Origin of the sequence: Streptomyces sp. NPDC058650 (assembly GCF_042717315.1) — a bacterium.
In the GTDB taxonomy this organism is placed as follows: domain Bacteria; phylum Actinomycetota; class Actinomycetes; order Streptomycetales; family Streptomycetaceae; genus Streptomyces.
On the sequence record NZ_JBHXRL010000034.1, the window covers coordinates 1 to 47,680 of the forward strand.

A 47,680-nucleotide genomic window follows, 5' to 3' on the forward strand; every position below is an offset into this window, starting at 1 on the left:
GCGCGCATTTTGTTGGGGCCCCCCCCCGGGGGGGCGCGGGGGGTGGGGGGGGGGGGGGGGGCCCCCCCCCCGCCCCCCCCCGGGGGGGGGCGGCGGGGGGGGGGGGCCCCCCCCCCCCCCCCCGGCCGGATGGTGCCGTCCGTCCTAGGCGCAGCTGATGCCGATACAGACGGTGTTGAGGAGGGTCAGCAGGCCGACGCACTCGCACGTCGCGGCGAACGGCGCTCCGTCGACGCCGACGGGGTCGGTCTCCGGAAGGGCGTGGAGCCGGGCCAGCAGTTCGAGGTCCTTGTTCTCCATGGGTTTCTCCTTCGCTTTCTTTCCTGTGGGGGAGCGGCGGACTTCCCGTCGCTCAGTCCGGCACCTGGACCATCCAGTGCCGGGGGTCGGTGTGCCGGAGCCGTACGAGGAAGGCCAGGATTCCGGCGGATCCGTCGCTCCAGCTGGTCGAGACGTCCCCGTACTCGTTGGGGAAGACCACGTGGCCGTGCCGGTGGGCTCGCTCGCCGAGGAGGAGGCGGGACACGTCCTCGGCCATGGCGCGGTAGACGGGGTCACCCGTGGCGTCGGCCACGTCGAGGAGGAAGTCGCCGTTGCCCGCCAGCCCGTGGCACTGGGTGAGGGCGGCGCGGGAGGCACGTTCCATGACTGCGTGGGTACTGCGGCGGGCGAGGTCGCCGAACCTGTCGTCGCCGGTCGCCTGCCACAGCCGTACGAGGAACGCTCCGATTCCCGCCGCGCCGTGGCACCAGTACGGGGCCGTGGGCACGTCCGAGGCCTGGGCGGGCCACTGGGCGGCCTCGCCGGTGAGCACGGCGGCGGCCAGCAGCTGCTCGCCGGCCTCCAGGGCCAGTTCCCTGTGCTCCGGGCGCTGCGAGACGGCCGAGGCGGCCAGGAGGAAGCAACCGATGCCGGCCGTTCCGTGGGCGAAGCCGAGGTACCGCTTGCCGCCCTCCGAGGAAGCGGCTTCCGCGGGAACCGCCCAGCTCACGCCCGTCGCGTCACGCTGTACGGCGGCGGTCAGCCGGTCGGCCGCGTCGACGGCCAGCTCGGCGTAGCGCGGATCATCGGTGCGGTGCCACAGGTGGAGGGCGGCAAGCCCGCTGCCCGCTGTGCCGTGGGTGATGTCGTGATGGGGGGTCACCTGCTGCGGGGCCAGCGCCAGGGCCAGCGCGTGGTCCGTGAGCCCGCGGTCGTCGACGGCGCGCCCGGCGTCGTACAGCGCCCATGCGGTGCCGCGGCCGCCGAAATGCAGGCCGGGGCGTGGGGAGCGGAGATCGGTGCGGGCCGCGATCCAGCGCCCCGCCGTGGAGATCAGGCCGGGCAGGCGTGCGTCGCCGGTGAGTTCCCAGTACCGCGTCAGGACGGCCAGGACGCCGGCCGCGCCCTGCTGCACGGTGCACGGATCGCTCTCCCCGGCCATGGTGGACACGGGCCACAGCCGCCGGTCGTCCGCCGGAGTCATCGAATCGACGAGATGGTCGACCAGGCCGGTCACCGCGTCGTGGGGGCCGTCGTTCCGTGCCGCGCGAGGCACGGCGCGGTTCGCCCGCCGCACCGGGTGCGCCCTCCGGAGAGCCTCGCGAGCCCTGGCGGGGTCCCACCGCTCGACGGGATCGTCCTTCATCAGCCCGAGGACCATCTCCGCCAGGCCGTCCGGCAGCCCGAGCGGACCCGTACAGGAGGCCAGCCACACGGCGAGCCGCTGCTCCGCGGCCCTGGTGGCAGGCTCCTCGGGCAGCAGGTTCGGCACCTTCCCCGCCAGGACGAAGCACGCGGTGGCGCCGAGGCTGTAGTAGTCGGCCGTCGGATGGACGGGTGCGTCGGCCAGACGCTCGGGGGCGCTGAAACCGGGAGTTCCCACCCGGGTCGGCAGGGCGGGCTCGTCCTCCATCACGGCGAGCTCCAGGTCGATGAGGCGCAGCTCGCCGTCCGGGCGGACCATGATGTTGCCGGGGGTGAAGTCCCGCAGGACGCAGCCGCGGGCGTGGGCCGCCGCGACCAGTTCCACCAGGCGAAGGACCTGCGCGGGCGCGTCGGCGCGGTAGCGCTCCGCTCCGGCGTCGCGGAAGTGCTCGGCGACCCAGGTACGCAAGGTCACGCCGGGCACCTCGTCCTGGGCCAGGAACAGGTGCCCGCCGTGCTCGAACAGGGCCAGCGGCTCCGGGGCCAGTCCCGTGCCCCTGAGCTTCTCCAGCGTCCGGGCCTCGGCGCGCAGCCAGTCGCGGACGTCGCGGCCCGAGGAGTCGGCCTCCACGTGCGGGCGGGCTTCCTTGATCACCACGGGTGCGCCCGTGCGGACGTCGCTGCCCCGGTAGACGCCGCCCTTGTTCGTGTGCCGGATCGCCTCCCGTACGGCGAATCGACCACCGAGCAGCACCGGCACGCTCGCGGTATCCGCGGTATCCGCCGTGTTCGCCGCGTCCCTTGTATCCGCAGCTTCCTCCGCACCCCTCGGTTCCGCCGACCGCGGCGAGACGGGCACGGAATCGGGGAACGGACTGACCGCCCAAAGCGGCGGTGAGTACTGACCGGTGCGCTTGTCCTCTACGGGATTGCCGTCGGGGTCCTCGATGAACCACACCAGCAAGCCGTCGTCCGACAGCCGGCGCCGACCGACGAAGGAGCCGTAGCGGTAGTGCACCAGGGAGTGCGCGGCGTAAGGCCGGTCGGACAGGATCCGGGGGCCGGCAAGCCCCGCCGTGGCCCGGTGCAGTTCCCGGGCGAGCCGGGCCGCATCGGCGTCGGAGCGCGGGTAGACGGTGATGAACTTGCCGGAGCTTCCCCTCGGCGTGGCACGGGAGTTGAGCGCACTCACCTGATCCAGCGACCGGGCGAACTTGAACGCCGATTCCTCCCGCAGCAACACCTCCAGGGCCTTCCCGAGGACCGCCGGCGCGGAGGCGACCGTCGCCGACACGTGCAGCTTCCACCCCTGCTCGCGCCGCGCCCCGGCCAGGGGCGCGACTCGGTACCACATCTCGTCCGCATCGGCCGTCCAGCGCGCGCCGGCATCCGTGGCGTGCAGGGCCCGGCGGAGGAGGTCCTCCAGCTCGACTTCGGTCACATCGCTCGTCATTGCCCGTCCCTCTCAACGGTGAGAACCGCTGGTCGGAACGTGCCCGATGACATAAGCAGACCAACACACAGGTGCCCGGATTCACTTGATCCGGCGAGCGCACGGCGCTGCCGGCCCCTCCACCGGCGCGCCCGGCGCGGGCGGCGGCGCACGATACCGGCCCCGCCGCCCGCCACCCAGCGTCCCAACCGGCCATCCGCGCCACGTGCTTCAGGACACCAGCCCCTGCCCCTCCAGCTCGGTCAGCCGCACCGTGCACAACCCTCCACGCTCCGCCTTCACTTCCGTCACCTTCAGCTGTGTGCCCGGAGTGAGGAGGTACTCCTCCTCACCGGTGAACGCGGAGAACCGACGGATCCCCACGGCACGTACGGGTGTCACCTCGAACAAGGTCCGCTTACCGCGGTTGCCGAGGAACGCCCGGGCCACGCCCAGCTCGGACGTGCACGACGACACGCCCCACCACGTCACCGTCCGCCCCAGCGGGTACTGCGACCGCAGGTCCAGCGCCACACCGCGCCACAACGGCTCCGTCCTCGCCGGCAACCCCGCCACCGCCGAGAACAACAGGCGCAGGTACGGCAGATACGGCACCAGCCGCTCCCGGTCAGGGGACCGCAGCACGGCGTTGATCTCGCGGTAGAAGGCCGACTCGCACGTGTACAGGTACAGCGCGGAGATCGCGTCGGCGGACAACCCGGCCACCGAGGATCCGCCCTGCGTCTCCGCCGCCGCCTTCGCCTGAGCATCCGCCGCGGCCTTGGCCTCGGCGACCTTGGCTTCCGCGAACCGACTCGACCGCTCGATGTGCCGGTCCAGGTTCGCGAGCACCCGCGACACCGGCTCGACGGCCTTCCGGAAGTCCATCACCGGTGTGTCGAACACCCCGGTGATCGGCGGCAGGACGAGTCCCTCGTCCTTGACGCTCGTGAGCCGCTCCAGATAGAGCTGGTGCAGCTCCATCGTCGACGCGATGAACGCCCCCATCCGCTCCGAGACGCCACCGCCCGCCGTCCCGCCCGGCCCCGCCCCGTCCTGGTCCCAGCCCTTCCGGGGCAACCAGTCGACCGGCTCGGCCCCGACCGCGGCCAGGGCGTCGTTCACCTGGGTGAAGTGGTCGCCCTCGCAGAAGACGTCGCCCTGCGCCGCCGGGTTCGCGTGGTCCAGGTGCCGGACCTCGACCCCCGGGTACTTCTTCTCCAGCCGCTGGACGACCCGCTTCAGACTGCGGGCGTGCGCGCCCCACCAGGCGAAGACCACACCCCGGTCCTCCTCCCCGGCGTCCTGCTTCGCCCGAAGGATCTCCTCGACGATCTGCTCGGCCACGGGCCGCCAGAACGACGTGTGCCGATCGGTCGGCACCGCCCCGTCCGCACTCGCCGTCAGGGACGCGTTCAGCAGGAGCACGCCCTGGGTGAGCATCGCCTGGAACCACTCCGGCGGCTGGACCGTGTCCTCCTTCTTCAACAGGGCCCGGATGTCGGCGATCGGCGTCTTCTTGGCGACGCCGTACTTCCACATCGCGGCGGCCTTGATGAGGCAGCGCATGCTGACCACACGGCCGAACTGGCTGTCCTTCCAGTCGCCGAAGGTGTTGTCGAACATCGCGATGCCGGTCGCGCTCTCCGCCCGCGGGTACGGGTTCTGCCCGAAGGCGACGACCTTCCACTTCTGCGGCGGATGCGGCTTCAGCGCCTGGAACGTCAACTCCCGTACGGGCACGACCTCCGGACTCCGCTTCGGGCCGATGAAGTCGGCGGCTCCCGGCTGCGCCTCGATCACCGGACCGAGCAACGGCAGCCACGGCTCACCGCCGCCGGCGAACAGCTCGGTCAGCCCCAACGGGTCCCCGGCGGAGAGGGCAGGCCCCTCCGGTACGTTGATCCGCACCCGCTGTGCCGGCCCGGCGCCCTCGATGTCGTCGAGCTGCCCGAGCACCGCCGCCCGCAACGCGTCGTAGTCCGCGAACCCGTGGTCGTGGAACAGGGTGTAGCCCGTCCACATCAGGTTGGCGCACACCGTCGCGGGCACCTGCCCCGTCCGCGCACCCATCCCGACAAGCGCCACGGAACGGATGCTGCCGGGCTTCGCCCGGTTCTGCAGGTGCACCGCCTGGAACGCGGCCGCGCACGCCAGTGCCACGTTCATGGTGTCACTGACGTTCTGCGAGGACTGCCGCATGGTCGGCGTCGAGATCAGATACCGCGGTACGGCCGCCCCGGACGGGACGCACACCGCGCTGCCCACGGGAAGGTTTCCGCCGAACCGCTCGCGGATCGCCCGCTGCACCCGCACCTGGATCCCGGCACCCAGGTGCCGCTTGACGAGCGCGTCGACACCGCCGTCCATCCGGCCCCGTGCGTTGGTCGGGGACACCCAGGCGTCGACGTCCACATCGAGAAGGGAGCCTCTCCGGATCTCGACCTCGGGCGTGTCCGCGAAGGCGGACCGCCAGGCCGCCACCACCTCGTCGTTGACATCGACCAGAACGACCCTCAACGCACGCCCGACACCCACGAATCCACCTCTCTCGCACACGCCCTCGAACGTTTCCGAAGCTACAGCGCCCCACTGACAACGCCGCCGCAGCCGAGAGGGGACCCGACACCACCGGGTGTCGGATCCCCTCGTCGCCTTCCTGTCTACGTGCCTGCCTGCTCCTCAGTCACCCGCCGCGGCCCTGAGCCGGTCGACCGTGACCGCCAGCTCCGCGATCGTGCGGGACGTGAACATCTCGCGCAGGCCGATCGCCACCCGGAAGCCGTCGCGGATCCGGGCGACCAGCCGGGTCGCGGCGAGGGAGTTCCCGCCGAGCTCGAAGAAGTTGTCGCTGACACCGACCCGGGGCAGGTCCAGGACCTCGCGCCAGAGCGCGGCGAGCCGTTCCTCGGTCTCCGTGCGCGGCGCGACGAACCCCGGCGCGTCACCGGCCTGCCGGGGCGCGGGCAGTGCGCGCCGGTCGAGCTTGCCGTTGGCGCTGAGCGGCCAACCGTCCAGTGCCAGGACGTGGTCGGGGACCATGTGCGCAGGCAGCCGGTCGCCGAGCCACCCCCGGAGCCGTTCGGTGAGGGGCTCGGCCGGTTCGGCGGGCCGGGCGGGCGCGTCGCGGTCCACGCGGCCGCCGAGCAGGGAGTGCACCAGCGCGTGGCGCTCGCCGAGCGCGAGCAGCGGCCTGACCGGGTCGAAGGACAGCGCGCCGATCGGGCAGAGACCGATGTCGGTGCGCGCCGCCGTGTCCATCAGGAGCTGGCCCATGTAGCCGGCTTCCAGCAGGCACATGTCGCGGGCGATCGAGCCGTACATGGGCTCGATCGCGTCGAGGTCGGCGACGAGGAACACGCTGAAACCGGACGCCTCGAAGACGGCGCGGTTGTGCGGGGCGTGGATCCCGGGGTCGACACTCGCACCCTCGTCGAGAGTGACGAGCGCGTTCTCCCGCGGGTCGAGGTAGTACGTGCCCGCCGGGAGTCCCGACACCGCACCGTCCTTCACGTACAGGTACGTCTGGACGGGGTAGAGGCCACCGGCGGACGGATAGCGGCACTTGGCGAGACCGTCCACCTCGTCCTGGTACAACACGCGCAAACAGTCCGCCAGTTCGGCGAGGCTGATCGGCCCGGCGAGGAAGTCCCGGTCGCTGCGCCGCCGCGACGGCTCGCCCGGCACGCGCGGGAGGACGACCCGGGGCCGTTCGGGCTCCCGGCGCAGACCGTGCCGGGCGAGCTTGAACGCGGCCCGGCTCAGCGGGTCGAGCACGGTGACGCCGCCGCGGCGGGCCTCCTCGACGTCGGCCGCGCCCGGCCCGGCGACGACATAGGCGACCAGCCCGTCGTGGCCGGGCCGGTCGGGGCGTCCGGTCGCGGTGACGACGGCCGAGGCGACGGCGGGGTGGGCGAGCAGCGCCGCCTCGATCTCGCCGAGTTCGATGCGCTGGCCGCGGATCTTGACCTGGAAGTCGGCCCGTCCCATGAACTCGATGGTGCCGTCCGGGAGCCACCTGCCGAGATCCCCGGTGCGGTACATCCGCTCCCCGGTGTCGGGGTGGGGGACGAACACCGCGCCGGTGCGCTCGGCGTCGCGCCAGTAGCCGTCGGCGAGGCACACACCGGAGACGTACATCTCGCCGGTGACCCAGTCCGGGCACTCCTGGAGCCGTTCGTCGAGCACGTAGTAGCGGACGTTGGCGAGCGGTGTGCCGTACGGGATGCTCCGCCAGGCCGGATCGACCTCGGCGACGCGGTACCAGATGCTCCACACGGTCGTCTCGGTCGGTCCGCCGATGGCGAGCACCTCGACGCCCGGCGCCGCCTTCGCCAGCCGGGGCGGCACCGCCAGCGGGATCCAGTCGCCGCCGAGAACGGCCAGCCGGAGCGAGGCGAGCCGGTCGCCTTCGCCGGCGCTCTCCAGGAGCATCTCCATCATGGCCGGCACCGAGTTCCACACCGTGACCCGGTGGGTGGCGATCAGCTCGCTCCAGTGCACCGGGTCACGGCGGTCGGCGGCGGCGGGCACGACCAGCGCGCCGCCCGCGCCCAGCACGCCGAAGACGTCGAAGGCGGACAGGTCGTGGTGGAGCGCGGTCACCCCGAGACAGCGGTCGCGCTCATCGATCCCGTACGTCTCGATCGTCTCCACCAGGCAGTTGACGAGTGCCCGGTGACTGACCATCACGCCCTTCGGCTCGCCCGTCGAGCCGGACGTGAACATCGTGTACACGAGGTCCGCCGGGCTGCCGACGGACGGGAGCGGCGCGTCGGCGACGGCGGGCAGCGGCCGGTCCACGCTGAGCCGGAGCGGTCCGGCCGGCCAGTCCAGCCGGTCGTCGAGCCGCGACTGGGTGAGGACGAGGTCGACCTCGCCCTTGTCGAGCAGATGGCGGAGACGAGCGCCGGGCAGTTCCGGGTCGATCGGCAGGTACGCGGCGCCGGAGAACAGGACGGCGTAGGCGGCGACGACCTGCTCCCAGCCCTTGTCCATGACGATGGCGACCAGTCGGCCGGGCCGGGCACCGTGCGCACGGAGCCAGGCCGCCACCTGTCGGGCGTCGGTGTCGAGTCGGGCGTAGGACAGCGTCCGGTCCGGGGCGATCACCGCGGGGGCGTCGGGGCGGGCGGCCACGTGCCGCTCGAAGAGGTGCTGCACCTGGATGTCCGGTACGGCCCTGATCGGGCCCGCGCTCTCCCGGCGCCGCTCGGCCTGTGCCGGGGGCAGGCCGAGCGGCCCGCTCCGCGACCAGGCGTCCTCGTCGGTCGCGAGCCGGTGCAGCAGGGACGTGTGCGCGGCGAACATGTCGTCGAGGAGCCCGGCCGGGAAGAGCTCGTCGACCGCGTCCCAGTTCAGGAGGAGCGCGCCCTCCTCCTCGTGCACCTGCTCGTCGAGGGAGACCTGCGGGGTCTGCGAGACGGCGAAGACCGGGGTGAGCAGCCGCTCCAGCGGGGTCTTCGCCGCGGTGGCGAAGGCGAGGTTGCTGGTCATGACGACCGGCATGAGCGCCTGGTCGAATCCGCCCTGGAGCCGCATCAGCTCGCGCAGCACCTCCACGCCGCTGACGTCCTGGTGCCGCAGGTCGGACCTGAGCTGCCGCTGGAGGCCGCGTGCCCGGTCCCGGAAGGAGCCATCGGCGCGGAAGTCGACCTCCAGCAGGGTGAATGACGCGAACTGGCCGAACACCTCGTGGTACGCGGGGTCGTGCACGGGCCGGGTGAGGCGCGGAACGTTGAGCGTGAAGTGCCGGCTGGAGCTCCAGTTGGCCATGGTGTCGGCGTACGCGGCGAGCAGCAGGCCCGTCGGGGTGAGCCCGGCCCGGCCGGCCCGTTCCTTGAGGCCCTGCCAGAGCTCGGCGGGCAGGGTCGTCTCCCGCCGGGTGAACCGCGGCCGGTCGATCGATCCGGCGCGGGCGGCGGCGGGCAGCTGCGGTGCCGGGGGCAGCTCCGGCAGCCTGCGCCACCAGTAGTCCCGCGCGCGCCGGTACGCGGCCCCTTCGCGCCGCTCCGCCTCGGCCCGTACGTGGTCGCGGAAGGTCTTCTCCGGCGCCGGAGGCAGGGCGTCCGGTGCGTCGTAGAAGCGGGACAGGTCGTCGAAGAGCAGCCGCCCGGAGGAGAAGTCCGCGATCAGCGAATCGACGCTGAGGTGGATGCGCGGTCCACCGTCCAGCAGGGTGGCGGCGACCTCGAAGAGCGGCCACTGGTCGGCCGGACGCACCTCGTGCGACAGCCGGTCCCGGGTGGCCGCCAGCGCCGCCTCGGCCTCGTGCGGTGCGCGGCCGCGCAGGTCGGTCACCCCGATCTCGTACGGGGGTACGTCGGCGAGGATCCGCTGCTCGTTGCTGTCGGGCAGCATGACGGCCCGCAGCATCTCGTGCCGGTCGATCACGCGCCTCCAGGCGTGCTCGAACCGGGGCAGGTCGAGAGCGGGGGCGTCGAACTCCAGATAGACGTGGGTGGAGACGTTCCCCAGTTCGAAGGCGCCCGTGCGGCCGAGGCAGTACGCCTGCTGCGTGTCGGTCTGAGGGAAGGGAGAGTGGGTGGAGGGGGCGGAGGGGGAGTCCGCCGGCTCGGTGTCGGAGTGCGCGGTCTCGGCCGGGATCAGCAGCATGCCCTCGCCGGTGAGGGGGAGCCCTGACGGGCACCGCCGGAGGACGGTGGCCGCGAGTGTGGTGATGGTCGGATCACCGTCGAACACGGCGTCGGCGACGTCCACGCCGAGATCGCGCTCGATCCGGCCGACGAGGCGCAGCGTGGCCAGCGAGTCCAGGCCCAGGTCGAGCAGCGGCCGCTCCCGGTCGGGTGCGGCCGCGCACGCCGGCACCAGGGTCGCCACCAGGCGGCTCAGATAGGCCTCGACGGCGCCGTGGGGTCGGTCGGCGGGGGGCTGGTCAGGGAGGCAGTCCGTGCCCCCGGCGCTCCGCTCTCCGCCGGTCCACTCTCCGGCGGTCAGCTCCCCGGCGGTCCACTCTGCGGTGACGGCGAGGGTGCCGTCGAGGAGAGCCTGCCGGATGGCCCGCCGCTGGATCTTTCCGCTGGAGGTCTTGGGGATGGTGCCCGTACGCACGAGGACCAGGCCGTGGAGGCGGACGTCGAAGTCCGCGGCGATCGCCCGGGCGATGTCCTGCGCGACCTCGGCCACGGGCGGCAGCTCCGCCCCGCGCCGGAGCTCGGCGACGAGCACCAGCTGTTCCGCGCCGCCGTCGTCGACGGCCACTGCGGCCGAGGAGTTGGCCTGGAGCGCCGGATGGCTCTGCTCCGCGCGGCGTTCGACGTCCTGCGGGTAGAGATTGCGGCCCCTGATGATGATCAGGTCCTTGCTGCGGCCGGTGACGAACAGTTCGCCGTCGCGCAGGAACCCAAGATCGCCGGTCCGGAGGAACGGCCCTTCTCCGGTCGCCAGTTCGGCCTCGAAGGCCGCCGCGCTCTCGTCCGGCCGCCCCCAGTACCCGCGGGCGACGTTCGGGCCGCCCACCCAGATCTCACCGACCCGGTCGGGCCCGCAGTCGGTCGCGGTGGCCGGATCGACGACGAGCAGCCGCTGCCCGTCGACGGCGGAGCCGCACCCGACGACCTCACGGCTCCGGCCGGGCCCCGCGTCGGCGGTGCCGGGGACGACGCGGTGCGCCTCCAGGGCGGGGGCGTCGACGGTGATCGCGGAGGAGGGGGTGAGGTGCTCCCCGCAGGACACCATCAGGGTGCCCTCGGCAAGCCCGAAGCCGGGCCGCAGCGCTTCCCTGCGCAGCCCCCAGCGGGAGAAGTGGTCGGCGAACCGGTCCAGCGTCGCGGTGCGTACGGGCTCCGCGCCGACGACGACGGTGTCCAGCGTGCTCAGGTCCAGGGGCTCGTGGTCCGCGGGATCGACCCGGTCGACGCAGAGGTCCAGGGCGAAGGGGGGCGTCGGGGACGACGTGGCGCCGTAGGTGGCGATCGCGCGCAGCCACTGAAGGGGGTCGAGGACGAAGGTGCCCGGCGCCATCAGGACCGCGGGTGACCCGGCGACGAGGGGTTGCAGGATGCCGCCGATGAGTCCCATGTCGTGGTACGGCGGCAGCCAGCTGACGGTGAGGGAGTCCTCCGAGGTCCGCGTGCGGGCCTGGATCTGGGCGGAGTTGTGCAGCAGGTTGCCGTGGGAGACCATCACGCCCTTCGGCGCGCCGGTGCTTCCCGAGGTGTACTGCAGGAACGCGAGGGAGTCGGTGCCGACCAGCGGATCGGTCCACTCTTCGGCGTCGGCGGTGAGGGCGCTGCCCGGCAGCCAGGTGACGTCCCGCAGCTCGGGTGCGGCGAGGAGCTGCTCGCGGACGCGGGCCGTGATCCGGTCACCGGGCAGGAGGGCGGTGGGTGCGGCGTCCGCGGCGACGGCCCGGACCCGGGCCAGGTTCCGCGCCTGCGGCGGGTAGCACGGTACGGCGATCGCCCCCGCGTACAGGCAGCCGAAGTACGCGCTCAGGTAGTCGGGGCCCGGCGGGTGCAGGATCAGCACCCGGTCGCCGGTCTTCCCCTCCTCCTGGAGGGTCGCCGCCACCACCCGTGCGCGGTGGTCGAGTTGCGCGTAGGTGAGGCGGGACTCCTCCTCGCCGTGGCTGTCGAGGAAGACGTACGCGAGGCGATCGGGCTGCCGCGCGGCCCGCGACCGCAGCAGGTCGACGAAGCTGCTCGGCCGTCGGCCGTACACCTGCGGGAAGGGTGCGGAGGGGTTCATGACGTGTGGGTCCCGTCTCGGTCGTCGTCACCGGTGCGGCCGACCGGCTTCGCCGCGCTCACCAGCAGGGTCGGCACCCAGGGGCCGCTCCACCACATCCGGGGGCCGGCGTCGGAGCAGGTGGTGTCGGCCGCGCCCGCCGCGCGCAGGATCTCGACGTAGCGGCGGGCGTGGAAGATGTCGGCGATGAGCAGCCGACCGCCCGGCCTGAGGACCCGATAGGCCTCGCGCACGGCCTCCTCACGGCCTTGGGCGCTGGTGATGTTGTGGATCGCCATGCTGGACACCACGACATCGAACCGGTCGTCGGCGAGGGGGAGCCGCCGCATGTCCGCCGTGACCAGGTCGACCTGGTCGGCGACCCGCTCCCGCGCGGCGTTGTCGGCCGCGGTCCGCTGGTTGTTGCCGGACTGGTCGACCGAGCGCCAGATGTCGACCCCGGTGACCCGGCCCTTCGGCACCCGGCGCGCCACGGCGGTCAGCACCGCTCCGCGCCCGCAGCCCAGGTCCAGGACCCGCTCGTCGCCCTTCAGGTCGAGCGCGTCCAACTGCTCTTCCCAGACAAGGAACTTGCCCCGAACCGAAGCGTGCAGGAACAGCCCTCCCGCGACGGCCAGGACCGGCGGGATCCGCAGCAACCGGCGGGGCCCGCCCGCGGCGACCGCCGCCAGGGGAGCCACGACCCCGGCGCCGAACGCCAGCAGCCAGTTCGGGGCGTCGACGCCGTAGCGCCCTCGTCGTCGTAAAGATGTGTTGCTCATGAAAGACAGTCCTTGATTCGCGAGGTCCGTACGGATGGGGTGCGGATCAGCGGGCCGGGCAGGCGGCCGCTACGAGGGCGAGGACCTGGTCGCTCGACTCGAAGGGGAAGAAGTGGCCGCCGGCGAAGGTCCGGACCGTGACGTCGGTGCCCAGCTCCCGCCAGCGTTCGACCTCGGCGGGCGGGGCCGCCGGGTCGTCGGAGCCGCCGAGGGCGATCAGCCGCACACCGGCCGACAGCGTGCCGCGGGTCCGGTAGGTCTCGGCCGCCTCGAAGTCGGCGCGCAGCACCGGAAGGAAGAGCTCCAGCCACTCCTCCTCGGCGAGCAGCTCCGGCGGAATGCCGCCCAGCGCGCCGAGTCGGCGGATGAACTCCTCGTCCGGGAGCAGGTGCATCGCGGGGGTACTGCGGGGTACGTGGGGCGGAACGCTGCCGGAAACGACCACCGCCGCCGGGGGGTTGGGGCCGTCCTGGAGGGCGAGGCCGAGTTCGTAGGCGAGCAGAGCCCCCATGCTGTGGCCGAACAGCACATAGGGAAGAACGCCGGCCCGGTCGGCGACCGGCCCGGCGAGCAGCTCGCCGAGCCGGACGATCGACCTCTCGGCAGGCTCCGCCATACGGAACCCGCGCCCCGGGAGCTGAACCGGTACGACCTCGATTCCCGGGCCCACCAAGCCGTGCCAGGGCCGGAAGGCCGACCCGTCCGCTCCGCCGTGCGGGAGGCAGAAGAGCCGGGCATCGTGCCGGGGCGTTCCTGGACGTTCGGGGGGAAGCCACAGGTTCTCGGAGATGACACTCACGGATTGCACGCACTTTCGGTATGCCGGTGACGCTGCGTCACCCCAATGGATCTTTGGGTGCAACGATCACTCCGGCCGAAAGAAACGGATATCCGTCCGGTCGTACGTGCGCACTCGGCGACGGACGACGTCACCGACGCACCGGCCTCCACCCGGTGTTCGTGGAGGCCGGCGCGTCGGTGTCGGCCGCGGCTGCTACTCCGGGGCCCTCGCCGCCGGGTGCGCCTTGGCGAGGGTGCAGACGCCGTCCTCGCACTGACGCTCCAGCCGGCCGCGTGAGACGGTCTGCGCCAGACCGACCAGCCAGCAGGTGGGGCAGCCGCGGAAGGCGATCAGCGCCAACGGGGCCGCCAGCAGGGTGGCCGGGCCGGCGACGGGCACCAGGGCGATCGAGCCGATGATCAGCCCGAAGCCGACGGCGCCGCGCGCCAGATGGCGTGGGACGGACGTGCTGGCGAAGTCCCTTCCGGACATGGCGGGTTGGGCGGACTTGGTGGTGTGCGAGGCGTGCTCGGTGTGCGAGGCGTGCTCGGTGTTCAGCGTTTCTACGGTGTTCACGGTCGTGGATCTCCTCCGGTTGGTCGGTCGACGGCATGACCGGGCGCTGCCAGTGAGTGACGCAAGGTCGTGCGCGCTCTGTGCAGCCGTGACTTCATCGCGGCGCCGCTCAGACCGAGCGAAGCGGCGACGGTCCTGCCGGGCAGGCCCTGAATGTCCCGCATGATCAGGACCTGCCGCTGGTCACGGGGCAGAGCGCTGACCGCCGCCGCGATCCGCTCCACCTCCAGCCTGTGCAGCACCGCTTCCTCGGCGGACGGTTCCGCGGACGCCTCCTGCTCGTCCGGCTGTTCACCCCGCCGCGAGGCGAGCAGCCGGACCTGCCGGAGGCATTCGTTGCGCACGATCCGGAACATCCACGAGGCGAGCGCGCCGGTGGCCCGCAAGGTGCCGATCTTCCGGTAGAGGATGAGCAGCGCCTCCTGCGCGGCGTCCTCCGCGTCCTGCGGTGAGGCGCACAGGGACGCGGCGAACTTGCGCACGTGCGGCTGGGATTGCACGACGACGGTGGTGAGCGAGGTGACGTCGCCGTCCTGAGCGGCCTTGATCAGCCGGTCGTCCGGCCAGGAGAAGCGTCTGTTCATGGGTTACTCATACTCGGAAGGCTCCCCGCGGCGCGCGCCGGTCAGCCTCGGCTCCGGTAGCGGCGCATCAGATGCCAGCTGCACGCGCCCACGAGCAGGGCTCCGATCACGACGATTCCGGTGACCATCATGGGTGTCTCCTCCTGGTTCCGCCGGCCCGTACGGCCGGTACGCATACAGGAGGCGGGGCGGCCCGGAAAGGATTCACCTTCTTCGCGGGATCTCCGGGATCTCCGTGTGTGAGGCCGGATTTCCTTCCCTACCATGTGACTCGGGAATGTTGTCGACCGGCTTTCCGTTGTCGCGGGCATGACTGCGTCCAACAGCGAATTCATCCGTGGCACCGCGCGGGGAACCGCCCCCGTACCCCTGTCCGTACTCGACCTGGCGGCCGTCGGCGAGGGCACCACGGCCCGGGAGGCGCTCCAGGCCTCGGCGCGGCTGGCCCGACTGGCCGAAGCCCGCGGCTTACTCCGGTACTGGGTGGCCGAGCACCACTCGATGCCGGGGATCTCCAGCAGCAGCCCGGCCGTCATCCTCGCGCACCTGGCGGCCCGGACCCGTACCCTGCGGCTCGGCTCCGGCGGAGTGATGCTGCCCAACCACGCCCCGCTCGTGGTCGCCGAGCAGTTCGGCACCCTGGAGGCGCTCGCGCCGGGCCGCATCGACCTCGGCCTCGGGCGTGCTCCCGGCACCGACGGCGCCACCGCGGCGGCGCTGCGGCGGGCCGGCGGAGCGGAGAGCGACGACCGTGTCGAGGGCGGCCCGCAGCCCCTTCTCGTCCGTGCTGTCGGCGGTCAGGGCCAGCACCCTGCCGCCGTCCCGCCCGATCTCCCCGGCGACTCGCGCCACGGTCTCCTTCGTCCGCGCGATCACGGCGACGGCGTATCCCTCCCGGGCGAACCGCGCGGCCACGGCCTTCCCGATCCCCGGCCCGGCACCGACCACCACTGCTGTGGACACCACAACTCCCTTGTTCCAGCGAACGGTTACGGGCGGAGCGTACGACGATCTTCGACCCGGTCGCGGACCCCCACAGGCGCGAAACACCCGAGCGAGCGAGCGGCGGACACGGAGCGTGACGGCGGCCCGGGGACGTGCCCGCTACCGCGCCTTTCGCAGCTCGACGACGTACGCCGCGGTCAGCGCGACGGACCGGTCCTCGTCGTGCGACAGCTCCGCGAGGGCGCGTGACGCCGTCTCTCCGGGGATGTCCGCGAGGGCCTGTGCCAGCCGCCGGCGCGCGGACGCCGGGGCGGAGCCGTGGGCGAGGCGGTCGACGAGCCCGGCGGCGATCTCGTCCGCCGACTCGGGACGGCTCGCCAGCGCGCCCAGCGCGTCGGCCGCGTCGACGTCGTTCGCCTCCTCGACGATCATGTCGATGAGCGTCGGGACCGCGTCGGCCAGACCACGCGCCCCGAGAGCCAGCGCCGCGTACCTGCGGACCACGACGTCGGGGTGCGCCAGCGCGTCCCGCAGCAGGGCCGTCGTCTCGTCGTCCGGGATCTCGGCGAGGGACCGGACGGCACGCTCCCGCACCGCGGCCACCGGCGAGCCGAGGCCCTCCGCCAGGAGCGCGGGTCCGCCCTCCAGCCCCTGCGCCAGCGCCCATCGCAGGGCTCCGGCGACGTTCGGGTCCGTCTCGCTCAGGGCCGCCTCGACCAGCGCCTCCACGGGGACCGGAGCCCCCTCGACCGAGGACAGGGCCGCGCGCTGCCGCGTCCCGGCGCTCTTCGATCCCAGGTCCTGGAGGAGGGCGACGCTCCGGAGGACGTCCTCCCAGCCGGCGGGTTCGGCGGCGCCGATCCGGCGGAGCCGCGTGAGCAGCTCCGTCTCGGCCGTGATGCGCTCCCGCGTCTGACGGATGAGGCCGTCGACGAGCTCCGAGGGCGCGAAGCCGGGATCGTCGAGCGCACGCCCCACCTCACGCAGCGAAAGCCCCAGCGACCGCAGGCTCTCGATGTGGAAGATCCGCCGGATGTCCTCGCCGGAGTACTCGCGATAGCCGCCGTCGGTACGCCCCGTCGGCCGCACCAGGCCGAGCGAGTCGTAGTGCCTGAGCATGCGGGCGCTGACCCCGGACCGCCGTGCCACCTCACCGATCAACACTGCCGTCACCCCTTCCCGGCACCCGTCCTGTCACTCCTCCCGGCCGGTCGTGCCGAGGGCAACGATGCGCTTCGCCTCCTCGATCGCGAAATCGAATCCGGCATCCGGGTCGCGCGACAGCCGCTCCGTGGCGATCGCGTGCCGACGCCGGCGGGGGTCCGGGTCCGCCATCGTGTCGCGCAGGGTCGGCAGGGCCGCCTCGCCGAGCGCGATCAGGGCCCGGCTGAGGCTCAGCCGCGTCTCGCGTGCGCCGCGCCCGAGCTGCGTCGCCAGCACTCCGGCCAGTTCGGCCTCCCGGCCTTCGGGTACGAGCGCGACCGCCGCTCGCCAGGCGCTCTTCGCCACTTCGTCGTCGGCGTCGGTCAGCAGCGCCCGCGTGATCGCCGGCCATGCTCGCCGGTCCCCGATCTTCGACAACGTGTGCAGCGACTGGCTCCGTGCCTGACCGTGCTCCGAGCGGAGCTCGCCGACGAGTCCGGGGACCGTCACCGACGCCGGGTGACGGGTGAGCGCCCAGGTGAGCATCTCGCGGACGGAGAAGTCGGGCTCGATCGCGCAGCGTCCGATGAGTGCGCCGACGCACCACGGGTCCGGGCTCGTACCCACCGCCAGCGCCGCCCGCAGCCGTACCGACGAGCTGCTGTGCTCCAGCCCCCGGAGGGCTCGTGTCGTGCTCGTGCTCGTGGTGTTCGCATGCGGGTTCGCGGCGTCTTTCCGCTCGGTCATCGGGACCACCTCCTCGGCCCCACTGAAAGCCTTGTCACGGTGTCAAGGTCAAGCGGGGCCGGGCGCGCGGTGAGCTCGTGTCGGGTCAGACGCGGTCCTGGAGGGCGGCCTGCCAGGCGGGGGCAGGGGTGCTGGGCCGGGGCTCTGGGCCGCGGCCGCCCCGGGCGAAGAAGTCGGCCAGCGGCAGGAGGGCCGCGCCGACGGTGACCGCCTGGGGGCCGAGCGTGCCCAGGCCGATGCTCGTACGGCTCGCCGGGTAGCGGAGCGCGTACTCGCCGGCGTACCGGTGCACGGTGCGGAGGAAGCGGGTGCCGAGCTGGAGGCCGGCCCAGCCGCCGACGAGGATGCGCTCGGGCTGGAAGAGGTTGATGAGGTCGGCGAAGCCCGCGCCGAGGTATTCGGCGGTCTCCTCCAGGACGGCGAGTGCCGTGGTGTCGGGTTCCGTTCCCGGGTCGGCGGGGTAGGCGGCGGCGAGCATCGCGGTGAGCGCGGTCTCCTCGTCCGCTCCGGCCGGGGGCAGCCCGCCGGCTTCGCGCCACCGTTCCAGGAGGGCTTCGGCGCCGGCGTACGCCTCCAGGCAGCCGTGCGAGCCGCAGCGGCAGCGCCGCCCCCGGACCCGTACGGTCAGGTGTCCCCATTCGAGCGCGCGGCCGGGTTCCATGGGGTCGGTGACGGAGCAGGCGCCGACGCCGGAGCCGAAGAGGACGACGACGGCGCTGCGGGCACCGCGTCCGGCGCCGAACCACATCTCCGCCTGGCCGAGGGTCTTGGCGCCGTTGTCGATCCAGTACGGGACGGTCTCGGGCAGGTCGACGGCCCGGCGCAGGAGGCGTTCCAGGGGGACGGTGTCCCAGCCGATGGTCTGGCCGTGGACGACGGCGCCGTCTTCGCTGTGGTCGACGATGCCGGGGACCCCGACGCCGACGCCGAGGAGGCGCTCGACGGGGACGTCCGCTGCCCGCAGCACCTCGGTGATGCCGTCGCGCAGGTGGCCGACGACGAGGTCGACGTCGTAGCGCTCGGTGCGGGGCCCGGAGCTGGCCAGGGCCCTTTCCGTGCGGGCGAGTTCGGTGAGGGTGAGGTCGAAGAGCTCGACCCTGATCCGGGTCTCGCCGATGTCGACGCCGATCATGAACCCGCTGCCCGGGGTGATGCGCAGGAGGGTACGGGGGCGGCCGCCGGCCGAGTCGACACTGCCGGCCTCCTCGACCAGGCCCTCCGCGAGGAGCTCGGCGACGACGTTGCTGACGGAGCCGGAGCTCAGGCCGGTCGCGGGGCCGAGCATGAGGCGGCTCTTCGGCCCGTCGAAGTACAGCCTGCGCAGAACGGCGGTGCGGTTCTCCCGCCGCAGGTCACGCACCGTGCGGCCACTTCTCGCGTGCACTTGGGTCCCCGTCTCTGAAGTCGTTCGTTCCAACATACCCGCAGTACAGGCCTTGACGCGACCTTCCCGTGGGGTTTAACTCACATCCTAAATTAAGCCGATGTCACGGAGAGCGGTCCAGGCGCTCCCCTCGTTCGGCATCCCCGTCATCCCCCGAAAGGGCCCAGGAGCCATGCGCAGAATCAGAGCCGCAGTCACCGGTGCCGTCACCCTCTCCCTCGCCTTCACCGCCACAGCCTGCGGCGGCGGGGAGAGCGGCGAGGCGACACCGAAGACCCTCACCTACTGGGCCACCAACCAGGGCTCCAGCCTGGAGGTCGACAAGAAGGTCCTCCAGCCCGAGCTCGACCAGTTCGAGCAGGAGACCGGGATCAAGGTCAAGCTGGAGGTGATCCCCTGGTCCGACCTGCTCAACCGGATCCTCACCGCGACCACCTCGGGCCAGGGCCCCGACGTCCTCAACATCGGCAACACCTGGAGCGCCTCCCTCCAGTCCACCGGCGCGCTGCTGCCCTTCGACGCCGAGAACTTCAAGGCCGTCGGCGGCAAGGACCGCTTCGTCGACTCCGCGCTCGGCTCCACCGGCGCCGCCGGCAAGGACCCGGCCGCCGTCCCGCTCTACTCCATGGCCTACGCCCTCTACTACAACAAGCAGATGTTCAAGGACGCCGGCATAGCCAAGCCGCCGGCCACCTGGGACGAGCTGATCGCCGCCGGCAAGAAGCTGAGCAAGGACGGGAAGTGGGGCATCGGCGTCGAGGGCTCCAACCTGTCCAACAACATCCACCAGGTCTTCGTCCTCGCCAAGCAGCACGGAGCCGACTTCTTCACCGCCGACGGCAAGGCCGACTTCACCTCCGACGGGGTCGTCGCCGCGGTCAAGCAGTACGTCGACCTGATGGCCACGCAGAAGATCGTCGCCCCCGGCAACGCCGAGTACGCGCAGAACCAGTCCCTGAGCGACTTCGCCAAGGACAAGACCGGCATGGTCCTGTGGCAGACCCCCTCGCAGACCTTCGCCTCCCAGGGCATGGCCCCCGAGGAGTGGGGCGTCGTCCCGGCCCCGGTCCCCGCGGGCAAGCCCGGCCAGGGCAAGCAGACCAATTCGATGGTCGCCGGCATCAACATGGCCGTCTTCAAGAACACCAAGAACCTCGACGGCGCCCTCAAGTTCGTGAAGTTCATGACCAGCGACGAGGAGCAGATCCTCCTCAACAAGGCCTACGGATCGGTTCCGCCGGTCAAGAGCGCCCAGAAGGACCCGGCGTTCTCCGACCCGTCGCTCACCGTCATCCGCGACACCCTCGCCGGCAGCGCCGCCGCGCTCCCGCAGGTCCCCGAGGAGTCCCAGTTCGAGACCGTGGTCGGCACGGCCGTCAAGGAACTGTTCGCGGACGCCGCCGCGGGCCGGCCCGTCACCACCGAGTCCGTACGGGCCAAGCTCGAAAAGGCCCAGCAGCAGATGCCCAAGAAGTAGGCCGCCCCTCCATGACCAGAACCGCCGTCGCTCCCACGAGCGACCCGGCGGTGCGCAAGGCCGCACCCGGAGGGGCAACCGCACCACGCCGCTCCGGGCGTCGCCGCATCGCACTGCCGTACCTGCTGCTCCTGCCCGCCCTGCTCCTCGAACTCCTCGTCCACCTCGTCCCGATGCTCATGGGCATCGGCATGAGCTTCAAGGAGCTCACCCAGTTCTTTATCCGCGACTGGTCCGCAGCTCCGTGGGCCGGCCTCGACAACTTCGCCGTCTCGATCGACTTCGACGCCCCGGTCGGCCAGGCGCTCCTCAGGTCCTTCCTGACGACCTGCCTGTTCACCGTCCTGTCCGTGGCCCTGTGCTGGTTCCTCGGCACGGCGGCCGCGATCTTCCTCCAGGAGGAGTTCCGGGGCCGCGGCATCCTCCGGACCCTCTTCCTCGTCCCGTACGCGCTGCCCGTCTACACCGCCGTCATCACGTGGGCGTTCATGTTCCAGCGGGACAACGGCCTGATCAACCACGTCCTCCACGACCAGCTGGGCATCGGCGACAGTCCCGCCTTCTGGCTCATCGGCGACAACAGCTTCTGGGCCCTGCTCGTCGTCTCCGTGTGGAAGGGCTGGCCGTTCGCCTTCCTCACCGTGATGGCGGGACTGCAGAACATCCCCCGGGACATGTACGAGGCGGCCGCCCTCGACGGCGCCGGTGTGCTGAAGCAGATCCGGCACATCACCCTGCCGTCGCTGCGGCCGGTCAACCAGATCCTGGTCCTGGTCCTGTTCCTGTGGACGTTCAACGACTTCAACACGCCGTTCGTCCTGTTCGGCGAGGCGGCACCCGAAGCGGCGGACCTGATCTCGCTGCACATCTACCAGTCGTCCTTCCAGACGTGGAACTTCGGCACCGGCGCGGCCATGTCCGTCCTGCTGCTGCTCTTCCTGCTCGTCGTCACGGGCGTCTACCTCCTGCTCACCACCCGCGGAAGGAAGACCTCCGATGTCTGAGAACGCCCTCCGGCGGACGACGGGGGCCCGCGGGCGCACCGCCCCGCGCTCCCCGATGGCCGCGCCCCGCTCGTTCCTGTGGACCAGGCGGATCTTCCTCACCCTGCTCACCGCCTTCGTGCTGCTGCCGGTGTTCGTGATGGTCTCCAGCTCGCTGAAGCCGCTGGAGGACGTCTCGGGGAAGTTCCAGTGGATCCCCTCGGGGCTCACGATCCGCCCGTACGTCGACATCTGGGAGACCGTCCCGCTCGCCGACTACTTCGTGAACTCGATCCTCGTGGCGGGCGCGGCCACCGTCTTCTCGGTGGTCGTCGCGATCTTCGCCGCCTACGGGGTGAGCCGCTACGACTTCCGGGGCAAGCGGGTCTTCACCGTGACCGTGCTGTCGACGCAGATGTTCCCCGGCATCCTCTTCCTGCTGCCGCTCTTCCTCATCTACGTCAACATCGGCAACGCCACCGGTCTCGCGCTCTTCGGCTCGCGCGAAGGCCTGGTCCTCACCTATCTGACGTTCTCGCTGCCGTTCTCGATCTGGATGCTGACCGGCTACTTCGACTCGATCCCGCGCGAACTCGACGAAGCGGCCAAGGTCGACGGCTGCGGGCCGATCAAGGCCCTGTTCCGGGTGATCGTCCCGGCCGCGTCGCCCGGCATCATCGCCGTCGCCGTCTACGCCTTCATGACCGCCTGGGGCGAGGTCCTCTTCGCGTCCGTCATGACCAACGACACCACCCGCACCCTCGCCGTCGGACTCCAGGGCTACGCCACCCAGAACGACGTGTACTGGAACCAGGTGATGGCCGCCTCCCTCGTCGTGAGCGTCCCCGTCGTCGTCGGCTTCCTCCTCCTCCAGCGCTACCTCGTCGCCGGCCTCACCGCGGGTGCGGTCAAGTGACGTCGCTCTCCGCCCTCTCGGCCTTGTCCACTCCCCTCACGAAGAGGTTCTCCGTGTCCGCATCCCCCGACGCCCGCCCCGCGCTCGACCTGGAGGCCTTCCCTCCGTCCTTCGCCTGGGGCACGGCGACATCCGCCTACCAGATCGAGGGCGCCGTCGCCGAGGACGGCCGCGCCCCCTCCATCTGGGACACCTTCTCCCGTACCCCCGGCGCGATCGACAACGGCGACACCGGCGACACCGCCTGCGACCACTACCACCGATGGCCCGAGGACCTCGCCCTGATGAAGGGCCTCGGCACCGACGCGTACCGCCTCTCCATCGCCTGGCCGCGCGTCGTCCCCGGCGGCGACGGACCGGTCAACGCCGCCGGACTCGACTTCTACGACCGGCTCGTCGACGCCCTCCTCGACGCGGGCATCGCCCCGTCCGTCACCCTCTACCACTGGGACCTGCCGCAGGCCCTCCAGGACCGGGTCCAGGACAGCCGCGGCGGTTGGACCGAGCGGGCCACCGCCGGGCACCTCGCCGCGTACGCCTCCGTCGTCGCCGAGCGCCTCGGCGACCGCGTCACCCAGTGGACCACCCTCAACGAACCCCTCTGCTCGGGCTGGATCGGCCATCTGGAAGGCCGCATGGCCCCCGGATACACCGACCTGACGGCCGCCGTCCGCGCCTCCTACCACCTGCTCCTCGGCCACGGACTCGCCACCCAGGCCATCCGCGCCGCCGCCCCCGGCGCGCGGGTCGGCCTCGTCACCAACCACTCCACCGTCGACCCCGCCTCCACCCGGCCCGAGGACATCGCGGCCGCCGCCCGCATGGACGGCCACACCAACCGCTGGTGGCTCGACCCGGTGTACGGCCGCGGCTTCCCCGCCGACATGCGCGAGCTGTACGGCGTCGAACTGCCCGAGCAGGCCGGTGACATGGAGACCATCGCGACTCCGCTCGACTGGCACGGCCTCAACTACTACTTCCCGGTGACCGTCGTCGACGATCCGGCGGGACCCGTCCCGCACGCCCGCGAGGTCCGCCTCCCCGGCGTCCCCCGCACGGGCATGGACTGGCAGATCGACGCCGGCGGTCTGGAGGCCTTCCTCCTGCGCCTCACCGAGGACTACGGAGTGCGCGAGCTGTACGTCACCGAGAACGGCTCGGCCTTCCCCGACACGGTCGGCCCCGACGGCGCGGTCCACGACCCCGAGCGCACCCGATACCTGGAACAGCACCTGGCCGCCTGCGCCCGCGCCCTGCGCAAGGGTGCCCCGCTCGCCGGGTACTACGCCTGGTCCCTGCTCGACAACTTCGAATGGGCCTACGGCTACGACAAGCGCTTCGGCCTCGTCCACGTCGACTACGCGACACAGCGGCGGACCGTGAAGACGAGCGGCCGACGGTACGCGGACATCATCCGCGCCCACCGGGCGGCGACCATCGGCTGACCGGACACCTCTAGGGCCTGTCGTTTGGATCATGCCGGGCTCGCGGCGTCTGGCACCGCGCCTCGCCGCGTTGTCGTCACTCGCCGACGTCCCCCGTAGCCCTTCGGGCACGGGAGGTACCCCCACCACGTCGACTCCCTCCTCCGCCTTGCGATGCACGGCACCAGACGCCGCTCCCTGATCCGGCCTGATCCAAACGACAGACCCTAGCACCCTCGTACACTCCGGAAGGCCGCTCCGGCACCGGCGGGACGGCCTTCCGGAGTGCACCGCCGTCGCCCCACCGTCCCCGTCCGAGGCTTCCCGTACAGGAGCGTCCCATGGCCGACACCGCCGTTCCGTCCCTTCCACCGGGGCCCGACAACGACGCCGACGAGCTCGCCGCCGAGCGGCTGCGCCGCGTGCTCGGCCCGTGACGGTCGTCCGGGACACCGTCCTCAGCGGGGGCTTCTACAACTCCGCCCGTCTGATCGAACTCGCCGACGGGCGGCGGCTGGTGCTCAAGACGGCCCCTCGACACCGGCGCCCGCGTACGACTCGCCCTCTACCGGATCTACCTCACCCTCATCATGCGCGTGGAAGTCGTCCCCCGGGCCTACGACGGGGAGCTCGCGGCCTGGCGCGACACCTGGTCCGCCGAGCGCCTCACACGACAGCTCGCCGCACTGGACGCCCTGGAGGCGTGACGTGCCGGTGCGGCGCGGTCAGGTGGACTCGCGGACGACGAGCACCGGCTCGAACACCGTCGAGGCGGGCTCGGGCGGCTGCGGTGCCGGCTCGGGCCGGGCGCCGGCGGCGAGCTCCTCGACCAGAAGGCCGGCCATCGCGGCCGCCATGAGCTCCACCGGCTGACGCACGGTGGTCAGCTGCGGCCGCGCCCTCCGCGCGGCCACCGAGTCGTCGAAGCCCACCACGGCCACCGACCCGGGGACGGCGATCCCCTCCTCGCGCAGGTACTGGCAGGCGCCCTGCGCCATCATGTCGTTCGCGGCGAACACCGCGTCGATCCCCGGGTGTTCCCTCAGCAGCCGCGCCATGGCGCGCCGGCCGCTGTCCACCGAGAACCGGCCCCGTACGACGGGCACCGACGTCACCCCGTGGGCCGCGAACGCCTCCCGGAAGCCGTCGAGGCGCTCGCGCGCGGTGGGGGCGCTGACCGGTGCGGCGATGGTGGCGGGGCGCCGCCGGCCGGTGGCCCACAGGTGCTCGGCGGCCAGCCGGGCGCCCGCGGTGTTGTCGAGGTCGACGAAGCCGCACCGCGTGGAGTCGTGGGGGCGGCCGAACAGCACCGTGGGGACACCGGCCGCCACCAGCATCGACGGCAGCGGGTCGTCCGCGTCGAGCGGGACCACCAGCGCTCCGTCGGCGCCACCCCGCCGCAGGTACTCCACGAGTTGGGCCCTGGCCTGCTCCGACTCCGCGACCAGCATGACCGGCTGGATCGCGCGCTCGCGCAGGACCGGGAGCACGCCGTCCACCACCCGCCCGAAGAACGGGTCGGAGAACACCCGGGCGGCGAAGGCCCTTCCCGTCGCGGAGAGCACCAGGGCGACGGTTCCGGTGCGGCGCGTCACCAGGGACCGCGCGGCCTGATTGGGCGTGTAGCCGGTACGGGCGACCGCGTCGCGTACGGCCTGCTGGATACCGGGGGCCACGTTGCGCACGCCGTTGACGACACGGGACACCGTCGCCCGGGACACCCCTGCCTCACGTGCGACGTCCTCCAGAGTCGGTCCTCGATTTCCCACCCGCGCGCTCTGTCGATTCCCCACTTGTGCACCATATCGGGGCTCCGTGTCCGGTGGCGGTACGGGCTCCGGCCGTCCCGAACCATATGGCGCTGCCACTTAATGAAAGCCAAAAGAAAAGCTCTGTCGCATGCCTTGACCGTCATCGTGACCGCCGGGCAAGGTTTCGGAGAGCGCTCTCCCATGTTTCCGCCCTGTACACCGAGGAGCCCCATGTCTTCCGTCGGGTCCCCGCCGGCCTTCCGGCGCCCCGCTTCAGCCGTCCGACGGGCCACCGTCGGCGCACTCGTCGCCTCGCTCGCCGGCGGCCTGCTCGCCGTCCTCCCCTCCGCGACGGCCCACGCCGCCCCCACCCTGCTCTCGCAGGGCAAGACGGCCACCGCCTCGTCCACGGAAGGGGCCGCCTACGCCGCGTCCGCCGCGGTCGACGGCAATCTGACCGGAACGCGCTGGGCCAGCCAGTGGTCGGACGCCCAGTGGGTCCAGGTGGACCTCGGCCAGCGCGCCACCCTCAGCCGCGCCCTCCTGACCTGGGAGGGGGCCTACGGCAAGAGCTACGAAATCCAGGCCTCCGACAACGGCACCGACTGGCGGACCGTCACGACCGTCACCGGCGGCGACGGCGGCACCGACGACGTCACCCTCTCCGGCACCGGCCGCTACGTCCGCATGAACGGACTGACCCGCGGTACCGGATACGGCTACTCCCTCTGGGAGTTCCAGGTCTACGGCTCCACCGACGGCGGCGGTCCGACCCTTCCGGGCGGCGGCGACCTCGGCCCCAACGTGCACGTCCTCGACCCGTCCACGCCGAACATCCAGGCCAAGCTGGACCAGGTCTTCCAGGAGCAGGAGTCGGCCCAGTTCGGCGCCGGCCGCCACGCCTTCCTCCTCAAGCCCGGCACGTACAACGGCCTCAACGCGCAGATCGGCTTCTACACCCAGATCGCCGGTCTCGGGCTGCGTCCCGGCGACACCACCATCAACGGTGACGTGACCGTCGACGCGGGCTGGTTCAACGGCAACGCCACCCAGAACTTCTGGCGCGGCGCCGAGGGCCTGACCCTCAACCCGGTCAACGGCACCAACCGCTGGGCGGTCTCCCAGGCCGCCTCCTTCCGCCGCATGCACGTCAAGGGCGGCCTCAACCTCGCCCCCAACGGCTACGGCTGGGCCAGCGGCGGCTACATAGCCGACTCCAAGGTCGACGGCCAGATCGGCAACTACTCGCAGCAGCAGTGGTACACCCGGGACAGCTCCATCGGCGGCTGGTCCAACAGCGTGTGGAACCAGACCTTCTCCGGCGTCGAGGGCGCACCCGCCACCTCGTTCCCCGAGCCCCGCTACACCACGCTCGACACCACCCCCATCTCCCGCGAGAAGCCCTACCTCTACCTGGACGGCACCGAGTACAAGGTCTTCGCCCCCGCCAAGCGCGTCAACGCCCGCGGCACCAGCTGGGCCAACGGCACCCCGCAGGGCGAGTCCGTCCCGCTGAGCCAGTTCTACGTGGTCAAGCCCGGCGCCACCGCCGCCACCATCAACCAGGCCCTGGAGCAGGGGCTGCACCTGCTCTTCACCCCGGGCGTCTACCACGTCGACCGGACGATCAACGTGAACCGGGCGAACACCATCGTCCTCGGCCTCGGCCTCGCCACGATCATCCCGGACAACGGCGTCACCGCCATGAAGGTCGCCGACGTCGACGGCGTCCGGCTCGCCGGCTTCCTCATCGACGCGGGCCCGGTCAACTCCCCGACCCTCCTGGAGATCGGCCCGGGCAACGCCTCCGCCGACCACGCCGCCAACCCCACCACCGTGCAGGACGTGTACATCCGCATCGGCGGCGCCGGCGCGGGCAAGGCCACCACGAGCATGGTCGTGAACAGTGACGACGCCATCGTCGACCACACCTGGGTCTGGCGCGCCGACCACGGCGAGGGCTGGGGCTGGGAGACCAACCGCGCCGACTACGGCGTCCGCGTCAACGGCGACGACGTGCTCGCCACCGGCCTGTTCGTCGAGCACTTCAACAAGTACGACGTGGAGTGGTACGGCGAGCGAGGCCGCACGATCTTCTACCAGAACGAGAAGGCCTACGACGCCCCCAACCAGGCCGCCATCCAGAACGGTTCGACGAAGGGGTACGCCGCCTACCGCGTCGACGACTCGGTGAACACCCACGAGGCGTGGGGTCTGGGCAGCTACTGCAACTACAACGTGGACCCGACCATCGTCCAGGACCACGGCTTCAAGGCACCCGTCAAGCCGGGGGTCAAGTTCCACAGCCTCCTGGTGGTGTCCCTCGGCGGTATGGGCCACTACAACCACGTCATCAACGACACCGGGGCGTCCACCATCCCCGCCGGCACCTCGACCGTGCCGTCCACCGTCGTCAACTTCCCCTGACGGCCCGGCCGGGTGCCCCTTGTCGGCGCGCCCCGGCCCCCCACACCCCTTCCGGGCGGAGCCATCGTCCCCGCTGCGCCGCCCGGAAGGCGTACCCCTTCCCCACCCCCACCGTTCTCCGTCCAGGAGCCGCCATGACCAGCATCACCGCCCCGATGCGACGACGGCGCACCCGCACCCGCGCCCGTACCACCGCCTCCCTCGTCTCCCTCGGCGCGCTGCTCGCCACGTCCGCCACCGTGCTGACGGCCGCGCCGGCCACCGCCGCCCCCACCCTGCTCTCCCAGGGGAAGACCGCCACCGCCTCCTCATCCGAGGGCGCCGCCTACTCCGCCGCCGCGGCCGTCGACGGCGACCTGACCGGAACGCGCTGGGCCAGCCAGTGGAGCGACGGCCAGTGGCTCCAGGTCGACCTGGGCGCGAGCGCCGACATCAGCCGCGTCGTACTGAACTGGGAGGGCGCCTACGGCAAGGCCTACGACATCCAGCTCTCCGACAACGGAACCGACTGGCGCACCGTCAAGTCCGTGACCGCCGGCGACGGCGGCACCGACGATCTCACCGTCACCGGCACCGGCCGCCACGTCCGCCTCAAGGGCGTGACCCGGGGCACCGGCTACGGCTACTCCCTGTGGGAGTTCCAGGTCTACGGCGACACCGCGGCGCCGCCCGCGCCCGGCGGCGCCGTCCGCGTCACCGGCACCCAGGGGAACTGGCAGCTGACCGTCGGCGGGCAGCCGTACACGGTCAAGGGCCTCACCTGGGGCCCGGCGATGGCCGACGCCCCCCGCTACATGCCGGACCTGAAGTCCATGGGCGTCAACACCGTCCGGACCTGGGGGACGGACGCCTCCAGCAAGCCCCTGCTCGACGCCGCGGCCGCCCAGGGGCTGAAGGTCGTCAACGGCTTCTGGCTCCAGCCCGGCGGCGGCCCCGGCGCCGGCGGGTGTGTCGACTACGTCACCGACACGACGTACAAGAACACCATGCTCACCGAGTTCGCCAAGTGGGTCGACACCTACAAGTCCCACCCGGCGACACTGATGTGGAACGTCGGCAACGAGTCCGTCCTCGGCCTGCAGAACTGTTACGGCGGCACCGAACTGGAGGCCCAGCGCAACGCGTACACGACCTTCGTGAACGACGTCGCCAAGAAGATCCACTCCATCGACCCCGACCACCCCGTGACCTCCACGGACGCGTGGACCGGCGCCTGGCCCTACTACCAGCGCAACGCCCCCGACCTCGACCTGTACTCGATGAACTCCTACGGCAACCTCTGCAAGGTGCGCCAGGACTGGATCGACGGCGGCTACGACAAGCCGTACATCATCACCGAGGGCGGACCCGCCGGCGAGTGGGAGGTCCCCGACGACGTCAACGGCATCCCCGACGAGCCCACCGACGTCCAGAAGGCCGACGGCTACACCACGGGGTGGAACTGCGTCACCGGCCACCGGGGCGTCGCCCTCGGCGCCACCCTCTTCCACTACGGCCTGGAGCACGACTTCGGCGGCGTCTGGTTCAACCTCCTGCCCGACGGGCTGAAGCGACTGTCGTACTACGCCGTGAAGAAGGCGTACACCGGCTCCACCGCGGGCGACAACACCCCGCCCGTCATCACCGACATGACCGTCACTCCGGCCTCCGCGGCCGCGGCGGGACGTGAGTTCACGGTCCGCGCCGACATCCGCGACCCCGACGGCGACCCGATCACCCCCAAGATCTACCTGAGCGGCAACTACGCCAACGGCGACAAGCGTCTCGTCGACGCGCAGTACCGCTCGCTGGGCAACGGCACCTTCGCCGTCACCGCGCCCGAGAAGCTCGGCGTGTGGAAGGTCTACATCCAGGCCGAGGACGGCCGCGGCAACGCCGGCATCGAGACGAAGTCCGTGAAGGTCGTCGCCCCGCCCGTCACCGGCACCAACATCGCCCAGGGCCGGCCCACCACCGCCTCCTCCGCCCAGGCGGGCTACGGCGACTGCCCCTGCCCCGCCTCCAACGCCACCGACGGCAACACCTCCACCCGCTGGGCCAGCGACTGGAGCGACCCGCAGTGGATCCAGGTCGACCTCGGCTCGGCCAAGCCCATCCGCACCCTGCAGCTCGTCTGGGACCCCGCCTACGCCAAGTCCTACGAAGTACGGGTGTCCGACGACGGGAACGCCTGGCGGACGGTCCACACCACCACCACGGGTAACGGGGACATCGACACCGTCGAGACCGCCACCACCGCCCGGTACGTCAAGCTCCAGCTCACCGCGCGCGGCACCGGATGGGGCTACTCCCTCCACGAGTTCGGCGTCTACAGCTGACGACGCCGGATTCCCTGAACGGCGGTGGCGGGGACCGCAGCAGGACTCCGCCACCCCTGCACCACCGCACGGGAACCCATCGCACCAGTCGCGTGGCGTCGTCGCGTTCACGCGAAACCACCCCCATGGGCAGGAGATCCCCATGAGATCGAGTCCGAAGCGACTCCCCGCACTCCTCCTCGGCACGGCCCTCGTCGCCGGCGTCCTCGGCATCGGCACCATCGCCTCGGCCGCGGGCACGGACAACGGCACCGCGCCCGTCGTCGCCGCGGCCAACGCTCACAGCGGACACATCATGGCCGCGTCCACCCGGGCCTCGGGCGACGACGTCGACGGAGACGGCTACATCCCGGCCGTACCCCAGGTCACCGGTGTGACACCGTCCACAGCCACCCCGCCCCCGGCCTACCATCACGAGTTCCAGGCCGGCTGCGCCGTCACCCACACCGCCCCGGACGACCCGATCGTCTACCCGGGCCAGTTCGGCAAGTCCCACGACCACACGTTCATGGGCAACACCTCCACCAACGCCGCCAGCACCACCGGCTCGCTCTACGGAGGCAACACCACCTGCAAGGCGCCCGCGGACGCCTCCGCGTACTGGATGCCCTCGCTGTACAAGGGTGACCAGAAGATCCTGCCCGTGGGCCCGCAGGTCATCTACTACAAGGCGGGCGTGACCGACTACCGGAGCGTGCGGCCCTTCCCGAAGGGGCTGCGGTTCGTCGTCGGCAACCCGATGCAGAGCGCCGAGGAGTTCCGCGGCCACAAGGGCTTCGTCGAGGGCTGGGAATGCGGTGACAGCTTCTTCAACACCGACATCCCGGCGAGCTGTCCGAGCCGGCCCGACGTGCAGCTCAACCTGCGCATGCAGGCCCCCAGTTGCTGGAACGGCCTGTACCTCGACACCCCCGACCACAAGAGCCACATGTCCTACCCGGTGGTCAAGCCTGGCACCAACGACAACATGTGCCCGGCCTCCCACCCGGTCGCCCTGCCGATGATCGAGTTCAAGATGGCGTGGCCGGTCAACGGCGACATGAGCCAGGTCCGCCTGGCCAGCGGCCGCGGCTACTCCTTCCACTACGACTTCTTCAACGCGTGGGAGGAGCGCACCCTCAAGGCCCTGGTCGACCACTGCATCGTCGGCGGCCTGCAGTGCGACACCCGGGGCTTCGACCTGTACCGCCCCGAACGCGGGACCGTACTGAACGCGGACCACCGACTGCCCTGACCCCTCACCCCCGCACGGCCCGGACGCCCGCGATGGCGTCCGGGCCGTCCTCACGCCCGCGCCTCACCGTCCGCCGACCTCCCTCCCCCCGGCCTCAGGAGCAGCCCATGACCTCCACCGCCCCGTCCGTCACCGCCCAGCACGACGAGCTCATCGATCTCCTGCCCCCGCACTTCCGCTTCGGCGCAGCCACCTCCGCCTTCCAGATCGAGGGCGCCGCCGACGAGGACGGCCGCACCCCGTCCATCTGGGACACCTTCTGCCGCGTCCCCGGGGCCGTGGACAACGGCGACACCGGGGACACGGCGTGCGACCACTACCACCGCATGCCCGAGGACGTCGCCCTGCTCGCCTCGCTCGGCCTCGACACGTACCGCTTCTCCGTCTCCTGGCCCCGGGTCCAGCCCGGCGGCCGAGGCCCGGCCAACCCCGCCGGCATCGGCTTCTACGACCGGCTGGTCGACGAACTCCTCGGCCACGGGGTCACCCCCTGGCTGACCCTGTACCACTGGGACCTGCCTCAGGAGCTCCAGGACGCCGGCGGCTGGCCGGCCCGGGACACCGCGTACCGTTTCGCCGACTACGCGGAACTCGTCCATGAGCGCCTCGGCGACCGTGTCACCCACTGGACCACGCTCAACGAGCCCTTCTGCTCGGCCGTCCTCGGCCACGTCGAAGGGATCCACGCACCGGGCGGCCGCTCCCTCGTCGATGGGGTACGGGCCGTGCACCACCTGCACCTGGCCCACGGCCTCGCGGTCCAGCGCCTGCGGGCCGCCGCCCGCCGCCCCCTCGACCTGGCCGTCACCCACCTCCTGGGCACCAGCCGGCCCGCCACCGACAGCCCCGCCGACCGCGAGGCCGCGCGCCGGGCCGACGCGATCGGCTTCCGCTTCTACCTGGACCCGATCCTGCGCGGCCGGTACCCGCAGGACCTGATCGACGACCTCGCCGCGCACGGCATCGAGATCCCGGTCCAGGACGGGGACCTGCCGATCATCGCCGCCCCCATCGACACACTCGGCGTCAACTACTACCGCTCCATGCGCACTTCCGGAACCGACGAGCACGGCGCCACCACCGGCGCCCGGGGCCTGCCCGTCACCCGCAACCTCCCGCACGGCGGCCTCCCGGTCACCGGCCTCGGCTGGGAGGTCATGCCCCACGACCTCACGGAGCTGCTCCTGCGCGTCTCCCGCGACTACCCCGGCACCCCGATGGTCGTCACCGAGAACGGCGCCGCGTACGAGGACCACCCCGACGCCCACGGCTTCGTCGACGACACCGACCGCACCGCCTACCTCTCCGCCCACCTGGCCGCGGTCGCCCGCGCCCGCACCGGCGGAGCGGACGTCCGCGGCTACTTCGCCTGGTCGCTCCTGGACAACTTCGAATGGGCCTACGGCTACGACAAGCGCTTCGGCCTCGTCCGCGTCGACTACCCCACCCAGACCCGCACGCCCAAGCGCAGCGCCCTGTGGCTCCGCGACACGGCCCGGCGCATCCGCCGCGCGGAGTGACCCGGGGCACGGCACACGTGCGGCGGCCCCGGGCGAGGAGAACTCGCCCGGGGCTGTGGTGGGTGTGGTCACGAGGCGGGGGAGGAGCCGCGCCGCGTGAGGGTGATGGCGGAGGCCGGGCAGACGCCGGCGGCGACGCGGACCGCGGCGTGCCGGTCCTGCGGCGGCCGGGCGTCCAGCAGGACGACCAGGCCCTCGTCCTCGTCCTGGTCGAAGACCCGAGGAGCGGTCAGGGCGCACATGCCGGCGCCGAGGCAGCGGTCGCGGTCGACGCGGACGTCCACGGGATCAGTCCTCGTCCCAGGTGACCGGCAGCCGGTGCACGCCGTAGATGTTCATGTCCGTCCGCAGGGGCACCTCCTCGGCCGGCACGTCGAGCCGCAGCGTGGGGAACCGCCTCAGCAGCGCGGGCAGGGCCACCGTCAGCTCGACGCGGGCCAGTTGCTGGCCCAGGCACTGGTGGATGCCGTGTCCGAAGCCCAGATGTCCCGTGGCCTCGCGGTGCAGGTCGAGGACGTCGGGGTCGGGGAACCGGACCGGGTCCCGGTCGGCGGCCTCCAGCGACAGGGTGACGCTCTCGCCCGCCCTGACGATCCGGCCGTCCAGCTCGACGTCCTCCAGCGCGGACTTCACGCTGGTGTGGGCGACGGTCAGGTAGCGCATGAGCTCTTCGACGGCCCGGGGGGCGAGCTCCGGGTCCGTCCGCAGGGCGTCGGCCTGGGCCGGATCGCGGAGGAGCGCGAACGTCCCGTGGGCGATCATGTTGGCGGTGGTGTCGAGCCCGGCGGCGAGCAGGAAGCCCCCGACGCCGACGAGTTCCTCGTCGGTGAGGTCGGAGTCCCGGGCCAGGTCCCCGAGCAGATCGTCGGCGGGTACGGCGCGCTTGGCGGCGACCAGCTCGGCCATGTACGCCTGGAGTCCGGTGTAGGCGGCGGACCAGTCCTCGGGTGTCACGTCGATCGACATGATCGTGTGGGCGTGACCCTGGAAGCGGTCGCGATCGGCGTAGGGCACGCCGAGCAGCTCGCAGATCATCAGCGCGGGGAGGGGGCGGGCGAACGCCTCGACCAGGTCGGTGCCGGGGCCGCCGCGTTCCATCGCGTCCAGGTGCTCGGTGGTGATCTCCGCGACCCGGTCGGACAGCTGCCGCATCCGGCGGACGGTGAACTTGCCCGTCAGGAGGCGCCGTAAGCGGGTGTGCTCGGGGGCGTCCATCCCGGTCATGTCGCCGACCGGGGCGGGCGGCAGCGGGCCCTCCGGACCTCCGGGGAGGGGGTAGTGCATCAGCTCGTACCGCGAGCTGAAGCGACTGTCCGCCATGATCGCGCGGACGGTGGAGTAGCCGGTGGCCAGCCAGCCGACGTGCCCGTCGGGGTACGTCATCCGGGCGAGCGGCCTCTCCTCGCGGAGCTTCGCCAGGCCGGCGGGCGGGTCGAAGGGGCAGCCGGGGGTGCGCCGCGTGGGGAGTGCGACGGGCTCGGTGGTCCCGGGGTTCTCCAGGGGCTCGTGGCCGGTCGACCGTTCGTGCTGAGTTTCGTGCTCCATCGTGTCCTCCGTGGTGACTGACGTGCGGTGGCGGGGGGTCAGACCGTGGCCGTCCGGCCGAAGGCGGATCGCGCCCAGACGTAGCCGGCGAACGTGAGGCCGACGCACCAGGCGAGGGCGAGGTATCCGCTGTTGCCGATCCCGGTTCCCATGAGCAGGCCGCGCAGGGTCTCGATGACCGGGGTGAAGGGCTGGTACTCGGCGAACCACCGCAGCCCGGTCGGCATGGAGTCGGTCGGAACGATCGCGCTGCCGAGGAAGGGCAGGAACGTCAGCGGCAGGGGCGCGTTGCTCGCCGATTCGGGGGTCTTGGCCACCAGGCCCATGCCGGCCGACAGCCAGGTCAGCGCCAGTGTGAGGAGGCCGAGGAGGCCGAGGGCGGCGATCCACTCGACGGCGGAGGCGTCGGGCCGGAAGCCGATGGCGAGCGCGATGCCGATCACCAGGGCGATGGCGATCATGGTCTGGATGACGCTGCCGACGACGTGCCCGGTGAGGAACGCGGCACGTGAGATCGACATCGTACGGAACCGGTTGACGATGCCCTCGGTCATGTCGACACAGACACCGACCGCCGTGGCCACCGCGCCGGCCGTCGCGGCCATCAGGATGATGCCGGGAGCGACGTAGTCGATGTAGGCGCCGCCGCCGGTGGTCGCCCCGGCGATGCCGCTGCCGAGGGCGCCGCCGAAGGCGTAGTTGAACAGCAGCAGCATCATCACCGGCATGATGACGGTGGACAGGGTCATCGACGGGTAGCGCATGGCGTGCTTGAGGTTGCGCCGCAGCATGGTGATCGAATCGCGGGCGGCGTACGAGAGGGAGCTCATCGGGCCATCTCCGTAGGGGTGTCGGGGGTGCCGTGACCGGTGAGGGTGAGGAAGACGTCGTCGAGGTCCGGCGTGTGCACGGTCAGCGACTCGGCCCGGACGCCCGTGCTGCCGAGGACGTCGAGTACGGCCTGCAGGGCGGGGATGCCGCCGTCGCCGGGGATGCGCAGCGTGAGCTCTTCGAGGTCGCGGGCCGCCGTACCGAAGTGGCGTGCCGCGGCGTCGAGTTCGCCGCGCGTGGCGAACCGGAGGCGGATGTGGCCGCCGGGGATGAGGCGCTTGAGTTCGTCGGAGGTGCCCTCGGCGACGAGCCGGCCCCGGTCGAGGACGGCGATGCGGTCGGCGAGCTGGTCGGCCTCCTCCAGGTACTGCGTGGTGAGGAAGATCGTCACGCCCTTGTCGGCGACCAGTTCGCGGATGATCTCCCACATGGTGCGGCGGCTGCGGGGGTCGAGCCCGGTGGTCGGTTCGTCGAGGAAGATGATCTCGGGATCGCCGACCAGGGTCATCGCGAGGTCGAGCTTGCGGCGCATGCCGCCGGAGAGCGTGCTCACGGGCTTGCGGGCGGCCTCGGTCAGGTCGAACCGCCGCAGGAGCTCGGCGGCGCGCCGCCTGCCCTCGGGGCGGGGCAGGTGCCGGAGGTCGGCCATCAGGAACAGGTTCTCCTCGGCGGTGAGGAGGTTGTCGACGGCGGCGAACTGGCCGGTCACCCCGATGGCGTCCCGGACGCCCTCGGGCCGCTCGGCGAGGTCGTGGCCGGCGACCTGCGCCCGGCCGCCGTCGGGGGCGATGAGCGTGGAGAGGATCTGGACGGTCGTGGTCTTGCCGGCGCCGTTGGGGCCGAGGAGGGCGAAGATCGTGCCCTCGGGGATGGTCAGGTCGATGCCGTCGAGGACGACCTTGTCGCCGTAGGACTTGCGCAGCCCGAGGGCGGAGATCGCCGGGGCGGCGGTGGTGAGGGATGTCGCGGTCATGAGGTTCCGCCTGACGTCGTGTGATGTGACATGGCACATGTGAAATGGTTCGCCTGGCTGCGGGGCGCCGCCGCGAAGAGGGCGACAGCGGCCCGGGCAGGTCAGGCGCGACGGATCACGATGTCGCCGACTCCGGTGCGGGCGTGGATCTCGACGGTCTCCTCGGACGTGTCGGGACCCTGGGCGGCGCCGAGCGCGTTGCGCACGGTCCCGACCCGGGTGTTGACGTCCAGCCACGCCGCGGTGGACTCCCGTACGCCGATCTCCACGTCGTGCGCGGCGGCCTGGAGCCTGATCACGCCCCGGACCACCTCGTCGATGCGGATGGCGCCGTTGGCGGACCTGGCGTCCACGGAGGCGTGGGCGAGGCCGACCGTGATGCGGCCGTTGGAGGAGGTGGCCTTGAGGTCGCCGGTGATCTCGTCGACCGTGATCTCGCCGTTGCCGTTCTTGATGACGGCCGTGCCGGCGATCTCGGCGATCTCGATCCGGCCCTGACCGTGGATCTCGGCATGGCCGGCCGTGCGCTGGACGCGGATGTCGCCGTGGCCGGTCCGCAGGTGGACGACGCCCGTCTCGTCGAGCCGGATGTCGCCGAGCGAGGTCTTGACCCGGCACTCGCCGAGCGGCCCCTCACTGGTGAAGTCGCCCATGGAGGCGGTGCCGTTGAGGCGCGAGCCCGCCGGGAGTTCGACGGTGATGTCGATCGACCCGTGCTTGCCGAACGGCGAGCGCTTCCGGGGCCCCTTCACGGTCAGGGTGCCGTTGGCGTACGTGACCTTGGTCTGCTGGGCGACGCGTACGTCGACGTCCTCCGCTCCGTTGCCCGGCAGCACCTCGACGACCGTGTCCGTACGCTCGCTCGCCGTGAGGCGTACGTTGCCGACCTCGAAGTCCAGGATCGCGGTGATGGGCTCGGGCGTTTCGAAAGAAGGCATGGCTGTCCCGTCCTCTTGGCTCTGGTGTGTGTTTGCGCAGGTGGTGCGGGTGACGAGGGGGGTGGCCCGGTTAGCGGACCCAGCCCCGGTAGCTCTGGCCCACCGGGCTGGGCGGCGGGGCGGGCTGGGTCGCGCCGCCCGGTTCCAGGGCGATGGCGACCGCCCGTACGAGCCAGGCGTTGACCGACAGGCTCTCCTGGCCGGCGGCGTCCTCCACGCGGGACTTGAGGTGTGCCGGGAGCCGGAAGTTGATGCGCGCGGTGCCCCCTTCGTCGCCGTCCCCGCCGGGCGGCGCCACCGGCGCTGTGCGTGGCGCCATCGGTGCCGCCACGGTGGCGGGGCCGTCGTGCGGTGCCTCGGCGGAGAGCGGTGACGTCACCACGAACTCGGGGTCCGTCCCCCGCAGTCGCACGTCCACCGAGCCCGGCGCCAGCTCGCGGGTGATCTCCTCGGAGGCGGCGGACAGGGCGTTGAGGAGGGTCAGACGGGCGGCCGATTCCAGGGGCGCGGTCAGCCGCTCGGCCAGGGCGCGTGCTTCGTCACCGCCGGCGTTGGCGGCGACCGCGAGCTCGCTGCGGAGGTGGTCGACGTAGGGGGTCAAGTCCATGAGGAGATAGTGGCACCATTGTGGCGCCATTGCAAGTCTCTATGGCGCCATGTGGCACCCGTCCAGCGCCATGTGGCGCCATTCGGCGTCGTGCGGCGCCATGCCTGTGTCACGCATCAGTGCTATCCGGCGGGCTGCCGGCGCACCATCTCCATGATCCAGACCGGCGCGAACGGCGACGTGCAGCCCGGGGGAGTCGGGTAGTCCTCGAGTACGCGCAACCGCTCGCCGATGTCGATCGCACGCGCGCGGAGCTCGGGGTGCTCGATGCCGATCTGGGCCAGGCAGTGGTTCATCGCCCACTGCAGCCGGTCCGGGGCGTCCTTCATCTCCGCCTCGATGACGTCGAGCAGGCCCGCGAGGTCGAGGCCCTCGGGCTTCTTCGCCACGCGTTCGGTGGTCAGCGCCCAGCCGGCGCTCGCGACCACGGGATCCGGATCGGCGGACCAGGCCAGACGCAGCTCTTCGGCGTGCGGGCTCTTCTTCACCACGTAGTTCACGAGCCAGTCGTGCACCTTGGGTGCGCGCGCCTCGCGCAGCATGGCGTCCAGCTCGTCCCGCCGGAACGCCTTCGGGTGGCAGATCAGGATCGCGAGCAGCTTCGCCGCCGTGTCGTCCGTCTCCCACAGCCGGTACGCGAGGTCCTGCTGGGTCTTGAGCCGCTTCGCGAGCGCACGCAGCTTCCCGAGGTTCACACCGTGATCGTCACCGTGCCTCTCGTTCACCGCGCGCGCCTTCGGGTCCTCGAGTCCGGCCAGCTCGGCCATCACCTCGGCCGCCTTCGTCCCGCTCACCTCGGACCTCCCGTCCCGCTCGATCGGAAGACCAGCCTATGGCGCGGACCGGCGTGCTCGGCGGACCGGCCTGTTCGGCGGACCGGCCTGCTCGTGCGTCACGGCGTCTGCTTGGTGCGGGCGTAGTGGCGGCGGGCGCGGTCGCGGTTGCCGCAGTCGCCGGAACTGCACCATCGCCGGGTGCCGCTGCGGCTGCGGTCGAGGAAGAACCATCCGCAGCCGGGCCCTCCGCAGCGCCGGATCCGTTCGAGGCCGGGGCCGGCGAGCAGCGCTTCGGCGTGCAGCGCGAGTGCGTGGCCGAGGTCGGTGAGCCGGTCCGTGCGGGGCTGCCAGCGCAGCGGGAACGCCGGCGGCAGCTCCGCGCTCTCGTGGGCCAGCAGGATCGCCCGCCGGAGCCCGTTCCATTGGTCCGGCGGCGGGGGCTCGCCGTCGGTGAGCGCGTCCAGGACGGGCCAGAGCAGGGCGCGGAGCTGGTGCAGCGCGGCCAGTCGGCGCTGTGTCTCCTCGTCTCCGGCCGACGCCAGGGCCTCCTGGAGCTCGGCGGACTGCCGTGACGTGAGCAGGCCTGCGGTGACCGCCCACCTCGCCCACGCCGTGGCGCCCTTGACCCGCTCGGCGCGGCGGGCGGGGTCCGTCCGCCAGGCGACGGTGTTGACGAAGTCGAGCACCGGGTGTCCGCCCACGAGCGATACACCCGCGGACGCGCCTGCCGGAGGGACCTCGGATCCGTTCTTCTCCACTACCACCCCGGCAGTCTATCCTTCTAACGGGCTTCATGCGTTATGCCTGTTAGGTTGTCGCCATGGAAACCTCCCTGCCGGCGCCGCCAGGCGCCGCCACACCCCGTGAACGCTTCCGCTCCGGTCTCCACGTCGGATCAGGACTGGCAGCGGCCTCGTTCCTGCTCGCCACCAGCTTCGGCGCGCTGACACAGGCGCAGGGCTGGGGCACTCTCGCGCCGATCCTGTGCTCCGTGGTCGTCTTCTCCGGCTCGGCCCAGTTCGCACTGGTGGCGGCCCTGGGCACCGGTGGTGGCATAGCCTCCGCCGTCACCGCCGCGGCGCTGATCAACAGCCGGTTCCTTCCGATGGGCATGGCCGTCGCGCGCGACCTGCGCGGCGGCAGACTGCGCCGCGCCCTGGAAGGCCAGGCGGTGGTCGACGGCTCGTGGGCGGCGGCACACCTCGGCGGCGGACGGTTCGACCGGTACGTGCTCTTCGGAGCGACCGTGATCCAGTGGCCGGCCTGGGTCGCCGGGACCGCGCTGGGCGTCGTCATCGCTCCCGACCCGCGACTCCTGCACACGCTCGGGCTGGACGTCCTCACACCCGCCCTGTTCGTGACGTTCCTCATCGACGAGCTCCGCAAAGAGCGGGCCAACCGGCTGCCCGCCCTGCTCGGCGCGGCCATCGCGGCAGTACTGGTCCTCTTCCTCCCCACCGGACCGGCCCTGGTCGGCGCGGCCGCCGCCGCCCTGATCGCCCTTGTCAGACCCGCCGCGCGGACACCCACCCGACCCGCTCCCTCCCACAGCCCCGCAAACTCCGTGACCGAGGTGGCCGGATGACCCTCTGGATCGCCATCGGCGCCGTCGCCCTGGTCAGCTTCGCCTTCAAAGCCATCGGGCCGGCCGTCCTGGGTGGCCGCGAACTGCCCGTCCGCGCACGGTCCGTGATCGCCCTCGTGGCCCCGGCCCTGCTCGCCGGCTTCATCGTGACGGCACTCGCCGGGCCGGCCTGGAGCGCCCTGGACCTCACCCTGCTCGCCGGCCTCGCGTCCGTGGTCGTCCTGCGCCACTACCGGGCGCCGATGCCGGTGGCGCTCCTGGGCGCGGTCGTCGTCACCGCACTCCTCCGGCTCTGGACCTCGTGACACGGGCCGCGCACCCGTCCTGCTCCATGACCGCCGCCGTACGTACGCCGGAGCGGTGACGGATGCGGGACGCCGGCCCGGCGGGGATGTCCCGTCGGGCCGGCGTCGAGCGGGGTGACGTCAGCAGGCGTCGACCCAGTCGTGCGACGAGACGTTGTCGTTGACGAGCTGGCCCTGGCCCGCACCGGCGCTGAAGAACCTCAGACCGTGGGCGCCGAGGTCGGGGAGGGAGTGGGACTGGTGGAGGCAGACCCAGGAGCCGGTCCAGTTCCGGCCGTAGAAGAGCCGCACGTCCTCGGCGCGTCCCGGGTATCCGTTGTTCCAGACGTCCGAGACCTTGTTGCGGCAACCGGCCCAGTTGGCGTTCTCCAGGTTCCACTTGCAGTGGAAGCCGCCCGCGTGGGGGTGCTCCCAGGCGTAGAGGTAGCCGTCCGGGGCCGGAAGAGCGGCCGGGGAGACGGCGGCGGGGGCCGTCACGGACGAGGGTGCGGCGGCCTCGGTCGCGGTGCCGCGGGCGTCGGCTCCCGGGGTGGTCAGCAGGGTGAGGGCTCCGACGGTGAGCGCCGTCGCGAGGGCGCGTTTGATACGCATGGTGTGTCTCCTTCTGGTGTGGTGGCCGTACCGCCGTTCGCGGCGCGGCCGTTGAGGCCGCCGTGTGGGATGTGGCACACGGCGGAGTCATGGGGGGCGGTCAGTCCCGGGGGCCGTCGCCGAGGATCCGTCGGGCGCGGGGCAGCGCGGCCGACCTCAGCCGCTCCCGCGCCTCGACGTCCGCGCGGTACTCGCGGGCCAGGAGCCTGCCGTGGTGCGCGTCGAGGTCCCGGGCCGTACGGGCCAGCGCCGATTCCCCGGCGCACCGGACCTCCGTCAGGGCGAGTGCCACCTCGCGGTCCTTGCCCAGGGGTTGTACGGGGGAGAGCGCGGCGGCCCGGGTGTCGGCCGGCGTCGCGAACCCGTGTCCGGCGTGCCGCATGCACTCCCGCCACACGGCGAGCCGTTCCAGATAGCCGCTGTCGGCCGTGACACGGCTCCGGCGGATCTGGACCAGGGCGCCGACGCGGGTCGAGGCACGGAACCAGGCGCCGAGGTCTCCGTACAGCTCCTGCTGGGACTCCGCCACGCAGCCGCGGTCGCCGCGCCGTACGGTTCCGCCGCCCGGGAGGGTGACGGTCGGCCCGTCCGGCGAGGTGCCGTTGGCGGCGGCGAGCGCCTCGGCCTTCCGGTCCGCCGTCAGCGCGGCGAAGTAGGCGCGGTTCGGGTCGCTCGCGGTGCGGGCCTTCCGCTGCCGTCGCAGCTCGGAGCCGTAGCCGTGGCGCCGGGCCAGGTCCGCGTCGTCGAGGACGTACACGAAGGCAGTGGCCTCGGTGGCCTCGTCGAGCGGGAAGACCCGGTACGTGAATCCGTGCCGGCGCATGCAGTCGCGCAGCAGCCGTTGCTCGGCGTCGTGGAGGAGCCGGTCGTCCTCGGTCACCGCCTCCGGGGCGGCGGCTCGCACGGGAGGTGGCCGTCCACCGGAGGCCGGTTCACCGACGCCGGCGAGCAGGGTCGCGGCGAGGGCGATCGTGGCACCGGTGACCGCCACGGTCATGGCGAGGGGGGAGCGACGGGCAGAGCTGCGCCGGGGCATGGGGATCTCCTGCGGTGGTCGAGGACGAACGGGGCGACGAGACCTGGGACCTGAGACCGACCCGGGAGGCGTGGGTCAGGAGGTGCTGTCGGAAGGCGTCGGTGTGGGTGCGGCCGAGCGAGGCGGCCACGGGGATCCGCCGTGCGGCGCGGGGTTCGCACCGGGGCGGGCCGTCCGGTCGGGGCGCCGCCGGTGAGCGGTGCCGCGGTCGGACAACCGAAGTCTGTGCCGGGCGGGAAGCGGCCCGCAAGCGTGTCCCGCCCGCTTCGGTGAAGTCGGGATCCCGGCCCCGCTGACCTGCGGGGACTCTCCTGTCCCGGGACAGGAGAGTCCCCGGGACGAGGGCCGGGACCGGCGCAACGCGACGGCGGCCGAGTCGTTCTCGTGGTGTGCCCCGCGCACCGAGGCGCGGGAGCAACCGAGGGAGCGGATCAGTGGACCACCGGAACGATCGAAGCGGCGGACTTCCTCGCCGCGCGGACGCGAGACGCCACCAGACACACGGGCAGACCGGCATGGGCCAGAGCCCGACCGGCCGGGCGCGGAGCCTGACCCACCGGACACGGGCCGCTTCTCGCCGGGGGATCCTCGCCGCCATGGCGCTGGGCGCGGCCGCCTGCCTCGCCGCGTCGGCTCCCGCACCCGGAGCCGTACCTTCCGCACTCGCCCCTGCCGTGGTCCAGGCACCCGCGCCGGTCACGCCCGTCCTCGACCAGGACTTCGCCGACCCGGACGTCGTGCGGGTGGGCCCGGTCTTCCACGCCTACGCCACCAACGCCCACGGCAGGAACATCCAGCACGCCACCTCCACCGACCTGGTCCACTGGACGGTCGACGGGACGGACGTGCTGCCGGAGGTCGGCGCGTGGGTCACGCTCGATCCCCCGGGCCACGTCTGGGCGCCGGAGGTCTTCGACAACGGCGACGGGTTCACGCTCCACTACACGGCCCGCGACCGGGCCGGCGGGCGCCAGTGCGTCGGCGTCGCGCTCGCCTCCTCGCCCGACGGCCCGTTCCGGCCGGTCGGCGACCGCCCGCTGGTCTGCCCGACCGAGCAGGGCGGCGCGATCGACGCGTCGAGCTACACCGAGAACGGCAGCCGCCACCTCCTCTGGAAGAGCGACGGGAACTGCTGCCAACTGGACACGTGGCTCCACCTCCAGCCCGTCTCGTGGGACGGCACCCGTGTCACCGGGGACCCCGTCCGGCTCGTCAGGCAGGACGACCCCCACTCCTGGGAGCAGGGCCTCGTCGAAGCGCCCACCCTCGTCAAGCGGGGCGGCCGCTATGTCCTCCTGTACTCGGGCGGCGACTACCGCACCAACGCGTACGCGGCGGGCTGGGCGACCGCCGACACCCTCACCGGGCCGTACGTGAAGGGGACCGGGCCGTTCATGACGACGGAGTCCTTCGCGGGCGCGATCGGCGGACCGGGCGGTCAGGACGTCGTGACGGGCCCCGGCGGTCAGGACCGCATCCTCTTCCACGGCCGCGGCGCCGACGGCGTACGACGGGTGCTGTACGCCGCGGACCTCGGCTTCGCCGACGGCCGACCGGTCGTGCGCGGCAGCAGGACGGCGTACGAGGCGGAGCTCGCCCGGGTGCACAAGGCGACCGTCCGTGAAGCGCGGAAGGCCTGGGGCGACCGGGCCGTCGGGCACATCGACGAACCCGACAGCTTCGTGGAGTTCCGGGTCTTCGCCGCCTCTCCGGGCCGCCACACCGTGGCCGTACGCTACGGCAACGGCTCACTGGACGCCTCGGGTGCCCCGGCCGCCGCCTCGCACGCGCTGACGGTCAACGGCACGGGCGCGGGCGCCGTCGACTACCCGTTCACCGGGTGGGACGAGTGGGGTTCGCGCGAGGTCCCGGTGGACCTGCGCGAGGGGTGGAACACCCTCCGCCTCACGAAGGGCGACCGCTACACCGAGCTGGACGCCGTGGAGGTGGCGTAACTCCCGACTCGCCGCCTCACGCCCACTTCTGACGTGCCGTCCCGTCGCACGGCGACACCCGCAGACCGCCCGCGCTGTCGGCCAGACAGCGCCGGGCCGTCGTGCTCCTGATCTCGACGGCCGCGTCGTCCCCCGCGCTGACGGTCCACCGCTGGGAGGCGGACGGGCCGCAGGGCGTGGTGGACAGGCCGCCGGGGAGATGGTCCAGGCACTCTCCCGTCGCGTGGTTCCTGAGCTGGCTGCCGCCGTCCGGCGTCGTGCGGACCGTCCAGCGCTGGTACGACATGCCGTTGCACGCGAAGGACCGGGTGCCCTTGTCGAGGCTGTCGTCGAGGCAGGCGCCCGTCGCACGGCTCACGAAGATCCTGGGGTCGTCCGACCGCGCGGCGGAGGCGCCCTGCGCACTGTGCGGGGCCGTCGGGGCGTCGTCGCCGGAGGCCGGGGAGCGCGGCTCGACGAGTGCGGTGCTCGCGGCCCCGATCACCAGGCCGATCACGGCCCCGGCGAGGGCCCAGACAGTGTGCCGGCTCCGCACCGAGAGCCGCCGCCACGCGGGCACGGACGGTGCGGCCGCCGCAGTCCCGTCGCTCTCCTCGGGTACGGACGCCGCTTCGGAACCGACGTCCTGGACCGGTTCGCCCTGGACCGGTTCGCCCCGCGGCCGGTCGTCCGGGACCGCCTCCCCACCCGGGACCGCCTCCCCATCCGGGACCGGTTCCTCACTCGGGACCGCCTCCCCGCCCTGGACCTGCTGACGCCGGACCGGTTTGCGCTGGCTCCGGTCGGCGGCCTCCCACAGATGCCGGTACGCGGAGGGGTCACCGTCGAGGGCCTCGCACAGGTCGCGCACGGTCGCCCACGGGGGAACGGTGGTGCCGAGGAAGTACCGGGACAGCGACGAGTCGCTGATGCGCACGCTCGTTTCCAGGTCCCGCAGCGTGCGTCGGGAGCGTCGTTGGAGGTCGCGCAGCGCCCTGCCCAGCGCGCGGGCCGGGTCCTGGTCGTCAGGCCGGTCGGCAGCCATGATGGCGCCCTTCGCCGCAGGGACAAATGGTGTTCCAGCAGGTCAGAACCCTAGAGGGCGGCAGATCTTGGTGGCAAACAGGAGCACTCTCCCGAAGGACCCCGAGGCCGCCGGTTGACGTGGCGCCGACCGAGGGCCGAAGGAGTGCCGGCACACCCACCTTTTTGTGGGTACTTGTCGGGGGACAGGCGTGGGGAGAACCTGGTGGTGGCCGAGGGAACGGAAGGGAAAGGAGACGGTCGAACGGTCAGGAAGCGGCGCGCTCCTCGGCGAGCCGGTCCAGCCGGCGGTGGCCCCAGTCGGAGAGGGGCGCCAGCGCGTCGGAGAGCTCGCGGCCGATGTCGGTCAGGGAGTAGACGGTCTTCGGCGGCACCACGTCGTGCACCTCGCGGTGCACGAGGCCGTCCGACTCCATCTCCCGCAGGGCCTGGGTCAGTACCTTCTCGCTGATCGCCGGGATCCGCCGGCGCAGCTCACCGGGCCGGTGCGGGCCGGATTCGAGCATCCAGAGCAGCAGCGTCTTCCACTTGCCGTCGATCACGGCGACGGCTGCGGTCACGCCGCAGACCTCCGTGTCGTCGGCTCGGCCGCGCGTCATCCTTCTCGTCCCCGTCCTCGTACCTCGGTCACGCCTTTCTTCTTACCTCATATACAAGGGAGTTCCTTCATGTCCTCTTCCCAGGTGCCGTCCGTCACGGTCGTCGGGCTCGGGCCCATGGGCCGTGCGCTGGCCGGTGCGTTCGTGGCCGCCGGGGTCCGTACCACCGTGTGGAACCGCACCCCGGGCCGGGACCGTGAGCTGGTCGCGCGGGGCGCGATCGGGGCGGCGACCGTCGAGGAGGCGGTCGGCGCGAGCCCGCTCAGCGTCGTCTGCCTGGTGAACTACGACGCGACGGACGCCGTACTCCGTCAGGTCGCCGTCACGGCCGCGCTGAAGGGCCGCACCCTGGTGAACCTCACCGCCGACACCCCGGACCGCGCCCGGGACACCGGCCGCTGGGCCGGCGACCACGGCATCCGGTATCTCGACGGCGCCATCATGACGCCCACCCCGACCATCGGGACGCCGCAGGCCGTGTTCCTGCACAGCGGCCCGGAGGAGGTGTACGTCGAACACCGGCCGGTGCTCGACGTCCTGGGCGGCACCCACACGCACCTCGGCGAGGACATCGCCCGGGCGGCGGCGTACGACATCGCGCTGCTCGACATCTTCTGGACGTCGATGGCGGGGTACGTCCACGCCGTCGCCCTGGCGGGGGCGGAGGGCGTCTCGCCGAGCGAACTGGCGCCGTTCGCCCAGGGCATCGGCGCGATCCTGCCGTCGCTGTTCCAGGAACTGGCCGAGGACCTGGAGAGCGGCACCTACTCGGGCGAGGGCAATCCGCTGACGTCCGTGGTGTCGTCCATGGCGCACATCGTCCAGGCGTCCGAGGCCCACGGCATCGACGCGGGCGTGATGCGGGCGGCCGAGGGGCTCGCGCGCCGCACGGTGGGCCTGGGGCACGGCGCCGAGGGCTTCACCCGGATCGCCGAAGTCCTCACCCGCCGCTGAGGGTTCGGCGCTCGTCGGCCGGTTCCGGGCCGGCCGCACCGAAGCATTCCTCCGGGGCGATGTCCCGGCCCTCCTCGGTACGGACGCGGGTCAGGGCGAGGGCGTGGTTGCGGCCCGTGTGGGCGGCGGCTCCCGTGACGATGACGACGCCCTCGTCCTCGGTGTGGAGGAGCAGGCCGGGCGTCCCCGCGTAGGTCCGGCGGGTGACCTCGGCCGCGAGGATCTCCAGACGCCGGCCGTGGTGGTGGGTGTACGCGGCGGGGTAGGCGCCCCGCCGGGCGTCGACGAACCGCGCCAGGGCCTCCGCCGGGAGCGACCAGTCGATCCGGCCGTCCTCGGCGGAGTGCGTCCGGACGGGGGTGTCGGTGCGCTGCCCCCGGTGGCGGGTGCCGCTCGGGGGTTCGTGCACCACGCCGGCCGGTGCCGGTTCGAGATGGCGGTGGACGCGCCGTAAGAGGGAGCCGAGCTGGTCGCGTTCCGCCGGGCTGAGCGGGGCGAGGATGTCGTCGTCCGCCGACGCGATGTCCGCGCTGAGCTCGGCCAGCGCGGTCCTGCCCTCGGCGGTCAGGGCGACCACGACGCGGCGCCGGTCGGCGGTGTCCCGGACGCAGTCGACGTGTCCGGCCCGGTCCAGATCGTTGACGATCTTCACGAGGTCGCTGGCGTTCATGTCGAGGCGCGCGGCCAGGGCCGTCTTCATCTGCGGGCCGAGGTCGCCGAGGAGCGCCATCACGGTGAGGTGCCAGAGCCGGAGCCCCCGTGCGGCCAGCCTGTCGGTCAGCCGGCGGCGCGCGGCCTTGCCGATCGCGGTCAGGAGGTACGCGTGGAGGTCGAGGACGCTCGGTGGCGTCATGCGCGTCGGCCCTGCCGGGGCGGGCGGAGGGGCGGAGGCCGGTGCGGCCGGGACCTCGCCCGGGAGGGCGACGAGTGTCAGGCCGGCGCCGGCGAGCGCCGCGCGGACCCGCGCCCAGTCGGTCGGCGCGTTCGAGATGCCGACGAAGGCGAACCGCTCGCCCTCCGGGTCGTGTTCCGTTCCCGAGACGACCGGCTGCTCCATCAACTCATCCTTAGGTGAGGCGAACCCAATAACTGTCCACGGGCGTGCCCCGGGACCGTCCGGGGCACGTCAGGGCTAGGGCCTGTCGTTTGGATCATGCCGGGCTCGCGGCGCCTGGCACCGCGCCTCGCCGCGTTGTCGTCACTCGCCGACGCTCCGCGTCGACT

At 72.3% G+C, this 47,680-nt stretch carries 37 protein-coding genes and 3 pseudogenes; 13 read left to right on the forward strand and 27 right to left on the reverse strand.

Annotated features, from left to right (window positions below):
- Positions 1–144: 144 nt before the first annotated feature.
- The 9 genes and pseudogenes from ACFWWU_RS36035 to ACFWWU_RS36075 all read right to left on the reverse strand — a co-directional run bounded on the left by ACFWWU_RS36035 (position 145) and on the right by ACFWWU_RS36075 (position 14,469).
- On the reverse strand, positions 145–300 hold the full coding sequence (locus ACFWWU_RS36035; protein WP_384153012.1) for a VenA family class IV lanthipeptide: 156 nt from the start codon (positions 298–300) through the stop codon (positions 145–147).
- 52 nt (positions 301–352) lie between these two features.
- On the reverse strand, positions 353–3,079 hold the full coding sequence (gene lanL / locus ACFWWU_RS36040; RefSeq protein ID WP_384153015.1) for a class IV lanthionine synthetase LanL: 2,727 nt from the start codon (positions 3,077–3,079) through the stop codon (positions 353–355).
- A 210-nt stretch (positions 3,080–3,289) separates the two neighbouring features.
- Positions 3,290–4,873, reverse strand: coding sequence for an ADP-ribosyltransferase domain-containing protein (locus ACFWWU_RS36045; RefSeq protein ID WP_384153105.1), 1,584 nt, complete (start codon positions 4,871–4,873; stop codon positions 3,290–3,292).
- Positions 4,874–5,095: 222 nt separating this feature from the next.
- Positions 5,096–5,617: pseudogene (locus ACFWWU_RS36050) on the reverse strand (macro domain-containing protein); the annotation flags it as partial.
- Between the two features lie 123 nt (positions 5,618–5,740).
- On the reverse strand, positions 5,741–11,767 hold the full coding sequence (locus tag ACFWWU_RS36055; RefSeq protein ID WP_384153018.1) for an amino acid adenylation domain-containing protein: 6,027 nt from the start codon (positions 11,765–11,767) through the stop codon (positions 5,741–5,743).
- Complete coding sequence (locus ACFWWU_RS36060) at positions 11,764–12,528, reverse strand: class I SAM-dependent methyltransferase (RefSeq protein ID WP_384153021.1); 765 nt, start codon at positions 12,526–12,528, stop codon at positions 11,764–11,766. Before ACFWWU_RS36060 ends, ACFWWU_RS36055 begins: the two co-directional genes overlap by 4 nt.
- A gap of 46 nt (positions 12,529–12,574) precedes the next feature.
- The gene (locus tag ACFWWU_RS36065) at positions 12,575–13,336 is read right to left on the reverse strand and encodes a thioesterase II family protein (RefSeq protein WP_384153024.1); all 762 of its coding nucleotides are present in this window, start codon (positions 13,334–13,336) and stop codon (positions 12,575–12,577) included.
- 186 nt (positions 13,337–13,522) lie between these two features.
- On the reverse strand, positions 13,523–13,801 hold the full coding sequence (locus tag ACFWWU_RS36070) for a hypothetical protein (RefSeq protein ID WP_384153108.1): 279 nt from the start codon (positions 13,799–13,801) through the stop codon (positions 13,523–13,525).
- An 80-nt stretch (positions 13,802–13,881) separates the two neighbouring features.
- Complete coding sequence (locus tag ACFWWU_RS36075; RefSeq protein ID WP_384153027.1) at positions 13,882–14,469, reverse strand: RNA polymerase sigma factor; 588 nt, start codon at positions 14,467–14,469, stop codon at positions 13,882–13,884.
- A 309-nt stretch (positions 14,470–14,778) separates the two neighbouring features.
- On the opposite strand from ACFWWU_RS36075, the pseudogene ACFWWU_RS36080 reads away from it, so the two are divergent.
- A pseudogene (locus ACFWWU_RS36080) lies at positions 14,779–15,198 on the forward strand (MsnO8 family LLM class oxidoreductase); the annotation flags it as partial.
- Positions 15,199–15,270: 72 nt separating this feature from the next.
- Here the strand turns inward: ACFWWU_RS36080 and ACFWWU_RS36085 are convergent.
- The 4 genes and pseudogenes from ACFWWU_RS36085 to ACFWWU_RS36100 all read right to left on the reverse strand — a co-directional run.
- A pseudogene (locus tag ACFWWU_RS36085) lies at positions 15,271–15,519 on the reverse strand (SDR family NAD(P)-dependent oxidoreductase); the annotation flags it as partial.
- A 54-nt stretch (positions 15,520–15,573) separates the two neighbouring features.
- Positions 15,574–16,578: a HEAT repeat domain-containing protein gene (locus tag ACFWWU_RS36090; RefSeq protein ID WP_384153030.1), complete on the reverse strand. Its 1,005-nt coding sequence runs from the start codon at positions 16,576–16,578 to the stop codon at positions 15,574–15,576.
- A 30-nt stretch (positions 16,579–16,608) separates the two neighbouring features.
- Entirely contained in the window at positions 16,609–17,304 is a 696-nt protein-coding gene (locus tag ACFWWU_RS36095; RefSeq protein WP_384153033.1) for a HEAT repeat domain-containing protein, read from the reverse strand.
- Positions 17,305–17,389: 85 nt separating this feature from the next.
- Positions 17,390–18,688, reverse strand: a complete 1,299-nt coding sequence (locus ACFWWU_RS36100; protein ID WP_384153035.1) for an ROK family protein — start codon at positions 18,686–18,688, stop codon at positions 17,390–17,392.
- A gap of 172 nt (positions 18,689–18,860) precedes the next feature.
- On the opposite strand from ACFWWU_RS36100, the gene ACFWWU_RS36105 reads away from it, so the two are divergent.
- The 4 genes from ACFWWU_RS36105 to ACFWWU_RS36120 are packed head-to-tail and all read left to right on the forward strand — an operon-like array spanning position 18,861 to position 23,509.
- Positions 18,861–20,165, forward strand: coding sequence for an ABC transporter substrate-binding protein (locus tag ACFWWU_RS36105; RefSeq protein WP_384153038.1), 1,305 nt, complete (start codon positions 18,861–18,863; stop codon positions 20,163–20,165).
- Positions 20,166–20,176: 11 nt separating this feature from the next.
- Entirely contained in the window at positions 20,177–21,169 is a 993-nt protein-coding gene (locus ACFWWU_RS36110; RefSeq protein ID WP_384153041.1) for a carbohydrate ABC transporter permease, read from the forward strand.
- Positions 21,170–21,224: 55 nt separating this feature from the next.
- A complete protein-coding gene (locus ACFWWU_RS36115) occupies positions 21,225–22,064 on the forward strand; it encodes a carbohydrate ABC transporter permease (protein WP_384153110.1) in 840 nt (279 codons plus the stop codon).
- A gap of 53 nt (positions 22,065–22,117) precedes the next feature.
- A complete protein-coding gene (locus ACFWWU_RS36120; protein ID WP_384153044.1) occupies positions 22,118–23,509 on the forward strand; it encodes a GH1 family beta-glucosidase in 1,392 nt (463 codons plus the stop codon).
- A gap of 704 nt (positions 23,510–24,213) precedes the next feature.
- Here the strand turns inward: ACFWWU_RS36120 and ACFWWU_RS36125 are convergent.
- Entirely contained in the window at positions 24,214–25,257 is a 1,044-nt protein-coding gene (locus tag ACFWWU_RS36125; RefSeq protein ID WP_384153113.1) for a LacI family DNA-binding transcriptional regulator, read from the reverse strand.
- 213 nt (positions 25,258–25,470) lie between these two features.
- Between ACFWWU_RS36125 and ACFWWU_RS36130 the strand changes: the two genes are divergently transcribed.
- The 4 genes from ACFWWU_RS36130 to ACFWWU_RS36145 all read left to right on the forward strand — a co-directional run bounded on the left by ACFWWU_RS36130 (position 25,471) and on the right by ACFWWU_RS36145 (position 32,738).
- A complete protein-coding gene (locus tag ACFWWU_RS36130; protein WP_384153047.1) occupies positions 25,471–27,666 on the forward strand; it encodes a discoidin domain-containing protein in 2,196 nt (731 codons plus the stop codon).
- A gap of 155 nt (positions 27,667–27,821) precedes the next feature.
- Positions 27,822–29,984 (forward strand): discoidin domain-containing protein, encoded by a 2,163-nt coding sequence (locus ACFWWU_RS36135; RefSeq protein ID WP_384153116.1) that lies wholly within the window; start codon positions 27,822–27,824, stop codon positions 29,982–29,984.
- A 142-nt stretch (positions 29,985–30,126) separates the two neighbouring features.
- Positions 30,127–31,218 carry a DUF1996 domain-containing protein gene (locus tag ACFWWU_RS36140; RefSeq protein WP_384153050.1) on the forward strand — a complete coding sequence of 364 codons (1,092 nt, stop codon included), beginning with the start codon at positions 30,127–30,129 and terminating at the stop codon, positions 31,216–31,218.
- Positions 31,219–31,325: 107 nt separating this feature from the next.
- A complete protein-coding gene (locus tag ACFWWU_RS36145; protein ID WP_384153053.1) occupies positions 31,326–32,738 on the forward strand; it encodes a GH1 family beta-glucosidase in 1,413 nt (470 codons plus the stop codon).
- 68 nt (positions 32,739–32,806) lie between these two features.
- Here the strand turns inward: ACFWWU_RS36145 and ACFWWU_RS36150 are convergent, their stop codons facing one another.
- The 8 genes from ACFWWU_RS36150 to ACFWWU_RS36185 form a co-directional block, all read right to left on the reverse strand.
- The gene (locus ACFWWU_RS36150; protein WP_384153056.1) at positions 32,807–33,022 is read right to left on the reverse strand and encodes a ferredoxin; all 216 of its coding nucleotides are present in this window, start codon (positions 33,020–33,022) and stop codon (positions 32,807–32,809) included.
- 4 nt (positions 33,023–33,026) lie between these two features.
- Positions 33,027–34,283 carry a cytochrome P450 gene (locus ACFWWU_RS36155; RefSeq protein ID WP_384153059.1) on the reverse strand — a complete coding sequence of 419 codons (1,257 nt, stop codon included), beginning with the start codon at positions 34,281–34,283 and terminating at the stop codon, positions 33,027–33,029.
- A 38-nt stretch (positions 34,284–34,321) separates the two neighbouring features.
- On the reverse strand, positions 34,322–35,113 hold the full coding sequence (locus ACFWWU_RS36160) for an ABC transporter permease (RefSeq protein WP_384153062.1): 792 nt from the start codon (positions 35,111–35,113) through the stop codon (positions 34,322–34,324).
- A complete protein-coding gene (locus ACFWWU_RS36165; protein WP_384153065.1) occupies positions 35,110–36,087 on the reverse strand; it encodes an ATP-binding cassette domain-containing protein in 978 nt (325 codons plus the stop codon). Before ACFWWU_RS36165 ends, ACFWWU_RS36160 begins: the two co-directional genes overlap by 4 nt.
- A 101-nt stretch (positions 36,088–36,188) precedes the next feature.
- Positions 36,189–37,025 carry a DUF4097 domain-containing protein gene (locus ACFWWU_RS36170; protein WP_384153068.1) on the reverse strand — a complete coding sequence of 279 codons (837 nt, stop codon included), beginning with the start codon at positions 37,023–37,025 and terminating at the stop codon, positions 36,189–36,191.
- Between the two features lie 70 nt (positions 37,026–37,095).
- On the reverse strand, positions 37,096–37,632 hold the full coding sequence (locus ACFWWU_RS36175; RefSeq protein WP_384153071.1) for a hypothetical protein: 537 nt from the start codon (positions 37,630–37,632) through the stop codon (positions 37,096–37,098).
- Positions 37,633–37,754: 122 nt separating this feature from the next.
- Complete coding sequence (locus ACFWWU_RS36180; RefSeq protein WP_384153119.1) at positions 37,755–38,399, reverse strand: DNA alkylation repair protein; 645 nt, start codon at positions 38,397–38,399, stop codon at positions 37,755–37,757.
- A gap of 125 nt (positions 38,400–38,524) precedes the next feature.
- On the reverse strand, positions 38,525–39,109 hold the full coding sequence (locus tag ACFWWU_RS36185) for a CGNR zinc finger domain-containing protein (protein WP_384153074.1): 585 nt from the start codon (positions 39,107–39,109) through the stop codon (positions 38,525–38,527).
- Positions 39,110–39,228: 119 nt separating this feature from the next.
- Here ACFWWU_RS36185 and ACFWWU_RS36190 point away from each other — a divergent pair, with 119 nt between their 5' ends.
- Both ACFWWU_RS36190 and ACFWWU_RS36195 read left to right on the forward strand, forming a co-directional pair.
- Positions 39,229–39,993, forward strand: a complete 765-nt coding sequence (locus tag ACFWWU_RS36190) for an AzlC family ABC transporter permease (RefSeq protein ID WP_384153077.1) — start codon at positions 39,229–39,231, stop codon at positions 39,991–39,993.
- The gene (locus ACFWWU_RS36195; protein ID WP_384153080.1) at positions 39,990–40,298 is read left to right on the forward strand and encodes an AzlD domain-containing protein; all 309 of its coding nucleotides are present in this window, start codon (positions 39,990–39,992) and stop codon (positions 40,296–40,298) included. The genes ACFWWU_RS36190 and ACFWWU_RS36195 overlap by 4 nt, the downstream gene beginning before the upstream one ends.
- 120 nt (positions 40,299–40,418) lie before the next feature.
- Here the strand turns inward: ACFWWU_RS36195 and ACFWWU_RS36200 are convergent, their stop codons facing one another.
- The gene (locus ACFWWU_RS36200) at positions 40,419–40,889 is read right to left on the reverse strand and encodes a peptidase inhibitor family I36 protein (RefSeq protein WP_384153083.1); all 471 of its coding nucleotides are present in this window, start codon (positions 40,887–40,889) and stop codon (positions 40,419–40,421) included.
- 100 nt (positions 40,890–40,989) lie between these two features.
- Complete coding sequence (locus ACFWWU_RS36205; protein WP_384153086.1) at positions 40,990–41,925, reverse strand: hypothetical protein; 936 nt, start codon at positions 41,923–41,925, stop codon at positions 40,990–40,992.
- 596 nt (positions 41,926–42,521) lie between these two features.
- Here ACFWWU_RS36205 and ACFWWU_RS36210 point away from each other — a divergent pair.
- Positions 42,522–43,880, forward strand: a complete 1,359-nt coding sequence (locus tag ACFWWU_RS36210; RefSeq protein ID WP_384153089.1) for a family 43 glycosylhydrolase — start codon at positions 42,522–42,524, stop codon at positions 43,878–43,880.
- A gap of 16 nt (positions 43,881–43,896) precedes the next feature.
- On the opposite strand, the gene ACFWWU_RS36215 is transcribed toward ACFWWU_RS36210, so the two are convergent.
- Together ACFWWU_RS36215 and ACFWWU_RS36220 are read right to left on the reverse strand one after the other, a co-directional pair.
- Positions 43,897–44,904 carry a helix-turn-helix domain-containing protein gene (locus ACFWWU_RS36215; protein WP_384153091.1) on the reverse strand — a complete coding sequence of 336 codons (1,008 nt, stop codon included), beginning with the start codon at positions 44,902–44,904 and terminating at the stop codon, positions 43,897–43,899.
- Between the two features lie 247 nt (positions 44,905–45,151).
- Entirely contained in the window at positions 45,152–45,502 is a 351-nt protein-coding gene (locus ACFWWU_RS36220; RefSeq protein WP_384153095.1) for a winged helix-turn-helix transcriptional regulator, read from the reverse strand.
- 69 nt (positions 45,503–45,571) lie between these two features.
- Between ACFWWU_RS36220 and ACFWWU_RS36225 the strand changes: the two genes are divergently transcribed.
- The gene (locus tag ACFWWU_RS36225) at positions 45,572–46,456 is read left to right on the forward strand and encodes an NAD(P)-dependent oxidoreductase (protein WP_384153098.1); all 885 of its coding nucleotides are present in this window, start codon (positions 45,572–45,574) and stop codon (positions 46,454–46,456) included.
- Here the strand turns inward: ACFWWU_RS36225 and ACFWWU_RS36230 are convergent.
- The gene (locus ACFWWU_RS36230; protein ID WP_384153102.1) at positions 46,443–47,513 is read right to left on the reverse strand and encodes a winged helix DNA-binding protein; all 1,071 of its coding nucleotides are present in this window, start codon (positions 47,511–47,513) and stop codon (positions 46,443–46,445) included. The two genes, ACFWWU_RS36225 and ACFWWU_RS36230, sit on opposite strands and share 14 nt — an antisense overlap.
- Positions 47,514–47,680 lie beyond the last annotated feature (167 nt).

Bases quoted from the DNA above. Each gene is read 5' to 3' on its own strand.
- ACFWWU_RS36110 (WP_384153041.1), top strand. From the start codon at position 20,177: ATGACCAGAACCGCCGTCGCTCCCACGAGCGACCCGGCGGTGCGCAAG.
- ACFWWU_RS36135 (WP_384153116.1), top strand. From the start codon at position 27,822: ATGCGACGACGGCGCACCCGCACCCGCGCCCGTACCACCGCCTCCCTC.
- ACFWWU_RS36140 (WP_384153050.1), top strand. From the start codon at position 30,127: ATGAGATCGAGTCCGAAGCGACTCCCCGCACTCCTCCTCGGCACGGCC.
- ACFWWU_RS36115 (WP_384153110.1), top strand. From the start codon at position 21,225: ATGGCCGCGCCCCGCTCGTTCCTGTGGACCAGGCGGATCTTCCTCACC.
- ACFWWU_RS36060 (WP_384153021.1), bottom strand. From the start codon at position 12,528: ATGAGCAACACATCTTTACGACGACGAGGGCGCTACGGCGTCGACGCC.
- ACFWWU_RS36160 (WP_384153062.1), bottom strand. From the start codon at position 35,113: ATGAGCTCCCTCTCGTACGCCGCCCGCGATTCGATCACCATGCTGCGG.
- ACFWWU_RS36155 (WP_384153059.1), bottom strand. From the start codon at position 34,283: ATGGAGCACGAAACTCAGCACGAACGGTCGACCGGCCACGAGCCCCTG.
- ACFWWU_RS36210 (WP_384153089.1), top strand. From the start codon at position 42,522: ATGGCGCTGGGCGCGGCCGCCTGCCTCGCCGCGTCGGCTCCCGCACCC.
- ACFWWU_RS36205 (WP_384153086.1), bottom strand. From the start codon at position 41,925: ATGCCCCGGCGCAGCTCTGCCCGTCGCTCCCCCCTCGCCATGACCGTG.
- lanL (WP_384153015.1), bottom strand. From the start codon at position 3,079: ATGACGAGCGATGTGACCGAAGTCGAGCTGGAGGACCTCCTCCGCCGG.
- ACFWWU_RS36075 (WP_384153027.1), bottom strand. From the start codon at position 14,469: ATGAACAGACGCTTCTCCTGGCCGGACGACCGGCTGATCAAGGCCGCT.
- ACFWWU_RS36145 (WP_384153053.1), top strand. From the start codon at position 31,326: ATGACCTCCACCGCCCCGTCCGTCACCGCCCAGCACGACGAGCTCATC.
- ACFWWU_RS36230 (WP_384153102.1), bottom strand. From the start codon at position 47,513: ATGGAGCAGCCGGTCGTCTCGGGAACGGAACACGACCCGGAGGGCGAG.
- ACFWWU_RS36105 (WP_384153038.1), top strand. From the start codon at position 18,861: ATGCGCAGAATCAGAGCCGCAGTCACCGGTGCCGTCACCCTCTCCCTC.
- ACFWWU_RS36165 (WP_384153065.1), bottom strand. From the start codon at position 36,087: ATGACCGCGACATCCCTCACCACCGCCGCCCCGGCGATCTCCGCCCTC.
- ACFWWU_RS36195 (WP_384153080.1), top strand. From the start codon at position 39,990: ATGACCCTCTGGATCGCCATCGGCGCCGTCGCCCTGGTCAGCTTCGCC.
- ACFWWU_RS36170 (WP_384153068.1), bottom strand. From the start codon at position 37,025: ATGCCTTCTTTCGAAACGCCCGAGCCCATCACCGCGATCCTGGACTTC.
- ACFWWU_RS36220 (WP_384153095.1), bottom strand. From the start codon at position 45,502: ATGACGCGCGGCCGAGCCGACGACACGGAGGTCTGCGGCGTGACCGCA.
- ACFWWU_RS36095 (WP_384153033.1), bottom strand. From the start codon at position 17,304: ATGACCGAGCGGAAAGACGCCGCGAACCCGCATGCGAACACCACGAGC.
- ACFWWU_RS36190 (WP_384153077.1), top strand. From the start codon at position 39,229: ATGGAAACCTCCCTGCCGGCGCCGCCAGGCGCCGCCACACCCCGTGAA.
- ACFWWU_RS36175 (WP_384153071.1), bottom strand. From the start codon at position 37,632: ATGGACTTGACCCCCTACGTCGACCACCTCCGCAGCGAGCTCGCGGTC.
- ACFWWU_RS36200 (WP_384153083.1), bottom strand. From the start codon at position 40,889: ATGCGTATCAAACGCGCCCTCGCGACGGCGCTCACCGTCGGAGCCCTC.
- ACFWWU_RS36055 (WP_384153018.1), bottom strand. From the start codon at position 11,767: ATGAACCCCTCCGCACCCTTCCCGCAGGTGTACGGCCGACGGCCGAGC.
- ACFWWU_RS36215 (WP_384153091.1), bottom strand. From the start codon at position 44,904: ATGGCTGCCGACCGGCCTGACGACCAGGACCCGGCCCGCGCGCTGGGC.
- ACFWWU_RS36180 (WP_384153119.1), bottom strand. From the start codon at position 38,399: ATGGCCGAGCTGGCCGGACTCGAGGACCCGAAGGCGCGCGCGGTGAAC.
- ACFWWU_RS36225 (WP_384153098.1), top strand. From the start codon at position 45,572: ATGTCCTCTTCCCAGGTGCCGTCCGTCACGGTCGTCGGGCTCGGGCCC.
- ACFWWU_RS36070 (WP_384153108.1), bottom strand. From the start codon at position 13,801: ATGTCCGGAAGGGACTTCGCCAGCACGTCCGTCCCACGCCATCTGGCG.
- ACFWWU_RS36130 (WP_384153047.1), top strand. From the start codon at position 25,471: ATGTCTTCCGTCGGGTCCCCGCCGGCCTTCCGGCGCCCCGCTTCAGCC.
- ACFWWU_RS36035 (WP_384153012.1), bottom strand. From the start codon at position 300: ATGGAGAACAAGGACCTCGAACTGCTGGCCCGGCTCCACGCCCTTCCG.